The organism is Erwinia sp. S38, from assembly GCF_016624545.1.
Taxonomy (GTDB): Bacteria; Pseudomonadota; Gammaproteobacteria; order Enterobacterales; family Enterobacteriaceae; genus Erwinia; species Erwinia coffeiphila.
Genome location: NZ_JACVTS010000005.1, coordinates 1 through 57,671 on the forward strand (window position 1 = coordinate 1; position 57,671 = coordinate 57,671).

Genomic DNA, 57,671 nt, shown 5'->3' on the forward strand with positions numbered 1-57,671 from the left:
GGTCAGGGCGGGGGCGGGATCGCGGCGGGCGGCCACGGCGGTAATCGGATCGACGGTGACCACCAGCTTCCCCTGATGCAGCCAGCGCTGCGCCGCCGCCACCACGGTTTCGGCAGGCATTGTCAGTGCCTGAACCACGCGCTGGCGCAGGCCTTCGGCGCGCTGCGGCGAGTGTTCGTGGCGGCCCAGCGCGGCGGCCAGCGTCAGGGGATCGGCCCACTCCGATCGCGAATTTTCCAGCAGCAGCTGCTGGCTGTGCTGGAGCAGGTCAGGGTTCAGCGGGGTGGTGCGCATCTCATCCAGCGCCGCGAGGGCGTGGCGCTCCACCTCGTCCGCGCTGACGCCCGGCTGCAGTTCGATGCGCAGATTGAAATAGCTTGCCAGCATGCCGGATTCCACAAAGGCCGAAATCTCGGTGGCAAGCTGATTATCCACCATCAGCCGCACCACCAGCGGCGACCAGGCGGTATCGGCCAGCACCCCGGCAAACAGCTCCAGCGCGGTGGCATCCTCTTCCCCGAACGGTGGCATCGTCCAGCAGATGCGCAGCAGCCGGTTGTCGATGTGGTCCTCCAGCCGCAGGCGCTTTTCCTGCGCCAGCGCAGGCAGCCAGCGCTGCACGGTTTCCCGCGCTGCGCCCGGTGCGATATCGCCAAACCAGCGCTGCACTTTTTCCCGCGCGGCGTCAGTGGTGACCGCCCCCGCGAGGGTAATCACCGCATTGTCAGGCCGGTAAAAACGCTGGCTCCACGCCTGCACATCGGCAAAGCTGACCTGCTGTAAATCGGCACGCTCACCGGCCACTTTATGGGCATACGGATGCTCTGCCGGGAACAGATGGCGCAGGATCGCTCCCTGCACCGCGCCCAGCGGTTGAAGTTCGTTCTCTTCCATTTCGCGGGTCACCACATCGCGCTGCACCTCCAGCGCCTGCGGCGACAGCCCGCCCGCCAGCCAGCCCATCCGGTCCGCTTCGGCAAACAGCGTGTAGTCCAGCGATCCCGGCGGTACCGACTGGAAAAACTGGGTGATATCGGCGCTGGTCACGCCGTTCAGCCCTTCGGCTCCGGCACGCTCCAGGTGGCTGATATAGCTGCCCGGCAGGGTGGCACTGCCGGAAAACATCAGGTGCTCCATCAGATGCGCCAGGCCAAAGCGACCGGCGGGCTCATCCTTCGCGCCAACGCCGTAGGCCACGTGGACCGCCACCGTCGGTGAATCTGCGCTTTCATGCACCAGCAGGGTCAGGCCGTTATCAAGGATAACGCGCTGGAAAGGGATCTCGGGCAGCGCGGCCGCGAGATTTGGGGCGGTGGTGACGTCGTTCATGCAGGCTCCAGAAACAGGGGATATATCGGGAAAGTTCGGTGCAGACAGAACGAGTCAGGCCGCGTTTTTCCACAATTTTCCCTTACGTTTGTGGATTAATCGCGGCTTGATCGTTCTCTGGATATCTGGAAACCCTGTGGATATTTGCCATGTCAGTTGATGAACAACCTGCTGCCACCCGCAGCTATAAACTGAACGCGCTGTTTTTTCGTCGGCTCTGGACGCTGAGCGCCCCCTACTGGTGCCGCCGCGAAGCCTGGAAGGCGTGGGCGATTATGGCGATGCTGCTTTCCTCCGCCGCCGCCTTCAGCCTGGTCGGCGGCTATATCTCCAATCTGGTGGCGGACTCCACCAATGCGCTGGTGGCCAAACAGAGCATCTACTGGCGCATTATGATCTGGATGACCTTCGTGGGCCTGATGCAGACCCTGGCGCTGCAGGTCACCAGCTGGTTCAGTGCCTGGCTGCTGCTGGACTGGCGCAAATGGATGACCCACCACCTGCTCAATGCCTATATGCACAACCGCACCTACTACGAAATTGAGAAAGACGGCTTTATCGATAACCCGGACCAGCGGTTACAGGAGGAAGTGCCGTCGGTGTGCCAGACGGTAATCGGTGTCCCGCAGTTTATTCTCAGCTCGCTGATGACCATTGCGGTGCAGGCCAGCATTATTGTGCAGGTTTCGCCGGGCATGTTCTGGGCGGTGGTGATCTATGCCGGAGTGAACACGCTGGTCTCCATGTGGCTCTATAACCCGACGATCCGGCAGAGCTGGGATTTGACCGTGGCCCAGGCGCGTATGCGTACCGGGCTGATGCACCTGCGTGATAACGCGGAAACCATCGCCTTCTATCGCGGTGAAAACAGCGAAAGGAAGGGGCTGCACCAGCGGCTGCGAGATGTGGCAAAGGTCAAAATGACGATGATTTTTTACGGCATCCGCATGAGCGTGGTGAATCAGGTGATGGGGCTGATTTTCAGTCTGCTGCCGATCTTTTTTGTCGTACCGCTCTACTTCAGCGGCAAGGTGGCCTACGGCTCGATCGATCAGGTTGGGGCGGCGGCGGCGATGGTGCTCTCCGGCCTGTCGGTGATCTCTAACTTTATTCCCACCATGACCAGCACCATGCCGAGCGTGGTGCGGCTATCCGAGATCCAGGAAAAATTTAACCAGCTGAACGATCCCCGGCGGGCGCAGGAGGCAGCACGCATCCGCCATCGCGAAGGGGAGATCGTGGTACTGGAAAACGTGGATGTCGCTACGCCCGGCGGCGAGCAGCAGCTGGTGCGCAACCTTTCCCTGCGGGTGGCAGAAGGCCAGCATACGCTGATCGCCGGCCAGACCGGGGTGGGTAAAAGCTCGCTGCTGCGGGCGATTGCCGGGCTGTGGCGGCGCGGCGAAGGCGAGATACAGCTGCCGCCGTATCAGCAGCTGATGTTTATTCCGCAGAAGCCCTACATGATCCTCACCGATTTACGCTCCCAACTGCTGTACCCGGAACCGGCGGAAAGCGCGGAGGATGTGCGGATACAGCAGGCGTTTGTTCGCCTCGGCAGGCCGGATTTCCTGGCAAAGCAGGGTGGGCTGGACTGCATTAAAGACTGGCGCAAGGTGCTTTCGTTGGGCGAGCAACAGCTGGTGGCGTTTGCCCGCATTTTGCTGCGCCAGCCGCGCTATGTGTTTCTGGATGAGGCCACCAGCGCGATGGATGTGGAAACCGAACGCCAGGCCTATCGCGCGCTCGGCGAAGCGAATATCACCTGCATCAGCGTCGGGCATCGTGAAACGCTGATGCAGTTCCATCCGCAGAAGCTGCACCTGCTGGCTCACGGCGAGTGGCGGCTGACGCAGCATCGCGAAGAGGCCCCGCAGGGCGCAGATGTCGATTCTTATCACTTTCAGGCCCGGGCGGTCTGATCTTCTTACTTTTCGCAGGGTAAAAACTGATGGCTGTAATGTTATCGGAACTGAAAAACGATCAAAACCGGCACCGGTTAAATCGCCTGTTCTTTCGACGCGTGTGGCAGCTGGCCGCACCCTACTGGACCCGCAAAGGAGCGTGGAAATCCTGGCTGACGGTGGGCATTCTCTGCCTGATGATGGGCGGCTTCAGCCTGGCGGGGGCGAAATTCACCCAGCTGACCGCCGATGTTACCAACGCGCTGGTGGATAAACGCACCGATCTCTACTGGGAGCTGTTTACCTGGCTGACGGTGCTCGGCTTGCTGCGCTTTGGTGCGGATCTGGTGCAGCAACTGATTGATTCGATGCTGGCGATGCACTGGTGGCGCTGGCTGACCGAATACATTATGGATAACTACCTTTACCGCCACGCCTATTACCACATTTTGCAGGATGAGAAGATCGACAACCCCGATCAGCGCATTCAGCAGGAGGTGGAGCCGTTCTGCGGCACGGTGGGCGCGTTCCCTCGCCAGTTCCTCGGCTCGCTGATGGACATGGGCGTGCAGACCACCATTATGATGAGCATCTCCACCCCGATGTTCTTCGCTGTGATCGGCTTTGCGCTGTTCCAGGCGGTGGCGATGTATTACATCAACCGGCCCACCATCAAACAGAACTTCGATATCACCGTGGCCGAAGCGGATTTGCGCTACGGGCTGACCCACGTGCGCAACAACGCTGAGAACATTGCGTTCTATCGCGGCGAAGCGGTTGAAGTGGGGCATATTGGCACCCGGCTGCTGAACGCCACCCGCAAGCAGATGCGGGCAAACGTCTACGGTATTTATATGCAGCTGATGAACGAAGGCGTTGGTCAGGTGTGGAACTATCTGCCGCTGATTATCCTTGTGCCGGTCTATTTCCGTGGCGATATCAGCTACGGTAGCATCGCACAGGCGACCGCCTCCGCCACCCTGCTGCTCAACAGCCTGTCGGTGTTAACCACCTACATCCCAATGCTCAGCCAGACCGTGCCGAACGTAGTGCGGCTGGCGGAGATCCACGAAACCTTCCTTAAGCTGCAGGAAAATCAGATCGACGAAAAAAATCATCTGGTGATGAAGCCTGGTAAAACCATCCAGTTGAACAACGTCAGCCTGAAAACGCCCGGCGGCGAGCAGTCGCTGGTGCAAAACCTTAATCTTGAGCTGCCGGAAGACAGCCGGCTGATTATCGTTGGCCGCACCGGAGTGGGGAAAAGCTCGCTGCTGCGCGCCATCGGCGGACTGTGGCAGACCGGGCTGGGCAGCGTCACGCTCCCGCTGGAGGAAGGAGCCTGCCTGTTCCTGCCACAGCGGCCCTATACTTTTGAGGGCGATCTGCGCAGCCAGATCTGCTATCCCGCAGCGCAGTCGCCGGTCAGTGACGACGAGCTGGCGGCGTTACTGGATAAGGTGTGCCTTGGCGATCTGCTGGCGCGCCACGGGCCGCTGGATCGGGTGGCCGACTGGTCGCGCGTGCTGTCGCTGGGCGAGCAGCAGCGCATTGCCTTCGCCCGCATGTTGCTGATTAAGCCGCGCTATCTGTTCCTGGACGAGGCGACCAGCGCCGTCGATTTACAGACCGAGGCGGCGCTGTATCAGCTGCTGGAGGACGTGGGAACGGCGTGGATCAGCGTCGGGCACCGGCCAAGCGTGATGCGCTTCCACCGCCAGGCGCTACGGCTGCATGAGGGAGGAAGCTGGGAGCTGTTGACCATGGAGCAGCTGAACGAACTGGCGGATAGCGACTGAGGTCAGCGCGCCAGGGCAACGCTCCTGGCGCTTATTTACGCTCGCGCAGCCAGACCACCGGACCGACCCGGCTGATGTTCACCGGCAGCGACTGCTGCAGGCCGTCGTACCAGTCGTCGAGATGGTTGATGTCGATAATGGCGTTCAGCTTAACCGCCGCCAGACGCTCGCTGTTAAACACGATCACCCGCTTATCGTAGCGCTTCAGCGTGGCGAGAATGGTCCCCAGCGGCTGCTCCTCAAATACCAGCTGCCCCTGATGCCAGGAGAGCACCTGGCCGGCATTGACCGTGGTGATTTTCGCGCTGTTCTGCCCGCCATGCAGCTCCGCTTGCTGGTTCGCGTTCAGCTGCATATCGGGATGATCCCTGCGGCTCAGTTCGACCCTGCCGCGCTCCACGGTGACCACCATGCCGTCGCCGTCGCGCTGCACACCAAAGGCGGTGCCCAGCACTTTCACTTCGCCAACGCCTGCATCAACGATAAACGGCTGTACCGGGTTATGCACCACGTCGAAGAAGGCTTCACCGCGCGCCAGCCGCACGAAGCGCTGCCCGGAATTCACCCGCACATCCGCCGCGCTGTCGGCATCCAGCCACATGCGGCTGCCGTCATCCAGCGCCAGCATGCGCTGCTCCCCGCTGGAGGTATAGTGGTCGTACTGCCAGCGCGATAGCCAGTTTTGGGTAATGATTGCCGAGAACAGCAGCAGGCCTGCGGTGGGCAGCATAATCTGCCAGCGCCACAAGCGGCGGCGCGCCTGCTCGTGCGGGGAGATACCGCTCAGGGCATCCGGCTGATAGTAGTTTTCCAGCGACATCCCCATGCTGACCCACAGACCACGCGCATCGGCCAGCGCGGCTTCATGGCGGCTGTCGGCGCTGCGCCAGCGCTCAAAAGCCGCCAGCTCATCGCTGGTGATATCACCCGAGGTCAATCGCACCAGCCAGGTTACGGCCTGCGTATTGATTTCCGTCGTGTGCTCTGTGTTGTCCCCGGTCACTGGCATCGATCAGCGCCAGTCCGCGTTAGGTTGGGTGGACATCCGGTAACTCCCTTTGGCAGACAGGTAAAATGTATGATTACAGTATGTTATGCGAAATCCGGCATCCTGCCGGTAAACCACCATCGTAGCATGATTCGCCGCATTGCAAGGCGGGAAAACCGGGAGCGGCCGCGGCCCCGGTTCTCCGCGAACGGCATGATTCAATGAAGAAACGAACGACGGAAGGATTTTCATCAATCAATATGAAAAATATTTCATCAAAGGCGCGATGGTCGGCATCGGCGATCGTTTATCGGATCAAAGCCCAGCTTTTTTGGCGCTGAACGACGGCTCAGGCATAATGCGACTCATTCGTAAATTGATGCCTTAACGTTATGACCTTAACCTCTGAACAGCATACCCGCCGTCGCCTGCTGATGCTGCTGGCGTGTTCGCCGCTTTTTGCCACGCCCGGACTCCTGGCTGCGCCTGCCGATCCCCACCGGGTTATTGCCCTGGAATGGCGGCCGGTGGAGCTGCTGCTGGCGCTGGGGATTATGCCGCTGGCGGTTGCCGATCTGCCTAACTATCGCCGCTGGGTGGTGGAGCCTGAACTCGCCCCGGATGTCATTGACGTCGGGCTGCGCAATGAGCCCAATCTTGAGCTGCTGCAGCGCCTGAAGCCGTCGCTGATGCTGCTATCACGCGGTTTTGGCCCAAATGCCAAACGCATCAGCACGCTTTCCCCGCAGTGGACCAGCCAGTTCAGCACCGCAGAGCGTGGGCCGCTGGCCACCACCGTCGCCGATATTCGTACGCTGGGCAACCTGCTGGGCAGAGACGCTGAGGCCGATCGCTATCTGGCCGTTATGGATCGGCGGCTGAATACCAGTGCCGAGCGGCTACAGGGCTACCGGCAGGAAAAGCTGCTGATGTTCAGCTTCCTCGACAGCCGCCGGGTGATGGTATTCGGCAAGGGCAGCCTGTTCGGCGATATTCTGAGCCGGCTGGGGCTGAACAGCGCATGGCAGGGCGAAACCAACCAGTGGGGCAGTACCATCGTCGGGATTGAACGCCTGGCGAAGATGGAGGGTGTGCGGGCGCTCTGCTTCCTGCACGGCGATGACGATCCGATGCGCGAGATCGCCCATGCCAGGCTGTGGCGGAGCATTCCGTTTGTGCGTGAAGAGAAACTGCATCTGCTGCCGGCGGTGTGGTTCTTCGGCGCTAACTATTCCGCGCTGCGTTTCTGTCAGCTGCTGGAACAGACGCTGGAGGCCAGGGTATGAGCCGCGGGTTATGGCTGGTTTTACCGGTATTAGCGCTGGCGCTGATGGCAGGAAATTTTATGCATCAGCTGGATTTTCAGCTGTGGTGGCAGGCGATTACTGCACCCGATGAGAGCGACGTCAGCCAGATGCTGTTTCACTTCAGCCTGCTGCCCCGCACGGCACTGGCACTGTTGGTCGGCGGCGGGCTGGGCGTGGCGGGTATCCTGTTTCAGCAAATCCTGCGTAACCCGCTGGCCGAACCGTCAACGCTCGGCGTGGCCGCCGGTGCCCAGCTCGGCCTGACGCTGGCGATCCTGTTTGCACCCGCATGGGGAGAGACGGGCCAGCAGCTGGCGGCGCTGGCCGGGGGCTTGACCGCCGGGGCGGTGGTGCTGGCTATCGCCTGGGGGCGGCAGCTCTCGCCGGTCACGCTGATCCTTGCCGGTCTGGTGTTCGGTCTTTACAGCGGGGCGATAAAAAGCCTGCTGGCGCTGTTTAACCACGAACGGCTGCAAAACCTGTTTATCTGGAGTAGCGGCATGCTGAACCAGTATGACTGGAGCGCGGTGCAGTTTCTCTGGCCGCGTATGCTGGCGGCCATGGTGTTGATTGTACTGATGATCCGCCCGCTGACGCTGCTGGGGCTGGACGACAGCGTGGTGCGCAACCTGGGCATGCGGCTGGCGCTGGTGCGCATCAGCGGGCTGCTGCTGGCCGTGGCGCTGAGTGCGCTGACCGTTGCCAGCGTGGGGGTGATTGGCTTTATCGGCCTGTTCGCGCCGGTGCTGACCCGGCTGCTGGGTGTGCGGCGGCTCGGCCCCCGGCTGTTCTGCTCCGCAGCACTGGGGGCGGGCCTGCTGCTGATGAGCGATCAGGCGGTGATGCTGCTGGCCCACTACTGGCGCGAACTGCCCACGGGCGCGGTGACCGCGCTGATCGGTGCGCCGCTGATGCTGTGGATGCTGCCGCGATTGCGTCATACCAAGGTGGCGAACGCCGCTGCCCCGGCCACCGAACGTGCACGCGGAGCCTCGCGTTATCTCCCGCTGCTGGTGGCGGGCGGACTGCTGCAGCTGATCGCCGCCGCGCTGTTCAGCGGTGACGGTGGGCAGTGGCTCATTTCCGACCTCTCATTACTCCAGTGGCGCTGGCCGCGCGTGCTGGCTGCTGCGGCGGCGGGGGCGATGCTGGCGGCGTCCGGCATGTTGATTCAGCGGATGACCGGTAACCCGATGGCCAGCCCGGAAGTGCTGGGGGTCAGCTCCGGCGCGGCCTGTGCCATTGTGCTGCTGATGTTCCTCGTCTCCGGTGATGTGGATAGCTGGCTGCTGCCGGCCGGGACGGCGGGGGCGATGCTGACGCTGGGAGTCATGGTGATGCTGTCCCGCCGGGAAGGGTTTTCCGCCACCCGGCTGCTGCTGGTGGGGATCGCGCTGAGTACCGTTTACGGCACGTTGCTGACCCTGTTCCTCGCCAGCGGCGATCCGCGTAGCGGCGTGGTATTGAGCTGGCTGGCGGGGTCGACCTATCGGGTGACCGGCGAGCAGGCGCTGGGCGTATCCCTGCTGGCCGTGCTGCTGCTGGCGCTGATCCCGCTGCTGCGCCGCTGGCTGACGGTGCTGCCGCTGGGCGGCGTCACGGCATCCAGCGTGGGCGTGCCGATGCTCAAGTCCCGGCTGTTGATCCTGCTGCTGTCGGCCGGACTGATCGCCGCCGCCACGCTGATGATTGGCCCGCTGAGTTTTGTTGGTTTAATGGCACCGCATCTGGCGCGCCTGCTGGGCTGGCACCGGCCGCTACCGCAGCTGGCCGCGGCGGCTACCATCGGCAGCGGTATGATGCTGCTGGCGGATCTGCTGGGCAGGGTGGTGATTTTTCCCTATCAAATCCCCGCCGGTTTGCTGGCAACCTTTATCGGTGCCCCCTGCTTTATCTGGTTGTTGCGCCAGCGATAATTCCTTCCTGCTGCAATCCCTCTCCTTAACCGGGGAGGGCAATCCTGTTTCGCAGCGCGAATTTTTAGCTTGATCTGGAAAGAATGAGTCGGATAATCGGAAGCTCAATAATAAGTATTATCATTCCATATACAGACAGGATAAGAGATGTCCGCTTCATATTCCCCCTCTGGCCGATTCCGCCTGAAACTGCTGGCGCTGGCCGTCGGCGCTGCAACGCTGCCGGCCATGGCGGCCACCGATACCCGTAAAAACACAACCTCCCCAGCCAGCAACGAGCAGACTCTGACAGTTACTGCTACCGCTGATTCTGAGTTTACGCCCGGCGGCGATAAGCTGGTTCCGGCCTACCTGGACGGGCAGGTGGCGAACGGTGGGCGTATGGGCATGCTGGGCGAGCAGGACGCGCGTAACGTGCCGTTTAATATCGTCAGCTACACCTCCAAACTGATTCAGGATCAGCAGGCCAAAACCATCAAGGACGTGGTGGCTAACGATGCCTCGATCCAGAACGTGCAGGGCTACGGCAACTTCGCGGAAACTTACCGCATTCGCGGCTTTGACCTTAACGGCGACGATATGACCTTCGGCGGCCTGTCCGGCGTGATGCCGCGCCAGGTGGTGTCGACCCAGATGGTGGAGCGCGTGGAGGTGTTCAAAGGGGCTAATGCACTGATGAACGGCAGCGCCGCCAGCGGCGTAGGCGGGATGATTAACCTTGAACCTAAACACGCGGATGATGTGCCGTTGACCCGCGTAGGCGTTGACTACACCGGCAAAAACCAGCTGGGTGCCAGCATTGATGCCGGTCGCCGCTTTGGCGACAACAATCAGTGGGGCGCGCGCGTTAACCTGCTGGATCGCGAAGGCGAAACCGCGGTGGATAATGAGAAACGCCGTACCACGCTGGCCTCCATCGGCCTGGACTATCGCGGCGATCGGCTACGCACCTCCCTCGATATGGGCTATCAGAAACAGGCCTTCCACGGCGGTCGGCTGGGCGTGAACGTCAGCGGCGTGGATTTTATTCCTGAAGTGCCGAAAGCCACCAGTAACTACAGCCAGGACTGGGTATACAGCAATCTGGAAAGCGAATTTGGCATGGCGCGCGCGGAGTATGACGTTGCCCAGAACTGGACGCTGTACGGCGCACTCGGCGGGCAGCATTCCCACGAATACGGTGCCTACGGCACGCCGAAACTAACGGATGCTAACGGCAATGCGGTGATTGGCCGTATGGATACCAATAAGTTTGTCGATGCCTTCAGCGGCCAGTTCGGCCTTCGCGGCCAGTTCGCCACCGGGGTGGTGAACCACAGCGTTAACCTCGGCTATTCGGCGATGAACCGTCGTGAGAAAACCGCCTACGGCATGGCGAAAGCGGCCGAAGCCGTTGCGACCAATATTTATGAGCCTTCCGCCATTAACCCGCCGGATATGACCTCCTTCGGTGGCGATCTCAACTCTCCGCGCCCAACCAGCCGTGTGCGCAGCCAGGGATTCCTGCTGTCGGATACGCTGGGAATGTTTGACGACAAGCTGCTGCTGACCCTGGGTGCCCGCCATCAGAAAGTGGTGGTGCGCAACTACTATTACGGCACGGCAATTGAGAAGGACAAAGAGCGCTTCACCAAAAATCGCTGGACGCCTGCCTACGGCATCGTGTTCAAACCGTGGGAGCAGGTTTCCCTCTATGCTAACCACATCGAGTCGCTTTCTCCGGGCGAAACGGCACCATCAACCGCCACGGCGAACCCGGGTACCGTTTCCGGCATCTCGCTGGCGAAGCAGAACGAAGTGGGCGTGAAGTTTGATTCCGGCCGGGTCGGCGGCTCGCTGGCGCTGTTTGAAATCAAAAAGCCAAAAGGGCTGACCAACCCTGAAACCAAATACTTCTCGCTGGACGGCGAGCAGCGTAACCGCGGCGTGGAGCTGAACGTCTTCGGCGAGCCGGTGTTTGGCCTGCGTCTGAACGGCAGCGCGACCTGGCTGGACCCAACGATGACGAAAACTCAGAATGGTACCAACGACGGTAAAAAAGCGGTGGGCGTGGCTGAATTTTACACCGTGCTGGGCGCGGAGTATGACATCAAGCCGATCGACGGCCTGACCGCCACCGCGCGCCTGACCCACTCCGGTTCGCAGTATGCCAACGCGGCGAACACCAAGAAGCTGGATGCGTACACCACGCTGGATCTCGGTGCACGTTACCGTATGAAGGTGCAGGACAACGATCTGGTCTGGCGCGTGGGCGTGGATAACGTCACCAATAAGCGCTACTGGTCCGGCGTGGAAAGCGGTGGCACCTATATTTACCAGGGCACGCCGCGACAGCTGAAAGTGTCGATGTCATACGACTTCTGATGACGTAAGTATTTAAAGTACTGCACGACTGCGGAAATGCCCGGCCTTAACAGGCTGGGCATTTTTTTTAAGTCATCAGATTTCATTATGTATATCGCTTGAAAGGCTATGATTATCTGGCGAGAGCGGCTCAACAGTGATTGAGTATTGAGATAAGGTGGGATTAACGAGCAAAGCCAACAGTCTTTGCCCGTGATAGATAGCATTTTACCTGTTGAACAGGGCTGAATTTATGTCCGACAAGGAGACGTTATAGGTGCTGAATTCATTAGAAATTTATTATGCATTGAATGAGTCAGGAATCACGCTGGAGGCCGGGAACTATGAACCAACCTATGCCTCAGAGCATGCCCTGGGTAACGACAAGTATCTGTATGTTAAACGTAACGGGGAAAAAGCCGTTTTCAAAAGTCCGTTGGTCATTCACCCTGATAACCTCTCCCTGCGTGAGAAGATTGATAAAATTGACGGCCTTCGGTGTGCCTGGCAAAAAAATCACAGCAGCAGCTATCGCCGTTTCCCAAAGGATGGCGAACTATCAAAGTATGGCTACGATGCTGATGTGGAATCAGTATCCGCACTGCATGAGTTGGTAGCGTTACTCAACGATGCTTCCACTATTTCCGCTGCTTCCTCTCTTTCCCAGAAACCTAAAAATAAGGTGCCAGCTGCCATGTCTCCGTTAAATCAAATCCTTTTTGGTCCACCTGGAACAGGTAAAACCTATTCGACTACCGAGCTGGCGGTGAAGATAGCCGACGGTGAATGGTATAAGAATACGACTGACTTATATCGGGGGCAGGCGCTGCGAGAGGCGGTTAAGGCCCGTTACCAGGAGTTGATCGATAAACAGCGGATCATGTTCACGACCTTCCATCAAAGTTTCGCCTATGAAGACTTTATTGAAGGAATCAGGGCTACCACGGACGAAGGTACCGGAACCCTGCGTTATGAAGTGGTTGATGGCATTTTTAAACAGCTTTGCCTTAATGCAAGGGTGAAAGTTCACGCCAGTTCCGGCCAGGCTATTTCGCTTGAGGGGCGGCGGATCTGGAAAATGTCGTTAGGCAACACCATTGAAGATGGTAATGATATCTATCAGGAATGTGTTGATAATAACTATATTTTATTGGGCTGGGGCGAAGATATTAATTTCGAAGGTTGCCCGAATTATGATGCGGTTAAATCGTTAATTAATGCAAAAAAAGGGACGGCGGAGGTTTCCAGTAATTACATGGGAACCGCTGTCAATCTGTTTAAAAATGTGATGCGCAACGGCGACCTGGTCGTCATCTCCGATGGTAATCATAAGTTCAGAGCCATTGCTGAAATCACCGGGGATTACCAGTATCTGCACAATATTGAACGGGACGACTACCACCAATTGCGTTCGGTTAAGTGGCTACGGACCTACACGCCCAGCCTGCCAAAGGAGCAGCTTTTCCTGAAGTCATTATCCCAGATGACGTTATATGAGCTGCGGGATACTTCCGTTGATCGCGAAAAACTGGCACAGCTGCTGGCTCCGGTCGATGCCTCAGAAAATCCGGCCCTTCCTCACGTATTGATTATTGATGAGATCAACCGTGGCAATATTGCGCGTATTTTTGGTGAGCTGATCACCCTGCTGGAAGCCGACAAAAGGCAGGGTGCGGAAGATGCTCGTTCGCTGATGCTGCCTTATTCAAAATCTCCTTTCTCAGTGCCGGACAATGTCTACGTCATTGGTACGATGAACACGGCCGATAAATCATTGATTCAGATGGATCTTGCGCTGCGCCGCCGCTTCAGCTTTGTTGAACTGCTCCCCAGGCCGGAGGTATTAGCAGGGGTCTCGGTATTTGGTGTAGAAGTATCGGCGATATTACGCCGTATAAATCAGCGTATTGAGGTACTACTGGATAGCGAACATATGATTGGCCATGCCTATTTTATGCCGCTGATTAAAATTGAAGATGAAAACACGCGTCAACAGGTTCTGGCGCTCATCTTCCTGGAGAAGATCCTGCCGCTGTTAAGAGAGTATTTTTTTGATGATTATGAGCGCATTGGCTGGGTGCTTAACGACCCTGCTAAATTGCCAGAAGATCGGTTTATCTGGCTGCATAAGGGTGAAGATGCAGCGGCTATAGTCGAACTATTCCCGGCAAACATTGCGACGAATCTTTCCGACCGGCGTTTCCGGATCAATCAGCATGCATTCTCATCTGACGCTGCCTATAAGGGTATCCTGTAATGATGGTTCGGGTGCGTGAATATGCCTTACTCACCTGCGACGCATCGGAGACGGAGAGCATGGACATGGGGATTATTTCCCCACAGACTTTTGACTGGCTGGTGGCGTTACAGCAAACGTGGGGGAAGAATGTTCAGCTGTTAAACCGGGAAGGGAAGCAGTTTATTCGTCTGGCCGGCTATGTCGGTTATTTGCAGTCACCTGCCGGTGAAGCGATTGAAATATTGCCTAAAACGCAGCATGAAATAACCAACGATCCCGAATCTCTGCGACAGATACTGCGGAGTATGCTGAAGGTTTCTAACGGAATTTCTCCCCGTGAGGCCAGCGCTGCGGCGCTGCAAAAAAGCCCCCAGCCTCTGCATGAGTGGATTTTTAGTGAGTTTTTACGCCATCTGGTTGAACTGGTAAAACGCGGTTTGCGCTTTGATTATCATCTCACCGATGATGATGACAGTGCTTTTATTCGCGGGCAGCTTGATATTAATCGCCAGATTCGTCAGCACCCTGGCAAGGGTACGCGTTTTCATGTTCGTTACGATGAATTCACCCCACAGCGCATTGAGAACCGCCTGTTACGCACCGCATTGGATAGCGTGCTGAGGGTGACTCGCGACAGCGAAAACTGGCGGATGGCGAATACCCTAAGCCATCAGTTATCTGACATTCATCCGATATCTTCACCCTTGGAGAAAATGAAAAGCTGGAATGAGGGGAAATATCTTTACGCCTATCGTTCAGTTAAGCCCTGGTGTCAGCTGATCCTTGAAAAGCTCAACCCCGACTTTCAGAAAGGGGCATCGCAGGGTATTTCACTACTGTTCAAGATGGAAAAACTGTTTGAAAATTGGGTGGCGCACGGGCTAAGCCAGGAGCTACGCAGTGGTTTTTATCTGGGCACTCAGTCCGCCAGGCATTGCCTGCTGACGCACACGCCTGCCGCAAACCAGGGAAAAAAAGAAAACTGGTTTATGCTTAAACCTGACTTCTTTATTGAAGGGCCACAGGAACGTTTTGTTCTGGATGCCAAATGGAAATTACTTGATGCCAGCCAGGCCAATGGAGAGGAAAAATACGGCATCAGTCAGGACGATTTGTATCAGATGTATGCTTATGGACAGAAGTACCTACAGGGAAAAGGCAATATGATGCTGATTTATCCCCATCACGCGCAATTTGACTCACCCTTACCCTTATTCAGATTTGATGAAAATCTCTGCTTGTGGTGTGTGCCGTTTGATGTAGCGCGCGGGGTATTAGTGAGGGGGGACTGGCAAGGTTCTTTTTCCTGCTTATCCAGCATGGCTGAGGGTGCGAATGCAGTGTGAATTTTTTCATGCATTGAAAATAAGTTGAGTAATCACGGAGAGTATTTACATGATTTACAGAGACTTTTACCAACATCTGCTGGAGCATTTTTCTCAGCCCGTTGAGCTTTTTACCGGTGTGCGAAAGCAGGGTTTTACGTTGTACTCCGAACAGGGGGTACTTTATATCAGGAACTCAAAAAACAACATCAGACGGCTGGGCAGGGAAGATGTCGATGCTTTTATTGCAAGATTTGAAGAAACGGGGAGCGTCTTGCCACGAGATTATCAGGATGTGACGTTTAACTCATCCTATCTGCTGGCAATAATGAAATACATTTCAAATGTTAATAATGAAAAAATGGGTATTTTCCGTTTCTACAGCCAGGAAAATGCCGATAGCGAACAGCAATATCATCTCTGGCTGAAAAATAACCCGGAAGGTTACGTTCTTAATATCCCGAAAAGAGGTGAAGGGAAGGGCAGTGCCAGCGTGGGGGATTTGACCTGCCTTCATGCATCCCGCTGTGATGCCATTAATAATCAACGCAGTTATTCTCAGCCACAGCCCTTTACCGGCGGTGATTACTTCAAGGTCTGTGGAAACAGCCTTGCGGCACTTGAAGATGAAGCACTTAGAATAACGCAGCTACAGAGCATCCGGCGCTGTAACCGCTGTTTAACTCAGGTAAAAGAAAGCCAGCGTACTGACTGAGTAGTGCTGATTTCATCAACGATTGTTAAAAACGCCACGTCACCCCAATAGCCGGGCCGCGCAGCAGGGTGTCATAGACGTGGCCATTGTGGTCATAATCCACTTTCAGCGCCTTATAGCCCACCGATGCCGAGATATTATCCGTAAAGGTGTAATTGATGCTGGCGAGCACCGACCAGGTGACGTCGGAGCCCATACCAAACCCGCCCACATCGGCCTCTGTCTGGAAGGAAAATTCGTTCGTCAGCGGCAGGAACACGCGTGCGCCGACCAGCGGATCGACCCAGCTGAAACTCTCGCCGTACGAGGCGGTTCGGCTGCCAATCAGCGAATGGCTGGCCGACACGGTGATATCGTTAGACACGTGCCATACGCGCATGCCGCCGAGCAGATCGAGAGTAAAATCAGGGGTTTCCATTACGCGATAACCGCCCAGCAGAGTGGCCATAAACTGTCGGCTATCCACTTTTGCTTCAACGTTAGACCCGGGCGGGATAGTCACGCCGAATCCCGGGATTTGGAATGCGGAGAGCGGGCCGCTGGCGTGGCTGTCGGTGGTATCGACATACATCAGATTTCCGGAGAAGACGAAGCGATCGTAGCGCGCCCAGATATCAAGGAATCCCCCAAAGTTCAGATCGTCCATCACCTCTGAAAAAGGTTTATCCACGTCCACCGTCGAACCGCGCTGAAACGGCGAGATACTGCCGCTCATGCTTGCCGCCCACAGAAACGGCGTGACCTGAAAGGCCCAGTCCGGTTTTTCTGCTGCGTTGATTGGCTGCTGGTTGGTCGTGGAGAGGGCTGTAGGTGCCGCACCGGCGGCCTGAAATCCGCAGAGTGGCAGTAAGGCAAAGACGGCAAATCGTTTCAAAGCATCGTCCCTTTTATAAAATTTATTAACGGTATTGGGTAAAATAATGCCAGTTACTGTTACATTACCATACCGTTTTCAGGAACCTCACACAGAAAAAAAAACAGGGAAACAGAACGATGATTTTGAAAAAGAACTCATTTTTTGCGAAGTGTAGCGCCGCGCTTTTAACGATGGGCATGCTGATGCCGACGGTGGAAGCATGCACGCGGCTTGTCTATCTGGGCGCAAACGACCAGGTGATCACCGCGCGTTCAATGGACTGGAAGGTGGATGTCGGCACCAACCTGTGGATTTTCCCGCGCGGTATGCAGCGCACCGGTGAAGCCGGGCCAAATTCCGTTAAGTGGACCTCGAAATACGGCAGCGTGATCGCCTCCGGCTACGATATCTCTACCACCGACGGTATGAACGAAGCCGGGCTGGTGGCGAATGTGCTGTGGCTGGTGGAGTCTTCTTACCCGAAATACGACAGCAAAAAACCGGGCCTGACGATCGCCGCCTGGGCGCAATACGCGCTGGATAATTTTGCCACCGTTCAGGAAGCGGTTGATGTGCTGAGTAAAGAACCGTTCAGCATCGTCACCGACAAAGTGCCGGGGGAAGATCGGCTGGCCACGCTGCACCTCTCGCTGTCTGACGCCACCGGTGACAGTGCGATTATCGAATATATTGATGGTAAACAGGTTATTCACCACAGCCGCAGCTATCAGGTGATGACCAACTCACCGATTTTTGAGAAGCAGCTGGCAATGGAAGAGTACTGGAAGCAGATCGGCGGCACGGTGATGCTGCCGGGCACCAATAGCGCGCCGGACCGCTTTGCCCGCGCCAGTTTCTACGTTAACGCGATCCCTAAATCTGAAAACGCGGTTGAAGCTATCGCCAGTACCTTTAGCGTGATCCGCAATGTGTCCGTGCCTTACGGTATCTCTACGCCCGGCCAGCCGAATATCTCCTCCACGCGCTGGCGGACTGTTTCCGATCAGAAGCGCGGGCTTTACTTCTTCGAGTCTGCGCTAACGCCGAACGTGTTCTGGACCGACCTGAAAAAGATCGATTTCTCGGAAAAAACCGGCAGGGTGATGAAGCTCGACCTGGGGCCAAACCAGACCAACATTTATTCGGGCATGGCTAACGACCATTATAAAGAGGCGAAGCCGTTTACCTTCCTCGGTTTGAAAATGTAGTTCAGTTAACAGCTGGCTTTATTGTTGCTGACGTAAGCATTCATAGTGATGCGGGGGAGATGTTTTCTGGAATAGTGTGCCAGCGCTGGCTGGCTGATGCCCCGGTTGGGCCGGTCCTCGCGCCGCTTCGCGGTGCCTCCACTCCGTTCGTCAGCCTGTCGGACCCGTTCAGACGGGCCATCCGTGGCCCGGCTGAACTTTTCATCCGCGTCCATGCGGATGAATCCTGGCTTCCTCTCTGCGTTCAGCGCTGCGGATGGCCCGCTCGGGGCATCAGTCAGCCTGCTTTGTGACTTCGGTATTGCCTGTCGCTCATTATTCAGAACAGGCGATTATGAGTCCCAACTTAATTCATTTAGAAACAATGAATTACTTTAATTTCAACAGCCTGAATCGTTTAATGCTGTTTAATAACGTTGCATAGTTCTGTGCTCTGCTGCCGTTTTGCTGCCATTACCGATTCGGCAGCGGCTCGTTGGCAAGCCAGCTGAGCCACTGATCCTTCGACAGTACCAGGGCGTAGGGACGGACTGATGTTCTGATATACGCCAGAATTTCAGCATCGGTCATTGTTGATGCCGTGGAAGGGTAGCCAATGCCGTCGTCGAACAGATAGAAGTAAAGCCAGTTGAGATGATGGCAGGTTTTACTCACCCATTTCGGGTTGGCTTCTACCCAGTAATCCACGAAAAAACGCAGGCGGCCTTCAGCATCCTGCACGGTTTCACAGCGAATCAGATGCTCAAGCTGAATTCTCAACCACACCAGCGTGCTGAGCTTCGTCCCCGGATAGACCAGACCCGCTTCAATCATATACCTACCGAGGTAGTCGCGGATTTCATCCTCATTCGGCGTGGCATCCAGGCCTAACGAAGCGAGGATCAGCAGCGGTTCGGAATGATTGCCGGCAATCACGGCTTCCTCGGCCCACTCCACGATAGTTCTCGCATAATTTTCATCGGCGAGATGAGGGGCGGTTTTCCTTAATTCCATCAGGCACAGCAGGTCGTTTAACCTGTCGATGGCGTGAATCGGTGGCATATCAGGCTCGCAGCTCAATAACGTTGGTCAGGGCGTCGTTAGTGCAAAGAGAATAACGGAACCGAGCGCATTGGTTTTTTTGGAAACGAATATGACTTTATTGAACTGATAGTTTCCTTCGGGATAGCATATTTTGATATTCCGCCCCAGATCGGGGTCGTCAACATTGGCTCCCGCACAGGATTTATGGCCGCGCGGAGAATAGGTGTAGCTGGCGGCATAGGCGGAGGTTTTACCAGGAAGATAGTAGGCCAGCGTCATTAAGGGAATAATGGCTACTACCATTAAAACAATAAACGTTCCCATGAAAAATTTAAGGTAATCAATACGCTTACCGGTTTTGATTATTCCGCGATGAAAGGCATAAAGAGAGAGGCAGATCGATAACCCCAGCGTTATCAGGATAAAGTTTTTTCTGGTGGCATCATTAAGAAAGGTTTCGGCATAAATACCACTGCGCCAGACGATAAAACCGAATATCACCAGCAGAACCGCGATGCTGATCGTGAACAGGTAAAGATAGGAATAGTTTTTCATTGTCCCCGTTACGGCTTTTTCAGATCCCTCGATATCCGAATCATAGCATCACGCCGCTGAGCTGCACTCGCCTTTTATCCCAGGCGAGCAATACGCGAGCTGGCCTCGTCAAGATGACGGCGTAATACGTCAAGACATGGGGTGAAATTGGCGGAAAAGCGGTTGCAGCTGCTGGCCGCAGCATAAAAGTTCTCAGCCAGTCCCAGCGCTTCCTGCCAGATGTCTCGACTGATGATTTCCGGTAATGACGCAGCCCGAAGTTCGTTCACGATAGCGCCGCCAGCTCTGGGTGCAAACCCCATAGGCAGGATGTCGTAGGCCGGGGCGAGATGATATGGGCGGCCACGGTCGCTGATGAACGACAGGTTACCGTGGTGCATGTCGGTATTGCCAATCAACATGCCGAATGCCCAAAGCCGTGCGGTGCTGGCTGCCGATTCAGGGTCGACATGTCCCTGCGTAACAAGGCTATTAACCAGAACAGGCCAGGAGGCCGGGGCATTGCCGACAAATTCTGCATCAAGCGCACGTAGCGAGAAGACGCCAACACGGCCCAACTTGCCAACGCGGTCGAATCGGGGGATCTCAAGGAAGCGCTGGCCACCAAAATCAAATAATTCTGTTTCCACACCCAGCAGCCCCAGCGCCAGGTGTTCGGCCAGCAGAAGGTCGCGCCAGCGTTCGCTAACCGGATTATTGTCCGGGGCCGAGAATTTCACCAGTACGTGCCCGCGTTCTGTATAGGTACAGAATTTTGGCTGTTCTCCTCCTGCTGATGATCCAGGAGCCTCACCGGCACCCGCTGCCAATGCCAGCGCGGGATACGCAGTGGCGCGCTCAACCGGGACGGGTTCCGGCATTTTCAGGAAGCGGTTTCGCGCCTGTTCCCCTATCAGCAGGTTGCCAATAGCATCATGGCCCTGTGCGAGCAAAGCTCTAACCACATCTGAATCGGTCCACTGCTCTGGATTCGTCGGCAGGCCGAGATCGGCCGCATATGCTGATGCCCAGGCGCGCCCAAGATACCCCTGTGGCCGCATGTCAAACAGCCACCACGGCAGTCCGTCGCTATGGAGACTGACGTTGTCGGTCTGCACCATAACAAATCCCTCAGGCCGAACCGGAATGAGTTCGCCAAGCGGCATGACGCGGCCTTCAGCAGTGATACGGTAAATGGGCGCAGATCTGAATCCGCGCCAGGCGTCGCGCAGGGCATATTGAATAGATGGGCCCGCTCCAATCCGCACAATATCATCCCCCATATCCCTTAGTGCACGGGACATCGTTGGCTGGCTGATTCCCAATATTTCAATAAGTTGCCGAGCTTTCATCGGCCCCTGGTTGAGCAACTGGCGTAGTGTGTCAGAACGAGCAGGCATAATATTGAATCACTCTATGAATAGATAAATGAATAACTAAGTGAATGGATATCTTATCAGTTAAATTTTAACCGATCACCTCTCTGGAAGGGGGGGGTGGGTGTTTTTTGATCGGAAAAAGATTGTGTGTGGGGATGGCATCAGGTTGCAGAGGGAGGGGATGGGGTAAAAGCGGCAAGGCGGCAAGCAAAGTGGGACCGGTAATGGATTATAACGTTGAAGCAGCAAAGCAATTTCTCTGCCGCCACTTTGCTGCCACTCAAATCTCAGGCAACAAAAAGCCACTCAATAGAGTGGCTTAATCATATGATTCTAAAACTAAAATTTGGTGGCCCCTGCTGGGTTTGAACCAGCGACCAAGCGATTATGAGTCGCCTGCTCTAACCACTGAGCTAAGGGGCCTGAGGCGCAGGATTATAATGGAACTGCGCGCAGCGATCCAGCGTTTACCATTTGTATGTCTATTTTCCAGGCAAACTACGACAACCCGGAACTGGTTGAATTACAGACAGTTTGAGCACGACGATAGAACGATCCCCCATGGCTAACCTGCGCAAGGTGCTTCCATAAATCTTCCTGACGTTCATTTTTCTGCAATATTTTCCCGTTAAAAATCGGGCTGCGCGATTCGGCCGGGTGGAAAGCGTTGCGCATCTGCCGGGCTTTGGTGTGATAGAAAAAGTTGAATTTTTAACCTGTTTTATCCCCTTGATTTTGTTTGTAATTCCATTGGTTTTTTGTGATTAATATCAAGATTAATTAATGAGTTAGTCCTGCTGCCTTGATTTATCTACACGCGTAGATAGAATGCGTGTTGAGTGAAAATTCACGGCGTGGGAAATCCGGCGGCCACGTGAAGGTCAATTTTGTTTCGCGTTACTTATATGACTGGTCGCTTTTGAACCGGCGAGCGCGGAACGAAAAACATGTTCCAACACCAGGGAACCCGTTACCGATCTTTGCTACAGGGCTTTATGTTTCTCTCCCCCGACCGTGTTTTTTCCTCATGCAGGAAGCGCACGGCAGGGGCCTTAAATGGATTTTCAAATCAGGATTTGTCTATGTCTCAACCTAATAGCGTTGCCAAACCCGATACGGTGCCACCTACCGCAGCGGCCGATGAACGTTTAACCACCGAAGAAGGGCGTAAAGATTTTTGGCGAGCGACCCTGTCATGCTGGCTGGGCACCGCGATGGAGTACGCTGACTTCGCGCTGTACGGGTTGGCCGCCGGTATTATCTTTGGCGATGTCTTTTTCCCCGAAGCCAGCCCCTCAATGGCGCTGCTCTCCAGCTTCGCGACCTGGTCGGTTGGCTTTATCGCCCGCCCCATCGGTGCGCTGTTCTTCGGCTGGCTGGGCGATCGCCGTGGCCGAAAAATCGTCATGGTCTCCACCATTATTCTGATGGGCGTTTCAACGACCCTGATTGGCCTGATCCCCTCTTATGCTTCCATCGATCTGTGGGCTCCCGCCTGTCTGGTGATCCTGCGCTTTACTCAGGGTTTCGGAGCCGGGGCGGAGCTTTCCGGCGGTACGGTGATGCTCGGTGAATATGCCCCGGCGCAGCGGCGTGGGCTGGTATCCTCAATTATTGCGCTCGGTTCCAACAGCGGCACGCTGGTTGCGTCGCTGGTGTGGCTGGCGGTGGTGCAGATGGATCAGCAGTCGCTACAGGAGTGGGGCTGGCGCATTCCTTTCCTGTGCAGTTCGCTGATTGCCCTGGTGGCGCTGTGGATACGCCGTCATTTACGCGAAACGCCGGTGTTCGAACGTCAGAAACAGGCGCTACAGCAGCAGCGCTCGCAGGTGAAAAGCACACCGGCAACCACCGATAACCGTGGATTCTGGCAGCGCAGCCGTGCTTTTCTGGTGATGGTCGGCCTGCGAATTGGTGAAAACGGTCCCTCGTATCTGGCTCAGGGGTTTATCATCGGCTACGTGGTAAAAGTGCTGGCCGTAGATAAATCCGTGGCGACGACCGCCGTGTTTATTGCCTCTCTGCTTGGCTTCCTGATTATTCCACTGGCGGGCTGGCTGTCGGACCGCTTTGGCCGCCGGATTACCTATCGCTGCTTCTGCCTGCTGCTGATCCTCTATGCCTTCCCGGCCTTTATGCTGCTGGATTCCCGCGAGCCTGCCGTGGTGATTGCCACTATCGTCACCGGAATGGGGCTGGCATCGCTGGGGATTTTTGGCGTACAGGCGGCGTGGGGAGTAGAGTTGTTCGGCGTGACGCATCGCTACACGAAAATGGCCACGGCGAAAGAGCTGGGATCGATTCTCTCCGGCGGTACGGCACCGCTGGTGGCTGCGGCGCTGCTCTCCTGGACCGGGCACTGGTGGCCGATTGCCACCTACTTCGCGGCGATGGCGGCGATTGGGCTGATGACAACGTTTGTTGCACCGGAAACGCGCGGGCGCGATCTTAACGATCCCGACGACGCAATTTAACCACAAAATAAGGATAGCGGCTGAATGGCAGTAAATAATCTGACGAAGTCGGCGGCCGCAAAGCAAAACCCTCATCGTGCCACGCGTGCCGATGTTGCCAGAGAAGCCGGAACCTCAGTAGCGGTGGTCAGCTATGTGATCAATAACGGCCCGCGTCCGGTGGCGGCGACCACGCGCGAACGCGTTTTGGCGGCGATTAAGAAAACCGGCTATCGCCCCAATAATGTGGCGCGGGCGTTGGCCTCCGGCACCACCAAAACCTGGGGCCTGATTGTGCCGAATATCGATAACGCCTTTATCGCTTCGCTGGCCCATGCGCTTCAGCAGGAGGCGCTGGCCAACGATATGGTGATGTTGTTAGGCGATTCGGGTGACAGCCGCAGGCGCGAGCTGCAGCTGATTAATAATATGCTCAGCCAGCAGGTCAGCGGGCTGTTTTATATCAGCGTGGATCGCCACCCTTACACCGATTTACTGCGGGCCAGCGGCACGCCATTTGTGATGCTGGACAGTGTCGATCCGGCACTGCAGGTCAGCGTACTGCGGGTGGATGAGCGGGAGGCTTCCCGTCAGGTGACTACTCACCTGCTAAGTCATGGCTACGGCGAGGCGGGGATTATCTGCGGTCCGCTGGAGATGCTGAATACGCAGGAGCGCCTGCTCGGCTGGCGGGAAGCGCTGGCAGAGCACGGCGTGCAGGAAAATCCGCAGTGGATTTTTAGCACGCCCTACACCCGCGAAGGTGGCTATCTGGCGGCAAAAAAAATGTTACAGGGGGCGACGGTGCCGCGTGCGCTGTTTGCTACCAACGAAGCGCAGGCAATTGGCTGTATCCGCGCGCTGAGCGAGCAGGGGCTGAAGGTGCCGGAGGATGTGGCGCTGGTCTGTTTCAACGGCACGCAGCAGTCGGCCTATCACGTGCCTTCGCTGACCACCGTTCGGCAGCCGGTGGCCGAGATAGCCAAAGCGGCGATCGTCATGCTGGCAGAATGGAACGGTAAAGCCATGCTGCGCGAGTTTTCCCACCGGCTGGAGATTGGTGAATCCTGTGGCTGTCAGGCAGCCCCTTATTCCGATAGCGAGTTATGAAGAGATTAATTATTGACTGCGATCCCGGCAACGGGATTGCCGGAGCCAATGTAGACGACGGGCTGGCGATAGCACTGGCGCTGGCGGCGCCGTCGCTTTCACTGGAGCTGATCACCACGGTGGCGGGAAATACCCCCAGCGAGGTGGGATACAGCGTGGCGAAAGATTTGATGCAGCGTACCGGCAGGCCGGTGCCGGTGGTGAAAGGGGCCGACATGGCGCTGTATGAACCTGCCGGGCCGTGGCGCGAAGTGCTGGATCGCAGGGTAAACGGTAATCAACTGGGACATCTGTGGCAGGGGGTACGTCAGCCCGCCAGCTTTGAACCCACGCAGCAGGAGGCGGCGGATGCGATCGGCCAGCTGATTTGCGACAACCCGGGTGAAATTACCCTTGTGGCGATCGGTCCGCTGACCAACATTGCGCTTGCACTCCAGCGCTATCCGCAGATGGCGCAGGCGGTGCAGGAGATTGCCATTATGGGCGGGGTGTTCGCGCTGGATGATTTTATTAAGGACACCAACTTCGGTATCGATCCGGAGGCGGCGCATCAGGTGCTGACCAGCGGCGCGAATATCACTCTGGTGCCGATGGACGTCACCAGCAAAACGATGATGACCCACGGCGATCTGGATCGTATTGCCCGGCTGCCCGGGCCACTGGCCGAATTTGTCAGTGAAACGCTGCGGCCGTGGATTGATTACTCGATGCAGACGCGTCGCCTGCCTGGCTGCTGGATACACGATGCGCTGGTGGTCGCGTGGCTGATTAATCAGGATGTTGCCCGTGCGGCGGATTACTACGTCGACGTTGAACTCCGGCCGGGCATGACGCGCGGTAAATCCTGGCGCTACCGCCCGCCGCTGCGGCTGGATGTCGGGATTGACCAGCCCGAGGGGGGACTGATCCACGTGTTGCAGTCCGTGGATAACGATCTGCTGTTAGCGATGCTGGAGAAGTATCTGGCGATGACCCAACCTGCAATTCCCTGAATCAATGAAAGCGTGAGGCTGATGCAGGATGGTCTTTCGATTGCACAAGATCGAGGCCGATGCATCAGTATCCTCTGACTTTTATCGTACAGGCCGGTACGCGCTATCCCCTCCTTTGCCAGGAGTCTGGTGAATATGTACCGGTTTCCCCACTCATTCAAAAGCGGCCTGGCACTATCTGGTCTCGGCGCGGTTTTGCCCTTACTCGATGATTACCTGCCTAATAATTACTCAGGAAACAAACTGAAACTTCCGCTTACACCCTGATGATAAGCCTGACAAAAGCGTCCAATCGGGGTTCTGTTTCACATGCTATAAACAAATTAATAACAAATATCCCCTACAGGACATCCCCATGCTTAACTGGACTTCTACCCAGCGCAATGTGGCGTTCGCCAGCTTTGCCAGTTGGACGCTGGATGCGTTCGACTTCTTTATTCTGGTTTTTGTGCTGAGCGATATTGCCGCCAATTTCCACACCGAAATTTCCGATGTCTCGCTGGCAATCATGCTGACGCTGGCGGTCCGGCCGATTGGCGCGCTGCTGTTTGGTCGCCTGGCGGAAAAGTACGGACGACGCCCGATCCTGATGACCAACATCATTATCTTCTCGCTGTTTGAGCTGCTTTCCGCCTGGTCACCGACGCTGGAGTGGTTCCTGATCTTCCGTGTGATCTACGGCATTGCGATGGGTGGCGTGTGGGGCGTGGCCTCTTCGCTGGCGATGGAAACCATTCCCGATCGCTCGCGCGGACTGATGTCCGGCGTGTTTCAGGCGGGCTATCCCTGCGGCTATCTGCTGGCGTCAATTATCTTCGGCCTGTGCTACAGCATGGTGGGATGGCGCGGGATGTTCCTGATTGGTGCGTTGCCGATCCTGCTGCTGCCGTTTATCTATTTCAAAGTGCCGGAGTCGCCGGTATGGCTGGCCGCCCGTGAACGTAAGGAGAGAGCGGCGCTGATGCCGGTGCTGCGCAGCCACTGGAAGCTGTGTATTTATCTGGTGCTGCTGATGGCCTGCTTTAATTTCTTCAGCCACGGGACTCAGGATCTCTATCCTACCTTCCTGAAAGTGCAGCACGGCTTCGATCCGCACACCGTCAGCATCATCGCCATCTGCTATAACATTGCGGCAATGCTGGGCGGCATATTCTTCGGTTCGCTGTCGGAGAAAATCGGGCGCAAGAAGGCGATGATGATCGCGGCTTTTCTTGCGCTACCGGTGCTGCCGCTGTGGGCGTTTTCCAGCGGCTCGTGGATGATTGGCTGCGGGGCATTTCTGATGCAGTTTATGGTGCAGGGCGCGTGGGGCGTGGTGCCGACTTATCTGACTGAACTGGTGCCGGCCAATGCACGTGCGGTACTGCCGGGTTTTGTCTATCAGCTGGGTAATCTGATTGCATCGGTGAATGCCACACTGCAGTCGAAAATTGCCGAAGCGCACGGCAATAACTACGGGCTGGCGATGGCGATCGTTGCGGGAACGGTGGCCGTGCTGATCTGCCTGATTGTTGCCTTTGGGCGTGAAACCCAGGGCGTTAAAATTTCAGGTAGTGAGGTCCGGGGGCAGGGTGCTGCGGAAAATCGGTGAAGGGACGACAGCCCGGGGCCATCGTCGCTAAGTCATTCAGGCGGCTGGCAGACGTCGACCCATTCGGCGTCGGTCAGGGTGGCCATATACTCCGGCGCGATGCGCACCGCGCTGTGGATAGCGCCCGCCGCGGGCAGCACTTCCTGATAGTCACGTAGCGAGATGTCGCAGTAAACGGTGAGCGGGTTTTCCAGACCGAACGGACAGACGCCGCCAACCGGATGGCCGGTCCAGCTCACTACTTCTTCGCCGTTGAGCATGCGGGCTTTCGCACCCAGGGCCTGCTTCAGCTTGCGGTTATCCAGCCGCGCATCGCCACGTGTCACGACCAGCACCACGCGATCTTTCACTTTCAGCGACAGCGTTTTGGCAATCTGCCCCGGTTCAACCTTGTGGGCACGCGCGGCGAGATCGACGGTGGCGGTGCTCTCTTCCAGTTCAATAATGGCGATTTCGGGCGCGCGATCGGCAAAAAACTGCCGTACGGATTCCAGACTCATGTTGATTCTCCTTTATTTTCCGCCGGTAAAGACATTCTGGGGATCGGCGGCCTGTGGCTGGGTGCTGTTCATCAGGTCCTGCCAGGACAGCAGCATATTGCGTCCCTGGTTCTTGGCCAGATACAGCGCGCGGTCAGCATTGGTCAGTGCGGTGTTAAAATCGTCGCCTTCCAGCGGGGCGATACCGGCGCTGAGGGTGACGTGGGTCGATACCTTGTCGTTAAATCGGTGGGATATCTCCAGATTAACCACATACTGACGAATGCGCTCCGCCAGCTGCATGGCGATAGTTTCATTGACGTTAGTCAGCAGCACCAGAAACTCTTCGCCGCCAAAGCGGGTAACGACATCCCGCGATCGCACCGCGTCACGAATGGCAGTAGAAACGCGTATTAACGCCTGATCGCCCATGGTGTGGCCGTAGTTGTCGTTGTAGGCCTTGAAATTGTCGATATCCAGCAGCAGGACAAAGTGGCTGCCCGAGTGTTTTTCAAGAATGCTTTGCAGGCGGTTATGCAGGCCACGACGGTTATATAAGCCGGTGAGCGGGTCCAGCATGCTGAGATCGCTGTAGGACTCTTTTTCGGCATAAAGCTGGCTGAGCAGACGACGGGTGAAATTATCCAGCCGCCGCAGCATCAGATGATGAAGGGTGAAGCCGACCAGCGGCAGCGTGACGGTAAACAGCATTAACAGCGTATTGCGGCCGGCATCCAGGATCAGCACGGTTGCCGCGGTCGGCAGGGCGTGCAGGCAAAATGCCAGCAGATGATCCCCCAGTGCAATGGCGCTAATAAAGAAGACGCTGACCAGGGCAACCAGCAGGTAATTATCGGCGATATAGAACTGATAATGATAGCGGGAGAATATATGCCACGCCCAAAGTAGGCCGGTAAATAAAGCCACACTATTCAGGCGCTGTATTTGCGCCGCCGGATTGATTAGCAATCTTGCTAGCAATGCCACGCTGAATATCGCAATAAGTAACGTGGGAGCGCAGGCCGTGAGTGGCGTATGGCTGGTGGCGCGAAGCGACAAAAATAAAGCGGTAACAATATTTAAAAAAAGAAATAGCATCAACGACAGGCGACGCTTGCTGTTAAGCAATTTATCATAGATTTTAGTTTGCATTTTATATACTCGTGACTGCCCTGGAATATCAAAGCATGGCTCGCTGCAGACGACAGATGCTTATCAACTGGAATAGTTTAGAGCTGTTATTATTTGATTTTTCTGAATTGTGATCCGAGTCAATCTAACATTTATCAATCAGGCTGTCATCCGCCAGAATAAAGTTTCAACAATGTTGCTGCAAAGTGATAAAAAGTGTCATATGATATTGGTAATCATTATCATTTGAAATTGTGTGGACACAGCTATGGTAGCCGCAATGATCACTGCGTGTGGACTATGGGGGGTAAGCTGGATGATGGGTAAAAGACTCGATAGCGGTTGGGGCGTTCTGCTGCCCTGCACGGTTATGCCGCTGATGGCAATGATGGAGCTGTCATTCACCGAATGGCGGATGCTGATGGTCGTGGCGTTTCTGGCAACCGTGGTGATGCTGTTTCATAAACGTCTGCGCCATTATATGCTGTTGCCGTCGTGTATTGCGCTGGTGGGCGGGCTTGCGGCGATTACTGTTAATTTCAGTACGCAATAAGCGGATAATCAGCACCATCAGGGACGATGGATATATCACTGCAAAGATTAAGTATTGCTGAGGATAAATGAATAAAACCGGGAGTGAATAAGATGCTTCTGGGGATAACTGCTGGGATTTTTCAGGGAGAGGTAATCAACATGGTGCGAAGAGAGGGACTTGAACCCTCACGTCCGTAAGAACACTAACACCTGAAGCTAGCGCGTCTACCAATTCCGCCACCTTCGCGCAGATGCTGCGTAATATGAATAACATGGTTTTTGGTGCGAAGAGAGGGACTTGAACCCTCACGTCCGTTAAGACACTAACACCTGAAGCTAGCGCGTCTACCAATTCCGCCACCTTCGCATACCCGCAACACAACAACGTTGTATCGCAACCACGGAGGCGCATTCTAGAGATTTTACCAAGTACGTCAACAGTTATTTTTTATTGCTGGATCAATCGTCTGAAAAAACAGCGAATGGGCGGCTTTTGGTGCTTTCAACGCGCTTTATGGGGGCCGTTCAGGCCCCTGACGAGCGTTAACGTGATGCTTTTGGTGCGCGGCCTTTAACGGCGCGATACACCTTGAAGCGGCCGTTCTGCAACAGCACTTCGTGGCTACCGAAGGTTTCATCCAGCACCTGCGGATACGGCAGGAAGGCGTTAGCCACAATTCGCAGCTCTCCGCCGGTGTTCAGATGAGTGACCGCACCGCGGATCAGCGTCTGTGCCGCATCCAGGCTGGTCTGCATGCCGTCGTGGAACGGTGGATTGGAAATAATCAGATCGAAGCGCCCGCTAATGCCGGAATAAACGTTACCGGCAACCACGGTGCCTTCCAGGCCGTTGGCGGCCAGCGTGGCTTCACTGGCAGCCACGGCGCTGGCGCTGGCATCGGTCAGCGTCAGTCGAACTTTAGGAGAGTGGCTGGCCAGCATGGCGGACAACACGCCTGCGCCGCAGCCTACGTCCAGCACTTTGCCTTTGGTGTGTGGCGTCAGCGTGGAGAGTAGCAGCTGGCTGCCGACATCCAGTCCATCGCGGCTGAATACGCCCGGCAGGGTTTTGATGGTCAGATCGCCCAGCGCGTAATCTTCCCAGTAGCCGTCGGCATCAAACGTTGGCTGCTGCTCAAGACGGCCGTGGTACAAGCCACAGCGGCGGGCGCTGTCGATTTTTTCCAGTTTGGTCCAGTTTTCCAGCATCGGTTCCGCGCTGCGCACGCCGCTGCGGTTTTCACCAATCACAAAGATGTCGCTGCCAACCGGCAGCAGGGCCAGCAGGTTTTGCAGCTGGAACTGGGCTTCCGGCTTGTTTTTCGGCCAGTAGTACACCAGGGTGTCGCAGCCCTCGGCGATCTCTGCCGTAGCCACCAGACCGAAAAGAACGTTTTCACCCATCGCACGGTTCAGGATCTGCCAGTGATGATATTGCTGGGTATGCGCCCGGCTCTTTGCGGTTTCCAGCTGTGCGGGCAGGTCATCCTGCAGATCGCCAGCAAACAGCACGCGGCGTTGGGAAAATTCATCACTGTGGCGCAGTATCACTTCACTGGCCGGGGTAAATGCGGACATCGGTCACTCCTTAAAAATCAGAGCGGCGATTATAGTTGTTTGTTGGCGCAGTTTCGAAGGCTTTGTTACCCTATGCCGGTTACACGGGCAGCCAGACAGGAAAAATGATGTCTTCCAGACGCGACTGGTTATTACAGCAAATGGGTATTACGCAGTATACGCTGCGGTGTCCACGTGCCCTGCAGGGAGAGATTGCGGTGACCTTACCCGCAGAAACCCGGCTGGTAATTATTGCCGAGGTGCTACCCGCTATGCAGGACCCGCTGGTCGCGGATGTGCTGCGTGCGCTGGAACTGCGCGAACCGCAGGTGCAGATGCTTACGCCTGAACAACTGGCGATGCTGCCGGATGACACCCGCTGCCATAGCTGGTGCTTAGGATTAGATGCTCCGGGCACGCTTGCCGGAACCCACCTTGTTTCGCCGGTGCTGGCGGAGCTTTATCACAATGCCGGTGCCAAACGGGCGCTATGGCAGCAGATTTGCCAACATGAATCAGATTTCTTTACTCACCACGCACGATCTTGATGCCGCGTTTGCTATTGAGCAGCGCAGTCACGCTTTTCCCTGGTCGGAAAAAACCTTTGCCAGCAATCAGGGCGAACGCTATCTGAACTTCCGTCTGGAAGTGGATGGCGTGCTGGCCGCGTTCGCTATCACGCAGGTGGTGCTGGACGAAGCCACGCTGTTTAATCTGGCCGTCGATCCGGCATTCCAGCGCCGTGGCTTTGGCCGTGAGCTGTTGCAGCACCTGATCGCCGAGCTGGAGCAGCGCGGGGTTCTGACCCTCTGGCTGGAGGTTCGCGCCTCTAACCGGCCGGCTATCGCGCTGTACGAGCAGTTGGATTTCAATGAGGTGTCGATCCGACGCAACTACTACCCGACCGCAGACGGCAAAGAAGACGCCGTGATTATGGCCTTAACGATTTAACCGGGAATGACCGATGCTTACCCAATGGGACTGGATTTTATTTGACGCTGACGACACGCTGTTTCACTTCGATGCTTTTGCCGGATTACAGCGGCTTTTTGAGCGATACGACGTGCAGTTCAGCCATGCTGATTTCGATGATTATCAGGCGATTAACAAGCCGCTGTGGGTGGATTATCAGAATGGCGTCATTAGCGCCCTGCAGTTGCAGCATCAGCGTTTCCAGGGCTGGGCGGATCGTTTGCAGGTGACGCCGCACGATCTGAATAGCGGTTTTCTGACCGCCATGGCTGAGATTTGCCTGCCGCTGGAGGGGGCAACGGATCTGCTTAATGCGCTGAAGGGCCGGGTGAAAATGGGCATCATTACCAACGGTTTTACCGCGCTTCAGCAGGCGCGGCTGGAGCGCACCGGCTTCCTCGGCTATTTCGATCTGTTGGTGATTTCCGAGCAGGTGGGCCATGCTAAGCCGCACCCGGCGATTTTTGATTATGCGCTGTCGCAGATGGGTAATCCGCCGCGCGATCGGGTGATGATGGTGGGGGATAATCCGGATTCGGATATTCTCGGCGGGATCAATGCCGGGATGGCGACCTGCTGGCTGAATGCTGACGGGCGTGCTCAGCCGGAGGGGATTCATCCGATGTGGCAGGTGGCGTCGCTGGGTGAGTTACAGGATAAGTTATTGAGTTAAGGTTGCGGCCAGAACGGGCCTTTATCGAGCATTTAAGAGTGAAATTGCTGCTCATTCTGCGCATGGCGTATCGGGGATGGCCGGAACGCAGACCCGCTGTTACGTTCCAGTGCTTGGGGGGTTGCTTCAGATTCTGCGTCTGGCGTATCGGGGCTGGCCGGAACGCAGACCCGCTGTCACATCCCTGTTCGCTCGGCCTCGCACCTCCCTGTGCTCGGACGGTCCGCTTATCCGTCCAGCCCCGATTGCCTGAATGTCTCGGTGTCGCTGCTCGAAAAGCGGCATCTGACCTTAGCTGAAGAGTCTTGGTAAGGTTAATTAAATAACTGTTTTTAAGCAGCAACAACACTGTATGAAAGGGGAACCGTGACGGGACAGGTTAGCCGGGTGTCTGCCGCAAGGATGCGGCAGCCAAGCCCCCAGGGAGGGGTTCACGGCGATCCGGCGATCTGCCCGTAACGGTAGCCCCATTCGCAGATCCCACCGCGACCTGCCCCGAAACGGTCGCCCCCGTTCACGGATCTCACCGCAACTTATAGCCCCAGCTTCGCAAAATCCGACGCATCATGGCGCTCGGCCAGCTGCTGATCCTCCGGACCCCAGGTACGATTCACAATCCGACCGCGTTTCACCGCCGGACGCTGCGCAATCTCGTCCGCCCAGCGCACCACGTTCTTGTACGACGCCGCATCCAGGAACTCCGCCGCCTCATACATCAGACCCTGCACCAGCGTGCCGTACCATGGCCAGATGGCGATATCCGCAATGCTGTACTCGTCACCCGCGATATAACGGTGCTCGCCCAGCTGCTTATCCAGCAGATCGAGCTGACGCTTGGCTTCCATCGTAAAGCGATCGATGGCGTATTCGATCTTCACCGGCGCATAGTGATAGAAGTGGCCGAAACCACCGCCGACGTAAGGTGCTGCGCCCTGCAGCCAGAACAACCAGTTCAGCGTCTCGGTGCGTCCCGCAGGATCTTTTGGCAGGAAATGGCCAAACTTCTCCGCAAGATAGACCAGAATGGCACCGGACTCGAACACTCGCGTTGCCGGTGTGGTAGAGGTATCCAGCAGCGCCGGGATCTTGGAATTCGGATTCACCGCCACGAAACCGGATGAGAACTGATCGCCCTCGCCGATGCGGATCAGGTGTGCGTCGTACTCGGCACCGTGCTCGTTCAGCGCCAGCAGTTCCTCCAGCAGGATCGTGACCTTCTGGCCGTTAGGCGTTCCCAGCGAGTACAATTGCAGAGGATGTTTACCGGTGGGCAGAGTGGCCTCGTGGCGTGCGCCCGCCGTCGGACGGTTGATGCTGCCCCAGGTGCCGCCCAGCGCCTTATTTTCGCTCCAGACTTTTGCTGGCTGATAGTCGTTGGTGCTCATAACGCGATATACCCTTGTTAAGAAGTGAATCGGCGGTGATGCCGCAGGTGAAGTAAAAATAGCGGACGGCCGCGCTAAAAGCCAAATGCCGCATTTTTCGCTGCTTAGATATAGCATTGCTAACCGGGCGGCGTTTATCCGCAACGAGCACCGTAATGGATTGAGGTGAAGATGAAACACGAGAAAAACGATGCGCAGCATGAAACGGGCCTGATCGTTGATGCACAAGGCCGTACCTGCTGCTACTGGCAGCCGCAGATGTCCGATTACCACGACGACGAATGGGGCAGGCCGGTAACCGACGATCGGCTGATTTTTGAAAAGGTCTGCCTGGAGGGTTTTCATTCCGGCATGTCGTGGCAGATGATCTACAACAAGCGGGAAAATTTCCGCCGGGCCTTTGCCGGGTTTGATTTCGAAATCGTGGCGGGCTTTAACGAGGGTGATATCGCCAGACTGATGGCGGATAAAAGCATCGTCCGCAACCGGGCGAAGATCCTCGCCACCATCAACAATGCGCAGCGCGCGATTGAAATGGTAGCCGAAGCGGGTTCGCTGGCCGCCTGGTTCTGGCAGTTTGAACCAAAGCCGGAAGCGCGCCCGCAGACGGTCGATATTCACTACTGGCAGGGCAATAACACCTCGCCGGAAGCGGAAGCGATGTCGAAAGCGTTAAAAAAACGCGGCTGGCGCTGGGTTGGACCGGTAACCACTTACGCGCTGATGCAGGCGCTGGGGCTGGTGAATGACCACCTTCAGGGCTGCTGCGTGCGCGCTATCTGCGAAGCAGAAAGAGGGCGGCTGAAACGACCTGGTTGAGCAGCGGCGAGTCTTTCGGGCGATTAAGCGGCGTTCTGCATTGTTTCTGACGGCAGAATCGGCGAAAATGCCGGCCATTAACGATTAATTGGCTCAGAAGAACTTCATGTCTAATGCACCCTTTATGCAAGAGGTGGCCCGCCGCCGCACTTTTGCCATCATTTCCCACCCGGATGCCGGTAAAACCACCATCACTGAAAAAGTGCTGCTGTTCGGACAGGCGATCCAGACTGCCGGTACGGTAAAAGGCCGCGGTTCCAGCCAGCACGCGAAATCGGACTGGATGGAGATGGAAAAACAGCGTGGTATTTCGATCACCACCTCCGTGATGCAGTTCCCGTATCGCGAATGCCTGGTTAATCTGCTGGACACCCCGGGGCATGAAGACTTCTCGGAAGATACTTATCGTACCCTGACGGCGGTGGACTGCTGTCTGATGGTTATCGACGCCGCGAAAGGCGTTGAGGATCGTACCCGTAAGCTGATGGAAGTGACCCGTCTGCGCGATACGCCGATCCTGACCTTTATGAACAAGCTGGACCGTGATATCCGCGACCCGATGGAAGTCATGGACGAGGTGGAAAACGAGCTGAAAATCGCCTGCGCGCCTATCACCTGGCCTATTGGCTGCGGCAAGCTGTTTAAGGGCGTTTATCATCTGTACAAGGATGAAACCTATCTGTATCAGACCGGTAAAGGCCATACGATTCAGGAAGTTCGCATCGTCAAAGGTTTGGACAACCCGGATCTGGATGCCGCCATCGGTGAAGACCTGGCCGCGCAGCTGCGCGATGAGCTGGAGCTGGTGCAGGGCGCATCCCACGAGTTCGATCGTGAGGCCTTCCTTGAAGGGCAGCTGACGCCGGTCTTCTTCGGTACCGCGTTAGGTAACTTCGGCGTTGACCATATGCTGGACGGTCTGGTTGAGTGGGCACCCTCGCCGATGCCGCGTGAAACCGATCAGCGTACCGTCACCGCCGCCGACGAGAAGTTCAGCGGCTTCGTGTTCAAGATTCAGGCCAATATGGACCCGAAACACCGTGACCGCGTGGCGTTTATGCGTGTGGTTTCCGGCAAATATGAAAAAGGCATGAAGCTGCGCCAGGTGCGCCTGGGCAAAGATGTGGTGATTGCCGACGCGCTGACCTTTATGGCCGGCGACCGCTCCCACGTGGAAGAAGCCTATCCGGGCGATATTATCGGCCTGCATAACCACGGCACCATTCAGATTGGCGACACCTTTACCCAGGGTGAGAACATGAAGTTCACCGGTATTCCGAACTTCGCGCCGGAGCTGTTCCGTCGTATCCGCCTGCGCGATCCGCTGAAGCAGAAGCAGCTGCTGAAGGGGCTGGTTCAGCTGTCGGAAGAGGGTGCCGTGCAGGTCTTCCGCCCGGTACACAACAACGACCTGATCGTGGGTGCGGTGGGTGTGCTGCAGTTTGACGTGGTGGTTGCGCGCCTGAAAAGCGAATACAACGTTGAAGCGATTTACGAATCGGTGAACGTCTCTACCGCCCGCTGGGTGGAGTGCAGCGACGTGAAGAAATTCGATGAATTCCAGCGTAAGAACGAGGTTAACCTCGCGCTCGACGGCGGTGATAATCTGACTTATATCGCGCCGACGATGGTCAACCTGAATATCACTCAGGAACGCTATCCTGATGTGGTGTTCCGCAAAACCCGCGAGCACTAATTCCGGGATTTGTGCGGCTGCACAGCCGCAGGAAACCATCATAATGGGGGCCGGTCTGCACAGCAGGTCGTCCCCCTTTTTCGTTACAGACTACTCCTAAAACCCCGCTATTTTGCTGCTTTAGCCATCAATTCTCCCGTCTTATCCGGTGAAATCCTGATTCCTGACTATATTCATTTCTAAAGGACGCAAAACGGACGGCAGCAAATGCTGCGATGTTGACGGTTATGGACAACCGAAACCGGAATCTACAGCTACGCCGTTTGTAGCTGAAAAGCTCACCGTTGTGAGTGATGAAGACTAAAAAGGAACGAATCGATGATGAAGACTAAGATTGCTAAAACTCTGATGGCTGTACTGGTAGGTTCTGCGCTGGTGGGCGGTTCTGCAATGGCGGAAGAGTCCATGATGAATAAAGCGCAAAGCTCAGCCGACAGTGCGGGTTCAAAAATCGATAGCTCTATGAAAAAAGTCGGTAACTACATGGATGACAGCGGCGTAACGGCGAAAGTTAAAGCGGCGCTGGTAGATGACGAAGCGATTAAAAGTACGGATATCTCCGTCAAAACCCATGAAGGCGTAGTGACGCTGAGCGGCTTTGTATCCTCACAGGATCAGGCCGAAAAGGCAGTCGCGCTGGCTAAGGGAATTGAGGGCGTCAAATCCGTCAGTGATAAACTGCACGTAAAAGACAGCACCAAACAGAGCGTGAGCGGTTATGCCGGTGATGCGGCAACGACCAGCGAAATTAAAGCTAAACTTTTAGCTGATGACATCGTGCCGTCGCGCAATGTGAAAGTTGAAACCACCAACGGCGTGGTCCAGCTTTCCGGTACGGTGAAAACTCAGGCGCAGTCCGAACGCGCTGAAGGAATTGCCAAAGCCATTGATGGCGTGAAAAGTGTGAAGAACGATCTGAGCGTTAAATAGCAAAAAGGATATTCAGTCAGCCCGTAGTTGCTGAGCTGAATGACATCCCGGACTGATTCAGGCGGAGGTTAACCGATGCCGGATCGGGAAGAGATGCAAGCCGTTCGATTTCAACTTTGGTGGTAAGGAGAAGCTTATGTTTCGTTGGGGCATTATCTTTCTGGTTATCGCGCTGATTGCAGCCGCGTTAGGTTTTGGTGGTCTGGCTGGTACTGCGGCATGGGCGGCAAAACTCGTCTTCGTTGTGGGTATTATTATCTTCCTGGTGAGTCTGTTTACCGGACGTAAGAAACTCTAGCAGCCGAAATAATTTAATCGAATTGCAACAAAAAGCAAAAAGCGCCTTACGGGCGTGACTGAGACCAGGTATCCTCTGAGGTTCTTGTATTAAGAGGATACCTGACTTGGGCAAACGCATCCCGATAACCCTCGGCAACATCGCCCCGCTGGGTCTCAAACCTTTCCGACCGGGCACCCTCGCCCTGGTGTGTGAAGGCGGTGGGCAGCGCGGTATCTTCACCGCTGGCGTGCTGGATGAATTCCAGCGTGCTCACTTCAATCCTTTCGATCTTCTGCTTGGCACCTCCGCCGGTGCGCAGAATCTGTCTGCCTACGTTTGCGGCCAGCCCGGCTATGCCCGACGAGTGATCACCCGCTACACCACCAGCAGTCAATTCTTCAATCCGCTGCGCTTTGTACGCGGTGGCAATCTGATCGATCTCGACTGGCTGGTCGATATTACCCGTAAGGAGTTTCCGCTGGCGCTGGATGCCGGCGAAAAACTGTTCCGATCCGGGCGTGAATTCTATATGTGTGCCTGCCGCAGCGACGACTACACGGCGAACTACTTCTCGCCCGATGCCGACAGCTGGCATGACATTATTAAGGCGTCAAGTGCGATCCCGGGGCTGTATCGCAACGGGGTGGATCTGTCCGGCGTCAGCTATCTGGACGGCGGCATCAACGACGCAATCCCGGTGCGCGAAGCCGCGCGCCTGGGGGCGGATACCATTGTGGTGATCCGCACTGTGCCGTCGCAGATTACCTATACGCCGCAGTGGGTGAAGCGTATTGAACGCTGGCTGAGCGACAGCGCGCTCCAGCCGCTGGTGAACATCCTGCAGTTGCATGAGGATAGCTATCATCAGATCCAGAGCTTTATTGATTCCCCGCCTGGCGGGCTGCGCATTATTGAAATCTATCCGCCGCGAGCACTGGCCAGCAACGCGCTGGGCAGTCGGGTGGTGTCACTGAACCAGGACTATCATCTGGGTCGCCGCTGCGGGCGTTATTTCCTCGCCACGCTCGGCCAGTGGCTGGGCGGCAGTCAGCTGCATCCGAAAGCCGTGGTGCCGCCTGCCCCGGTGGCAAACGAACCCGATCGCCAGGGGATTATTGTCGATCCGGCGGCGGGCTTTGACAGTGAACTGGATAAAGGATCTCTGGCATGAGTCTGCAATTTGTTGATACCCACTGCCATTTTGACTTTCCTCCGTTTGTTGGAAATGAGCAGGAAAGTCTGCGGCTGGCAGCGGAGGCGGGCGTAGAGAAAATTATCGCCGTCAGCGTGTCGGCCGAGCGCTTCGATCGCGTTATGGCGCTGGCCGCTGAGCATCCCTCCGTTTATGCCGCGCTCGGGCTGCACCCGATGGCGATTGACGAGCACGACGATAGCGCACTGGCCGCGCTGGAGGCGATCCTGCGCCAGCGGCCTGGCAAGCTGGTGGCGCTGGGGGAAATGGGGCTGGATCTGTATATTGAGAATCCGCAGTTTGAACGCCAGCAGGCGGTGCTGGATGCTCAGCTTCGTCTGGCGCGTGATTACGATCTGCCGGTGATCCTGCATTCACGCCGCACGCACGACCGGCTGGCGCAGCATCTGCGCCGCATTGAAGTGCCGCGCCGTGGCGTGGTCCACGGTTTTGCCGGTAGCGAGCAGCAGGCGCTGGCGTTTATCCGTGCGGGCTACGCCATCGGCGTGGGCGGCACCATCACCTATCCCCGCGCCAGTAAAACGCGCAATGCTATCGCTCGCCTGCCGCTGAGTTCGCTGCTGCTGGAAACGGATTCGCCGGATATGCCGCTGCAGGGCTTTCAGGGTCAGCCTAACCGGCCTGAACGCGTGAAAAACGTCTGGCAGAGCCTGTGCGAACTGCGTTCTGAACCCCCCGAACTCATCGCTGAAACCATCAGAGAAACGACCCGCGCGCTGTTTGCCCTGTAAACGGACTATCCTGAAAGCAGGCGCAGCGCAATTCACTTCCCTCGTCACACCAAATGTTATTATTGTAACATTGCAGTGATATGCTGCCTGTAACAGACCGATGACAAGGATCGCACACGGATAATGTGTGATTTATCTAACATTAAATGCAATAATCCTGAAAGATAAAACGCCTTATTGTGACCTGTGCTGCAAAAATTACTCTATCGTAGTGTTACTATTCTAACATTGCAGGGTGACTGCTGCGTCAGGCCTGACCCTTAATTCCCTTTTCTGGAGAGAACCATGTCCGATGTGAAAACCCAGGCGCTTCGCGCGCTGAAACTGATGGATTTAACCACGCTGAATGATGACGACACCGATGCGAAGGTGATTGCCCTTTGCCATCAGGCGAAATCCCCGGCGGGTAACACGGCGGCGATCTGCATTTACCCACGTTTTATTCCTGTCGCCCGTAAGGCGCTGCGTGAGCAGGGCACCCCTGAGATCCGTATCGCGACGGTGACCAACTTCCCGCACGGCAATGATGATATTGAGATTGCCCTGGCGGAGACCCGCGCTGCGATTGCCTACGGTGCAGATGAAGTCGACGTGGTTTTCCCGTATCGCGCGCTGATTGCCGGTAACGAAACCGTCGGTTTTGAGCTGGTAAAAGCCTGTAAAGAGGCCTGCGCGGCGGCGGGCGTGCTGTTAAAAGTGATTATCGAAACCGGCGAGCTGAAAGACCCGGCGCTGATCCGTAAAGCGTCGTCGATTGCGATCGATGCGGGTGCTGATTTTATCAAAACTTCAACCGGTAAAGTGCCGGTGAACGCCACGCCGGAAGTGGCGGAAATTATGATGAGGGTGATTGCCGAGAAGGGCGTGCAGCAGCAGGTTGGCTTTAAGCCAGCGGGCGGCGTGCGTACGGCCGATGACGCGGCGCTGTATCTGAAGCTGGCCGATGACATTCTGGGCAGCGGCTGGGCTGACGCGCGTCATTTCCGCTTTGGTGCATCGAGCCTGCTGGCCAGCCTGCTGAATGCGGCGGGTTTTGCCGGGGCGAGCAGCGATAGCAAATATTAATCGCGTATACGTTTTGATGGGGCGTGATTTGTTGGCGTAGCGGATAAGGTTGGCTGTAGCGCTAAGGTTTTTGGGTCGCAAGGTCGCTTTGGTTGTCGTGGCTGTTTAGGGCCTCTGCGGTGGCTTGATGGCGGTCCTCGCGCCGCGCTTTGCGCGGTGCCCTCGGCTCCGGCATCCGGCCTTACGGATCGGCAATGAGCGGGCGTCCTGCCCGCGCATCGCCTGACGTCAGCGTCCCTGCTGCCGTCTCCGGGCCAGCTGCCTTCGCCTCTGCGCTGCGGATTGCCATCAAGCCACCGCAGAGGCCCGTCACCATCAGGCATCTCGGTTGCTGTTTTTCAAAAACGAAACCAGCGGAACAAAGCGGGCTGGCAGTGTCGGTGGTAGGGTTAATCCGTTGTGCATAGCATTCAACGCAACAGATGCTGGGAGCCGCAGACATAGCAAGTAAACAAGCATCAGACCTGGTGTTTCACAAAGACGACACTAACGGAACAAAGCAGGCTGGCGGTGTCTGTGGCAAGGGCAATCCGCAGCGCTGAACGGAGAGAGGAAGCCAGGATGCGCCCGCAGGACGCGGGCGCAAGGCTCGGTCGGCACAAGGATGTGCCGTCTGAGCCGGTCCGGCAGGCTGACGAGCGGAGTGAAGGCACCGCAAAGCGGCGCGAGGACCCGCCCTGGACACAGACACCGGCAGCCAGCGTAGACCGCTATTCCGGCAGGCAACGACATCGGCATCGATCGTCATACCGGCCACACTAAACTTATTGGAGGTTACCGTGTTTCTGCCACAGGAAATTATTCGAAAAAAACGTGACGGACAGGCGCTGAGTGAAGAAGAAATCCGCTTCTTCATCAACGGCGTACGCGACAATACGGTCTCTGAAGGACAAATTGCCGCGCTGGCAATGACCATCTATTTCCACGACATGTCGCTGCCGGAACGCGTGGCGCTGACCATGGCCATGCGCGACTCCGGATCGGTACTGAACTGGCAGTCGCTGAACCTCAACGGCCCGATCGTCGACAAACACTCCACCGGCGGCGTCGGTGACGTGACCTCACTGATGCTCGGACCGATGGTCGCCGCGTGCGGCGGCTATGTGCCGATGATCTCCGGCCGCGGCCTCGGCCACACCGGCGGCACGCTGGACAAGCTGGAAGCGATCCCCGGATTTGATATCTTCCCGCAGGACGATCGTTTCCGGCAGATCATTAAAGAGGTTGGCGTGGCGATCATCGGTCAGACCAACTCGCTGGCCCCGGCGGATAAGCGCTTCTACGCTACCCGTGATATCACCGCGACGGTGGATTCGATCCCGCTGATCACCGCTTCGATCCTGGCGAAAAAACTGGCCGAAGGGCTGGATGCACTGGTGATGGATGTGAAAGTGGGATCGGGTGCGTTTATGCCAACCTTCGAGCAGTCCGAACTGCTGGCGCAGTCGATCGTCGGCGTGGCGAACGGCGCGGGCTGTAAAACCACCGCGCTGCTGACCGATATGAATCAGGTACTGGCCTCTACCGCTGGTAACGCGCTGGAAGTCCGTGAAGCGGTGCAGTTCCTCACCGGAGAATACCGTAACCCACGCCTGCTGGAAGTCACCATGGCGCTGTGCGCCGAGATGCTGATTTCCGGTGGCCTTGCCGGGTCGGATGAAGAGGCACAAACCAAACTGCAGACCGTGCTGGATAACGGCCGCGCCGCAGAAATCTTTGCCCGCATGGTGGCCGCACAGAAAGGCCCGACCGATTTTATCGAGCGTATGGACAGCTATCTGCCTGCGCCGATGCTGAGCAAAGCGGTTTACGCCGATCGAACCGGTATTGTCAGCGCTATGGATACCCGTGCGCTGGGCATGGCGGTCGTATCGATGGGCGGTGGTCGCCGCCGCGCCAGCGACAGTATTGACTACAGCGTTGGACTGAGCGGCGTCGCAGCCCTTGGCACGGTGGTGGACGGCCAGCAGCCGCTGGCGGTGATCCACGCTTCCAGCGAAGAGAGCTGGCAGGAAGCCGCTGCCGCCGTCAAAGCGGCGGTCACGCTGTCTGAGATGCAGCCCGAGAAAACACCGGTTATCTATCGCAGAATCTCGCAATAAGCGGTATTCTGTTCTGATCGCATTTTTTTAACGCTCATCGCGACAATCGCGCAGGAGATCAGGATGAAACGTGCATTTATTATGGTGCTTGATTCCTTTGGAATAGGCTCCAGTAAAGACGCCGACAAATTCGGTGATAAAGGCTCGGATACCCTCGGACACATTGCCGAGGCGTGCTTCAAGGGTGAAGCCGATAAAGGGCGTAAAGGTCCGCTAAACCTGCCTAATCTGACCAAACTGGGTCTGGGCAAAGCCGCAGAGGCCTCCACGGGTAAATTCCCGCTGGGACTGGATAAAGACGCGGAAATCATCGGCGCTTACGGCTATGCCAGCGAGCTTTCCTCCGGTAAAGATACGCCGTCAGGCCACTGGGAAATCGCCGGCGTGCCGGTGCTGTTTGACTGGGGCTACTTCAGCGATCTGGAAAACAGCTTCCCGCAGGATCTGCTGGATCTGCTGGTGGAAAAAGCCAACCTGCCGGGTTATCTCGGTAACTGCCACTCGTCCGGTACGGTGATCCTCGACAAGCTGGGCGAAGAGCATATGAAAACCGGTAAGCCGATTTTCTACACCTCTGCCGACTCGGTGTTCCAGATTGCCTGCCACGAAGAGACATTTGGCCTCGATCGCCTTTACGAGCTGTGTGAAATCGCCCGCGAAGTGCTGACCGAGGGCGGCTACAACATTGGCCGCGTGATCGCGCGTCCGTTTGTCGGCGATAAGGCCGGGCACTTTGAGCGTACCGGCAACCGTCACGATCTGGCGGTAGAGCCACCTGCACCAACCATCCTGAAAAAACTGGTGGATGAGCAGGGGGGAGAAGTGATTTCGGTGGGTAAAATTGCCGATATCTATGCTCACGTTGGTATCACTAAAAAAGTGAAAGCCACCGGTCTGGACGCGCTGTTTGACGCCACCGTGACGGAAATGACCACTGCGCCGGATAACAGCATCGTGTTCACCAACTTCGTCGACTTTGACTCCACCTGGGGTCACCGTCGCGACGTTCCCGGCTACGCGGGCGGGCTGGAGCTGTTTGACCGCCGTCTGCCGGAGCTGATGGCGCTGGTGAAAGAGGGTGATATTCTGATCCTCACCGCCGACCACGGCTGCGACCCGACCTGGGCCGGCACTGAACACACTCGCGAACATATCCCGGTGCTGATCTATGGTCCTGGCGTGAAGCCGGGCTATCTGGGCTATAGCGATACTTTTGCCGACATTGGTCAGACGGTTGCCAGCTATTTTGGCCTGTCGCCGATGGAATACGGTAAAAACCTGCTGAAGTAATGCTGTCGCTCCAACGGGCGGCAACACGTAATACTACTCATAACCGGCCAGGCATCAGCCTGGCCTGATAAATAAGGATTAAAACATGGCTACGCCTCATATTAACGCTGAGATGGGTGATTTCGCTGACGTGGTTCTGATGCCGGGCGACCCGCTTCGCGCGAAACATATCGCGGAAACCTTCCTGCAGGACGCGGTTGAAGTGAACAACGTGCGCGGCATGCTGGGCTACACCGGTACTTACAAAGGCCGCAAAATCTCTGTAATGGGCCACGGCATGGGTATCCCGTCCTGCTCAATCTATGCGAAAGAGCTGATCACGGAATTCGGCGTAAAGAAAATCATTCGCGTAGGTTCATGCGGTGCGGTACGCGCCGACGTTAAACTGCGCGATGTGGTGATTGGTATGGGCGCTTCCACCGATTCCAAAGTGAACCGTATGCGCTTCAAAGATCATGATTTTTCAGCGATTGCTGACTTCGATATGGTGCGTAACGCCGTGGATGCAGCGAAGGCGCTGGGCGTAGATGCCCGCGTGGGGAATATCTTCTCCGCCGATCTGTTCTACACGCCGGACCCGCAGATGTTTGACGTGATGGAGAAATACGGCATCCTGGGCGTGGAAATGGAAGCAGCCGGTATCTACGGCGTTGCCGCCGAGTTCGGTGCAAAAGCGCTGGCGATTTGTACCGTGTCCGATCATATCCGCACTCACGAGCAGACGACTGCTGCCGAGCGCCAGACGACCTTCAGCGATATGGTTGTGATCGCGCTGGAGTCGGTTCTGCTGGGTGACAAAGAGTAATTCCCCGCTGAGGCTGGCATTCGCCAGCCTCGCTGTTTCCCATTTTTTTGCGCGTTTTTAGCCGCAGTTATGTGCAATCTTCAACTGGTTGACATCGAAAACGCTGTCATCAGCCGCGGAGAATACCACCAGACCGGTCACTTTTTTCTGTGGTTTAAGCTTCCCTTTGGTCAGCGCCTCCTGAACCCGTGCAACCGGAAATTCTTTGCCCTCGTGGGAATAGCCGCGCAGGCAGATATTGTTCAGATCGACCGAATTTGACGTCAGGTTTTCCAACGTGACTTCGAAGGTTTTTCCGTAGTTGTTAAGATCGCCTTCAGACCTTGAGGTCTGTTCTTTCTCGGTCGCGTAGACGGTCAGACCTTTTGGAACGCTGTCAGCAAAGGCCGCACTGGAAAAATACAAGCCTGCTGTGGCGATCAGAATGGCGATCAGAGAGTTCCGTTGCATATGTTTCTCCTTAAGTTTACTGGGTGCACAAAGGTGGCGCTTATGCGCCTTACCGATAAACAACATGCTGCGGAACAGGGAATCTGTACAGGACACGAAGAGCTATTCCAGAGGAATAGCTCTATTTGTTGGTGGGGAATTTGGTGAGTCTTTTACGTCATCGGCGGCGGGAGAGTCGCTCTCGGTTTCGGTTTCGGTTTCAGTATCGCCGTCGCTGTCTTCACGGAGGGGATTATTCGCGGTCAGCAGGAACGGCGACTGCTGCCAGCGGGTGCGGCGATCGCGCAGCAGGGTGCGGCTGAGAATAATGCCGATAGCCAGTGCCAGCAGCATCATCAGCCGCAGGATGTTGGTCGTGTTATCCACCTGCTTGGCTTCGGTGACCAGTACGTGGGTATCCAGGGTAACGCGCAGAAAGCCGCGTGGGCCATCTTTACTGGTCAGCGGCTGGACAATCTGGTGATTGAAGTAGCTACCGGCACGCTGGCCGTCCAGCGCCAGGCGGTCGCGCACGTTGATGGTTTCGCCGCTGCGGGCGATCAGACTGCCGTCATCATCGTAGACCGCCGCGTCGAGAATACGGCTTTCATGGGTGAGCTGGTCGAGCGTGTCGACGATTTTCTGGTGATTATCGTCGCTGTTTTCCATCAGCGGCGTCAGGGTCCACGCTACCTGGCGGGTCAGCGTCTGGGCCAGTTCTTCAACCTGCCCCGAGCGGGCCATCTGGCGGCCAAGACTGAACCAGGATGCGCCCTGCATCAGTACCACCAGCAGCGCCAGGCAGATCAGCACAATCACCGTTCGATGCAGGCGGAATTTAAGTTTGGCTTTTGCCATCGTGACCCTTCAAAAAATAGACAGACAGACCTGCTTTATGTTGCCAGAAGGCGGGCTAACAGGGTAGCCTCTTGCCAGCTTTATCGTCGTTCTGTCGTAGTTATTAAGTCCCTACAGGAGCTGTAATGCCAAATAGTCTGACCTGGTGCGACCTGCCTTCCGATGTCTCTCTCTGGCCGGGGTTACCTCTTTCTCTCAGCGGTGATGAAGTGATGCCGCTGGACTACCGCGCGGGCCAAACCGGCTGGTTGCTGTATGGGCGTCAGCTCGACAAAGCCCGCCTGACGGATTATCAGCACCGTCTGGGTGCGGCGATGGTGATCGTCAGTGCCTGGGGCGTGGAAGATTATCAGGTGCTGCGCCTGGCGGGTTCCCTGACCCCGCGCGCCACCAAGCTTGCCCATGAATTGGGTCTGGACGTTGCGCCGCTGGGCCGCATTCCCCATCTGAAAACACCGGGTCTGCTGGTGATGGATATGGATTCGACGGCGATTGAAATTGAGTGCATCGATGAGATTGCCAAGCTGGCTGGCAGCGGCGAGCTGGTGGCCGAAGTCACCGAACGCGCGATGCGCGGCGAGCTGGACTTTGCCGCCAGCCTGCGCCAGCGCGTGGCCACGCTGAAAGATGCCGATGCCAATATCCTCAAGCAGGTGCGCGATGTGCTGCCGCTGATGCCGGGTCTGACTTCGCTGGTGCAGAAGCTACAGGCGCTGGGCTGGGAGGTGGCGATCGCTTCCGGCGGCTTTACCTATTATGCCGAGCACCTGCGCGACACCCTGCACCTGTCGGCCGTTGCTGCTAACGTGCTGGAAATCCGCGACGGTAAACTGACCGGTGAAGTGCTGGGCGATATCGTTGATGCGCAGTATAAAGCCGATACGTTGAAGCGTCTGGCCGAGCGGTTTAACATTGCGCCGGAGCAAACGGTGGCGGTCGGCGACGGCGCGAACGATCTGCCGATGATTAAGGCCTCCGCGCTGGGTATTGCCTACCACGCGAAGCCAAAAGTTAATGAACAGGCTGCGGTGACCATTCGTCATGCGGATCTGATGGGCGTGTTCTGTATTCTCAGCGGCAGCCTGGTTCACGAAGAGCGTTAAGGGGAAGTTTTGGCTAAAGCGGTAAAACGCGCCTTTGTCTGTAATGAATGTGGCGCAGACTATCCGCGCTGGCAGGGGCAATGCAGCGCCTGCCATGCCTGGAACACCATCACCGAGGTGCGGCTGGCCGCGTCTCCTGCTGCTGCGCGCAACGAGCGCCTGTCAGGCTACGCCGGCAGTGCCGGGACCAGTCGCGTGCAGAAGCTGTCGGAAATCAGCCTTGAGGCGCTGCCGCGCTTTACCACCGGGTTTAAAGAGTTTGACCGCGTGCTGGGCGGCGGCGTGGTGCCGGGCAGTGCGATTCTGATCGGCGGTAACCCGGGGGCGGGCAAGAGTACGCTGCTGCTGCAAACGCTGTGCAAGCTGTCGGAGGGAATGAAAACCCTTTATGTTACCGGGGAAGAGTCATTACAGCAGGTGGCGATGCGCGCGCATCGCCTGGGGCTGCCGACCGAAAATCTGAATATGCTGTCGGAAACCAGCATTGAGCAGATCTGCCTGATCGCCGAGCAGGAACAGCCGAAGCTGATGGTGATCGACTCCATTCAGGTGATGCATATGGCGGACATCCAGTCGTCGCCGGGCAGCGTAGCGCAGGTGCGTGAAACCGCCGCCTATCTGACGCGCTTCGCCAAAACCCGCGGCGTGGCCATCGTCATGGTCGGCCACGTAACCAAGGACGGATCGCTGGCCGGTCCCAAGGTACTGGAGCACTGCATCGACTGTTCGGTGCTGCTGGACGGCGATGCCGACTCACGCTTCCGTACGCTGCGCAGCCATAAAAACCGCTTCGGTGCGGTGAATGAGCTGGGCGTGTTTGCCATGACCGAACAGGGTCTGCGCGAAGTCAGCAACCCGTCGGCGATTTTCCTCAGCCGCGGTGATGAGGTGACCTCCGGCAGCTCGGTGATGGTGCTGTGGGAAGGAACGCGTCCGCTGCTGGTGGAGATTCAGGCGCTGGTCGATCACTCGATGATGGGCAATCCGCGCCGCGTGGCGGTGGGTCTGGAGCAGAACCGCCTGGCGATCCTGCTGGCGGTGCTGCATCGCCACGGTGGTCTGCAAATGGCCGACCAGGATGTCTTCGTTAACGTGGTGGGCGGCGTGAAGGTCACTGAAACCAGCGCCGACCTGGCGCTGATGCTGTCGATGGTCTCCAGCCTGCGCGATCGTCCACTGCCTCAGGATCTGGTGGTGTTCGGTGAAGTTGGCCTGGCCGGGGAGATCCGTCCGGTGCCGAGTGGCCAGGAGAGAATTTCTGAAGCGGCAAAGCATGGTTTCCGCCGTGCTATCGTTCCCGCTGCCAACGTACCGAAGAAAATGCCGGAAAATATGAAGGTTTACGGAGTGAAGAAGCTGGCGGATGCGCTGGCGATTCTTGACGACCTATAATGAGACAGGGCGGGCCGGACTGGCCCGCCGATCGCGCAGGAGGCATATTGTGTCGTCGTTTGATTATCTGAAAACCGCCATTCGCCAGCAGGGCTGCACGCTACAGCAGGTTGCTGACGCCAGCGGCATGACCAAGGGCTACCTGAGCCAGCTGCTGAATGCCAAAATCAAAAGCCCCAGCGCGCAAAAGCTGGAGGCGCTGCACCGCTTTCTTGGCCTGGAGTTTCCGCGCCGTGAAAAAACCATCGGCGTGGTGTTCGGCAAATTTTATCCCCTGCATACCGGCCATATTTATCTGATCCAGCGCGCCTGTAGCCAGGTGGACGAGCTGCATATCATCATGGGCTACGACGAACCGCGCGACAAAAAACTGTTTGAAGACAGTGCGATGTCGCAGCAGCCGACCGTCAGCGACCGTCTTCGCTGGCTGTTGCAGACCTTTAAGTACCAGAAAAACATCCGCATCCACTCGTTTAACGAAGAGGGGATGGAGCCTTATCCCCACGGCTGGGACGTGTGGAGTGAAGGCGTCCGTGCGTTTATGGACGATCGTGGTATCGTGCCCGACCGCATCTATACCAGCGAAGAGGGCGATGCACCGCAGTTTAAAACGCATCTGGGCGTGGATACGGTGGTTATCGATCCGCAGCGATCGTTTATGAGCATCAGCGGCGGGCAGATCCGCCAGGACCCGTTCCGTTACTGGGAATACATTCCCACCGAAGTGAAGCCGTTCTTCGTGCGCACCGTGGCGATCCTCGGCGGCGAGTCCAGCGGGAAATCGACGCTGGTCAACAAGCTGGCGAACATCTTTAACACGACCAGCGCATGGGAGTTTGGCCGCGATTATGTTTTCTCGCACCTTGGCGGTGATGAGATGGCGCTGCAGTATTCCGACTACGATAAAATTGCGCTGGGGCAGGCGCAGTACATTGATTTCGCGGTGAAATATGCCAATAAAGTGGCCTTTATCGACACCGATTTTGTCACCACTCAGGCCTTCTGCAAGAAGTATGAAGGGCGTGAACATCCCTTTGTGCAGGCGCTCATCGATGAGTACCGCTTCGATCTGGTGATTCTGGTGGAGAACAATGTACCGTGGGTGGCCGACGGCCTGCGCAGCCTGGGCAGTTCGGTCGATCGCAAAGAGTTCCAGGAACTGCTGGTATCGATGCTGAATGAGAACGGCATCAGCTTTGTTCACGTCGAGCAGGATAATTATGACGAACGCTTCCTGCGCTGTGTGGATCTGGTGAAGGAGATGCTGGGCGCGCAGTAAAGGTGGCAGGGGCTGTAAACGTTTCCTGCTGCAACCGGCGGCGGTGGAAGGGGGTCACTGCTGTCGTGAATTCTCTCCACCGCACTGTAACGGTGGAGAGAGACGGATTGCGCATCATGATGCACTTGTCACTGAGCCCGGCATCAAGCAATCGGGCGGCAATCGGTGCGATCCGGATGCCGACCCCGCCGAGACTCAATACACAATCACCACTTTGCCACGCATATGGCCTTCCAGCACCAGCTGATGCGCTTTGGTCAGGGTTTCCACACTCAGGCCATGCAGCGTTTTGCTCAGCGAGGTGGCAATTTCACCCTCATCCAGCAGCTTAGCGGTGGCATCCAGAATCTCGCCCTGGCGGGCAATATCGTCGGTAGTGAACATGCTGCGGGTGTACATAAACTCAAAATGCAGCGCTGCGCTTTTCAGCTTCAGCTGGTCCATGCTCAGCGGCTTCTCGTTTTCCACGATGGTACAAATCTGGCCCTGCGGCGCGATAATCTGGCTCATGGCTGCCCAGTGACCGTCGGTGTCGTTCAGGCAGAAGATGTAATCGACATATTTGAGGCCGTGTTTCTCCAGCTCCGCCGGCATATCTTTGTAATCAATCACCAGGTCGGCACCGCGATCTTTACACCACTGTGCGGAATCCGGGCGCGAAGCGGTGGCGATCACTTTGACTTTGCTGTGCAGTTTGGCAAATGGGATCGCCAGCGATCCTACGCCACCTGCGCCACCGACGATCAGCAGCGTTTTACCTTCTGCTGCCTTGTCGATCTGCAGACGATCGAACAGACCTTCCCACGCGGTCAGCGCGGTGAGCGGGATCGCCGCCGACTGCGCCCAGTCGAGGTTACGCGGCTTGTGGCCGGTAATACGTGCATCAATCAGCTGTTGCGTGGCGTTGCTGCCGGGGCGGGTGATATCACCCGCGTAATAAACTTCATCACCGATGCTAAAGCCGCTGACCTTGCTGCCAACGGCCAGTACCACGCCGCTGGCGTCCCAGCCGAGAATACGCGGCTGCTGCAGGCCGTTCTTCTGCGCGCCTTTGTGTACTTTGGTATCGACCGGGTTAACCGAGACGGCCTTCACTTCCACCAGCAGATCATACTCGCCTGGCGTCGGCTGCGGCTGCTGAATTTCAATAAACTGCTGCGGGTTTTCCGGGTTAATGGCAATTGCTTTGATGGTCATACTGTTCTCCTTAGTGAGTTAACATCAGTGTAGAAGCTCGGCGTGATGGTGATAAGATGGACAATAACGCACTCAGTGTTCTTCTCAGGTGAACAATCATGTTCAGACAGCTTCAGGATATGGCGCTCTTTGCGCTGGTGGCCGAATGCGGCAGTTTTACCGCAGCAGCGAAACGTGCCGGATTGCCGAAATCCAGCGTCAGCCAGCGCATCAGCCAGCTCGAGCAGGCGCTGGGCCTGCGCTTACTTAATCGCACCACCCGACAGCTGAACCTGACCTTTGCCGGCGAACGTTATCTGGTTCACTGTCAGGAGATGATGCAGGCCAGCGAGCGAGCGGGGCAGGCCATCGAACGCCTGCGGGAAAACCCCAGCGGCCGTCTGCGCATCACTTCCCCGGCCGGGATTGGCGCAACGCTGCTGGCGCGGTTTAATGCGGCGTTTCAGCTGACCTATCCCGACGTTACGCTGGAGGTGCTGGTTTCCGACCAGATCCGCGATTTGGTTCAGGAAGGATTTGATATTGCGCTGCGTACCGGGCAGCCACAGGATTCATCGCTGATAGGTCGCCGGATTGGCTACTGTGAGCGCCTGCTGGTGGCCTCGCCCGAGTATCTTTCGCATCATGTGCCGCTGTGCGAGCCTGCCCAACTCTCCGAGCACCGCTGTATTGCCCATCATGCCTGGAGTGAATGGGGGCTGAAACGTGGAAATGACTATTATCGCTGGCTACTGCCGCCGACGCATATGACCGATAATCTGGTGTATGCCCGTGAGTGTGCGTTGAATCATGCAGGGATCACGCTGTTACCGCGTTTTCTGACCGAGGAGGCGATAGCTGCAGGTACCCTGAAACAGGTGCTGCCAGAGTGGCAAGTTGAAGGGAACGAGCTGTGGCTGGTGTATCCGGGACGTAAGCTGAATACGCCTGCGCTGGCTTCATTTATTGAATTCGCCATGCATTCTGAGGTATTCAAATCTTTCTACATCTAGTAAAGGAAGTGAATGTTTTGAATGAGACATTGGCAAATTATTAAAAATAATTTTCCCAGTATGCGTCTACGGACAATTACATTTGAAAAAAGGGCGGCCATTGTGGCCCGCCCTCTCGTTAACTTATTTTTTAATGATTTTTTTGGTTGTTCCTCTAACAGTTGGACCCATAAAGCCATGGGCAGTTATTTTACTGTTTTTACTCACGATATAGGTTAAGTTCCTGTTGAAATAATGTCTTGAATAAAAAGAATTAGCCAGAATATCCCCCGGAGTTGTAAATACAGCATTGCCATTTACATACAATGAAGATGGTAGGAACATACCCTGTTTTCCTGCGGTAACGGATAAGTTACCAGATACAGTGAACTGATCTTTAATGTTAACCCCACCATTTGCGGCACTGATGGTCAGATTATTGTGAGTGCCGCTGGTGCCATAATCACGTCCAAGGTACACGCTGCCATTTTTTGAGGTCAGAGAAGTGTCACGCAGATTCGCACTATTATCATAACGGATATCATTGTTAGCAGTTATCTGAACATTGGAATAAGCATAAGACTTACCAATGTCGACAGTATTTGCACTGACTTTAGCAACAGGGATAATATAGGAGCCATAGACAGCCTGTGGATTGAAGTCTTTTATCGATACCTTATCCTCAGCGGAAATTGTCAGGTTGGACATGGTATTTAAACGATCCAAGATAACATTTTTTGCGGTGATTGAGGCATTACCACTTTTAGTGTCAAAAATATTATTAGGAGTCGCTACAATTGCACCGATATTAACGTCGTTGTCAACTTTAATGTTGACATTTTTCGCGCTGATAGTATTCAATTGTTTTGGTAACCACGGATACTTCCCTGCCGAAGAATTTGATAGAAGATTGTTCGCAGTAATGTTGATGTCACTGCCCGCCGCCATATTTTTATTGAGAGTCATATCCCCCGATGCTTTTACGGTCAAATTACCCTTAAGATCAGAATCTCCCAGGGTGATATTTCCGGATGGGGCATCTGTTCCGGATGAACCTTTTATAGCAGTCAGGTTAGTATTACCTTTAACATTGACATTATTCAGAGTAATATTTTTAGCATTAACATTTAGATTGTTAGTGTTATTACTTTGTGGCTCGTATGAGTAAATGCCATCAGTGACGTTGATGTATGGCATAATAATGTCATTTTTTGCATCTAACGTCATGCTTTTACCCGAAGTCAGGGCCCCATGAGGTTCGTCCCAGTTGTCCAGAGATTTAGAGATAATGTTATTACCAGAAACATTGAGGTCACCATCAACTTTAACACTTCCCATGACGTTGACGTCTTTGGTCGCGGTTATACTGCTATTGCCATGAGCGGTTACCTGTCCGCCAAGGTTAATATCACCGTTGGCGGAGAGGGAAACACCACCGTCAAGAAGACTCTGGACGCCTTTTGCTTCAAGCACACCGGTATTATTAATGACGCCGCGCGTTAAGGTATCCGTAGCCCAGGCAGTGAGCGTCACATCGCCCCTGTCAGAAATGATAATACCGCGGTTGTTAATTAATGCATTCAGGCTGCCTTTATTAACTTTAACGGACATCTTACCCATTTCCGGGAATAATAGAGTGATATCGCTTCCTGAGGCGAGGGCAGTACCATTGGTCTTGCTGTAAATCTTACCGTTATTCGTGACTTCACCTCCACCCACCAGGGCTACGTCTTTTTCGGCGGTAATATCCCCTTCGTTAACGATCCTGCCTTTTCCATCGCCTTTCAGGTTAATATTTCCACTAAGAAAATCTTTGTTGCTGATATCCAGGGACGATGCAATCAGGCTTCCCACGTTGATTGATGAGCCTTTACTGATTAGCACCCCGTTAGGGTTGACAATAAACACCTTACCATTTGCATTCAAGGCACCAGCAATCACTGTTGGATCAATACTATTGATCTTATTGAGAACGGCAGCGTTTGCGTTAGGCTGGTTAAAATTCAGGCTTTCATTTTTTCCGACGTTCATATTGTTCCAGTTAACAATCATTTTGTCAGTGTTTTGCTGAACCTTTACCTGGTTTCCATTTTTGATAATGGAGCCTGAACCGGAAACCACCGTACCCGTACCGACGGCGCTTGCCCCACCAATAAACGATAGCGCGACGGCTAAAGCAAGCGGTCTGATTACTGCATTTTTGTTTTCCATAACATTTCCTTTTTGTTTATATAAAGTAAAGGCATTTTTTTGTCTAAAATTTTCTTTTAGAAATTAATTCCTGTTGTTATCTAACCAGTGGGTTTATGCATTTGAAAAAAAGGGCGGCCATTGTGGTTCGCCCTCTCGTTAACTTACTTTTTAATGATTGTTTGGGTTTTTCCAAAAACCCACGGTTTTGTATATTGATTATAGGCAGTAATTTTACTGTCCTTACTCAGGATATACGTTAAATTTTTGTTGAAATTATGACTTGTAAGGAAAGCACTAGAGGTAATATCTCCCGGAGTTGTGAAGACAGTATTGCCATATACATTTAAATCAGATGGCAGGGAGATGCCGGGTTTTCCTGCGGTTACGGATAAGTCACCAAATACAGAAAGATTATCTTTAATGTCAACCTTATTCGCAGCATTGATAGTCAGCGTTTTGTGATTGCTTCCGTCGCTATAATAACCTCCGCCATTTCCAAGGTATACGCTGCCATTTTTTGAGGTCAGCGAAGTGCCTTCGGAATTTGCACTCTTATTATAATGAATATCTTTGTTAGCTGTTATCTCAACCTTAGTTGAGGCATAAGACGAATCAATGTTGACAGTATTTGCATTGATTTTGGCAACCGTGCCATTACCGCTGCTATTGAAGGAATATCCCTGTGGACTGAATGCTTTTATCGCTACGTTATCCTTAGCGGAAACGGCCAGGTTGGACATAGCATTTAAATTATCCAGATTAACATTGTTTGCGGTAATCGAGGCATTGCCATCTTTAGTGGAATAATAGTTGTCAGAAACCGCGTTAATTCCGCCAAGCTTAATGTCATTGTCAATTTGAACGTTGACATTTTTACCAGTGAGACTACTCAGGCTTTTTGGTAACCACGGATACTGCCCTTCCGAAAAATCTGATAACAGATTGTTCGCATTGATGTTGACGTCTCCCCCCGCTACCAGGTTTTTATTGAGAGTCATATCCCCTGATGCTTTTACGGTCAAATTACCCTTAAGGTCTGAATCTCCCAGAGTGATATTTCCAGATGAGCCATTGGTGGCAGTCAGGTTAGTATTTCCTTTAACATTGATACTATCAAGTTTAATGTTTTTCGCAGTGACATTCAGATTGTTAATGTTATTACTTTCTGGTTCGCCCCAGGATGGGTAACGACCGTCAGTGACGCTAATGGTTGGCATAAAAATGTCATTTTTCGCCACTAACGTGATGCTTTTATTCGAATTAAGGGAGCCAAAAGCTTCGTTATCCCATTCGAATGGAGATTCAGAAGTGATGTTATTACCAGAAACCGTGAGATCACCACCAACCTGAACTCGTCCTTTAACGATGACATCTTTGGCTGCGGTTATATTACTATTTCCATATAAGTTGCTATCACCATTGAGATAAACGTTCTTATCCCCTTTTATATTAAGAACTTCATCAACGGATGAGTTGAAATCTAAAGAAATATCTTCTGTGTTTGACAGGCTTAACGAATTCACACTGGTGCGAACGGTATCAATACGGTTTTTACCTGCGCTAAAATCATAATCCCCACTACTTAGTTCAAGCCTGTTTGCTGAGATTTTTCCCTTCGCGCTTTCTGATGCTTTATTAGCATACACATTCAGCGTGTCGGCTTGCGTATTGCCGGAAAGATCCATCTTAACTGCTTGATAGTTGACATCATTTCCTACAGTATTGGTGCCTTCACTTTGCTGGAAATTATTGCTACTTAAGATAATACTATCAGACACAATATCTGCGTTCTGTTTCAGGTCTGAGGCGCTGTACAGTTGGGCAAAATTCTCCATGTTGATTTTTGCACCGGCGGCCTGATTAACCTGCTGTGCAGAAATCTGAAGACTTTCACCGGTCATCTGGCGGTTGATATTGACGGTTTTATCGGTATTTAACGTCAGTTTTCCGTAATTTTGTTGTGCATTATTGACGTTAATATCACCTTCGGCATTCTGAATTTTTAACGCATTTCCACTTTCAGCAACGGCGTTTATCAGGCCAGCACTCACCACACCTTTTCCGCTACGGATCTGGCTTTCAGTTTTTACCGAAGTATCAGCGATATCAATATTTTTGCCTGGTGTACGTGTATAGACTTCGACATCGCTGGAAAACGTTGACTTGTTACCTGCTGCCGTAGTCAAAACGTTGTCGGCGGAGATGGCAGGGGTTCCTCTTTTAGAGTCGATACGGCCAACCTTAACATACCCATTTTCGCGGGTACTGCTCAGCACGGTCGACTCTGCGCTAAGTACAGTCCCATCGCTTACGTTAACATTCTTACCGACAGCTTCGATTTTCCTGGCATAATGAGCGGCTACCTGTCCGCCAAGGTTAACATCGCCGTTGCTGGAGAGGGAAACCCCGCCATCAAGAAGACCCTGGACGCCTCTTGCTTCCAGCACGCCGGTATTATTAATGACGCCACGGGTTAAGGTATCCGTAGCCCAGGCAGTGAGCGTCACATCGCCCCTGTCAGAAATGATAATACCGCCGTTGTTAATTAATGCATTCAGGCTGCCTTTATTAACTTTGACGGACATCTTACCCATTTCCGGGAAGTACAGAGTGATATCGCTTCCTGAAGCGAGGGCGGTACCGTTGTACTTGCTATAAATCTTACCGTTATTCGTGACTTCACCGCCACCCACCAGGGCAACGTCTTTTGCGGCGGTAATATCCCCTTCGTTAACGATCTTGCCTTTTCCATTCCCTTTCAGGTTAATCTTTCCACTAAGAAAATCTTTGTTGCTGATATCCAGGGATGATGCAATCAGGCTTCCCACGTTGATTGATGAGCCTTTACTGATGAGCACCCCGTTAGGGTTGACAATAAACACCTTACCATTTGCATTCAAGGCACCAGCAATCACTGTTGGATCAATACTATTGATCTTATTGAGAACGGCAGCATTTACGTTAGGCTGGTTAAATTTCAGGCTTTCATTTTTTCCGACGTTCATATTGTTCCAGTTAACAATCATTTTGTCAGTGTTTTGCTGAACCTTTACCTGGTTTCCATTTTTGATAATGGAGCCTGAACCGGAAACCACCGTACCCGTACCGACGGCGCTTGCCCCACCAATAAACGATAGCGCGACGGCTAAAGCAAGCGGTCTGATTACTGCATTTTTGTTTTCCATAACATTCCCTTTGTGCTTATTTTTAGTAAAGGCATTTTCTGTCTAATATTCTGCTTTTAGAAGTTAATGCCTGTGGTTATCCAACCAGTGGATTTATTTTGCGGGCCGAGAAGTTCATCTTTCCCCTGCCGCCATGCATAGCTGGCATTAATAAAGAACCAGCTATTTAATTGATAATTCAACCCCACGCCATAACCCTTGAGCACGATTTTTTGAGTCGATGGCGCGAATTTTTGAATTTTTCCTTTGCCATAATCGTAGAAGAGATTCAGGCTGGCATTCTCGAACCAGGGCAGTGCCAGATTCAGCGAGGGGGAGGCTACCCAGCCGCTGTCCACGCTGGCAGCAGAGTTGCTGTATGCACGAACGGCGTAGGGGCCACCCAGCGACA

Annotated in this window: 48 protein-coding genes and 3 tRNA genes (1 of these 51 running past the window's edge); 31 read left to right on the top strand and 20 right to left on the bottom strand. The window is 55.2% G+C overall.

Translation table 11 applies throughout. From position 1 onward, the window contains the following. On the bottom strand, nucleotides 1-1,329 hold a 1,329-nt coding region (locus IBT46_RS07225), incomplete at its 3' end, for a pitrilysin family protein (RefSeq protein WP_200545074.1). Between the two features lie 149 nt (nucleotides 1,330-1,478). Here IBT46_RS07225 and IBT46_RS07230 point away from each other — a divergent pair. Further along, nucleotides 1,479-3,251, top strand: a complete 1,773-nt coding sequence (locus IBT46_RS07230) for an ABC transporter ATP-binding protein/permease (protein WP_200545075.1) — start codon at nucleotides 1,479-1,481, stop codon at nucleotides 3,249-3,251. Between the two features lie 29 nt (nucleotides 3,252-3,280). Beyond that, nucleotides 3,281-5,032, top strand: coding sequence for an ABC transporter ATP-binding protein/permease (locus IBT46_RS07235; RefSeq protein WP_200545076.1), 1,752 nt, complete (start codon nucleotides 3,281-3,283; stop codon nucleotides 5,030-5,032). A 31-nt stretch (nucleotides 5,033-5,063) separates the two neighbouring features. Here IBT46_RS07235 and IBT46_RS07240 read toward each other — a convergent pair whose 3' ends face one another. After that, on the bottom strand, nucleotides 5,064-6,041 hold the full coding sequence (locus IBT46_RS07240; RefSeq protein WP_200545077.1) for a FecR family protein: 978 nt from the start codon (nucleotides 6,039-6,041) through the stop codon (nucleotides 5,064-5,066). 371 nt (nucleotides 6,042-6,412) lie between these two features. Between IBT46_RS07240 and fhuD the strand changes: the two genes are divergently transcribed. From fhuD to IBT46_RS07270, 6 genes are all read left to right on the top strand, one after another. After that, nucleotides 6,413-7,306 (top strand): Fe(3+)-hydroxamate ABC transporter substrate-binding protein FhuD, encoded by an 894-nt coding sequence (fhuD, locus tag IBT46_RS07245; protein WP_200545078.1) that lies wholly within the window; start codon nucleotides 6,413-6,415, stop codon nucleotides 7,304-7,306. Then, entirely contained in the window at nucleotides 7,303-9,243 is a 1,941-nt protein-coding gene (gene fhuB, locus IBT46_RS07250) for a Fe(3+)-hydroxamate ABC transporter permease FhuB (RefSeq protein WP_200545079.1), read from the top strand. Before fhuD ends, fhuB begins: the two co-directional genes overlap by 4 nt. Nucleotides 9,244-9,390: 147 nt before the next feature. Then, nucleotides 9,391-11,607, top strand: a complete 2,217-nt coding sequence (locus IBT46_RS07255; protein WP_200545080.1) for a TonB-dependent siderophore receptor — start codon at nucleotides 9,391-9,393, stop codon at nucleotides 11,605-11,607. A gap of 256 nt (nucleotides 11,608-11,863) precedes the next feature. Next, nucleotides 11,864-13,843 (top strand): AAA family ATPase, encoded by a 1,980-nt coding sequence (locus IBT46_RS07260; RefSeq protein WP_200545081.1) that lies wholly within the window; start codon nucleotides 11,864-11,866, stop codon nucleotides 13,841-13,843. Further along, a complete protein-coding gene (locus IBT46_RS07265) occupies nucleotides 13,843-15,171 on the top strand; it encodes an McrC family protein (RefSeq protein ID WP_200545082.1) in 1,329 nt (442 codons plus the stop codon). The genes IBT46_RS07260 and IBT46_RS07265 overlap by 1 nt, the downstream gene beginning before the upstream one ends. Nucleotides 15,172-15,220: 49 nt before the next feature. Next, nucleotides 15,221-15,865, top strand: a complete 645-nt coding sequence (locus IBT46_RS07270; protein ID WP_200545083.1) for a hypothetical protein — start codon at nucleotides 15,221-15,223, stop codon at nucleotides 15,863-15,865. Between the two features lie 25 nt (nucleotides 15,866-15,890). On the opposite strand, the gene IBT46_RS07275 is transcribed toward IBT46_RS07270, so the two are convergent. Beyond that, on the bottom strand, nucleotides 15,891-16,739 hold the full coding sequence (locus IBT46_RS07275; protein WP_200545084.1) for a hypothetical protein: 849 nt from the start codon (nucleotides 16,737-16,739) through the stop codon (nucleotides 15,891-15,893). Nucleotides 16,740-16,912: 173 nt separating this feature from the next. Here IBT46_RS07275 and IBT46_RS07280 point away from each other — a divergent pair, with 173 nt between their 5' ends. Further along, entirely contained in the window at nucleotides 16,913-17,929 is a 1,017-nt protein-coding gene (locus IBT46_RS07280) for a linear amide C-N hydrolase (protein WP_234480028.1), read from the top strand. Between the two features lie 5 nt (nucleotides 17,930-17,934). On the opposite strand, the gene IBT46_RS07285 is transcribed toward IBT46_RS07280, so the two are convergent. From IBT46_RS07285 to IBT46_RS07305, 5 genes are all read right to left on the bottom strand, one after another. Continuing rightward, a complete protein-coding gene (locus tag IBT46_RS07285) occupies nucleotides 17,935-18,144 on the bottom strand; it encodes a hypothetical protein (RefSeq protein ID WP_200545086.1) in 210 nt (69 codons plus the stop codon). Nucleotides 18,145-18,382: 238 nt separating this feature from the next. Beyond that, entirely contained in the window at nucleotides 18,383-18,970 is a 588-nt protein-coding gene (locus IBT46_RS07290) for a hypothetical protein (RefSeq protein ID WP_200545087.1), read from the bottom strand. Between the two features lie 27 nt (nucleotides 18,971-18,997). Then, nucleotides 18,998-19,507 (bottom strand): hypothetical protein, encoded by a 510-nt coding sequence (locus IBT46_RS07295; RefSeq protein WP_200545088.1) that lies wholly within the window; start codon nucleotides 19,505-19,507, stop codon nucleotides 18,998-19,000. 74 nt (nucleotides 19,508-19,581) lie between these two features. After that, nucleotides 19,582-20,886: a type II toxin-antitoxin system HipA family toxin YjjJ gene (yjjJ, locus tag IBT46_RS07300; RefSeq protein ID WP_200545089.1), complete on the bottom strand. Its 1,305-nt coding sequence runs from the start codon at nucleotides 20,884-20,886 to the stop codon at nucleotides 19,582-19,584. A 326-nt stretch (nucleotides 20,887-21,212) separates the two neighbouring features. Beyond that, nucleotides 21,213-21,288, bottom strand: a tRNA-Ile gene (locus tag IBT46_RS07305). Between the two features lie 659 nt (nucleotides 21,289-21,947). Here IBT46_RS07305 and IBT46_RS07310 point away from each other — a divergent pair. From IBT46_RS07310 to IBT46_RS07325, 4 genes are all read left to right on the top strand, one after another. Beyond that, on the top strand, nucleotides 21,948-23,339 hold the full coding sequence (locus tag IBT46_RS07310) for an MFS transporter (RefSeq protein WP_200545090.1): 1,392 nt from the start codon (nucleotides 21,948-21,950) through the stop codon (nucleotides 23,337-23,339). Between the two features lie 24 nt (nucleotides 23,340-23,363). After that, nucleotides 23,364-24,428 (top strand): LacI family DNA-binding transcriptional regulator, encoded by a 1,065-nt coding sequence (locus tag IBT46_RS07315; protein WP_200545091.1) that lies wholly within the window; start codon nucleotides 23,364-23,366, stop codon nucleotides 24,426-24,428. After that, complete coding sequence (locus tag IBT46_RS07320) at nucleotides 24,425-25,420, top strand: nucleoside hydrolase (RefSeq protein WP_200545092.1); 996 nt, start codon at nucleotides 24,425-24,427, stop codon at nucleotides 25,418-25,420. Before IBT46_RS07315 ends, IBT46_RS07320 begins: the two co-directional genes overlap by 4 nt. A gap of 355 nt (nucleotides 25,421-25,775) precedes the next feature. After that, nucleotides 25,776-27,011: an MFS transporter gene (locus tag IBT46_RS07325; protein WP_200545093.1), complete on the top strand. Its 1,236-nt coding sequence runs from the start codon at nucleotides 25,776-25,778 to the stop codon at nucleotides 27,009-27,011. A gap of 32 nt (nucleotides 27,012-27,043) precedes the next feature. On the opposite strand, the gene IBT46_RS07330 is transcribed toward IBT46_RS07325, so the two are convergent. Both IBT46_RS07330 and IBT46_RS07335 read right to left on the bottom strand, forming a co-directional pair. After that, nucleotides 27,044-27,511 carry a YbaK/EbsC family protein gene (locus IBT46_RS07330; protein ID WP_200545094.1) on the bottom strand — a complete coding sequence of 156 codons (468 nt, stop codon included), beginning with the start codon at nucleotides 27,509-27,511 and terminating at the stop codon, nucleotides 27,044-27,046. A gap of 12 nt (nucleotides 27,512-27,523) precedes the next feature. Further along, nucleotides 27,524-28,642: a diguanylate cyclase gene (locus IBT46_RS07335; protein ID WP_200545095.1), complete on the bottom strand. Its 1,119-nt coding sequence runs from the start codon at nucleotides 28,640-28,642 to the stop codon at nucleotides 27,524-27,526. 247 nt (nucleotides 28,643-28,889) lie between these two features. On the opposite strand from IBT46_RS07335, the gene IBT46_RS07340 reads away from it, so the two are divergent. Next, nucleotides 28,890-29,174 carry a DUF1435 domain-containing protein gene (locus IBT46_RS07340; protein WP_105595803.1) on the top strand — a complete coding sequence of 95 codons (285 nt, stop codon included), beginning with the start codon at nucleotides 28,890-28,892 and terminating at the stop codon, nucleotides 29,172-29,174. A 141-nt stretch (nucleotides 29,175-29,315) separates the two neighbouring features. Here the strand turns inward: IBT46_RS07340 and IBT46_RS07345 are convergent. The 3 genes from IBT46_RS07345 to rsmC form a co-directional block, all read right to left on the bottom strand. Further along, nucleotides 29,316-29,402 (bottom strand) — tRNA-Leu (locus tag IBT46_RS07345). A 33-nt stretch (nucleotides 29,403-29,435) separates the two neighbouring features. Further along, a tRNA-Leu gene (locus IBT46_RS07350) sits at nucleotides 29,436-29,522 on the bottom strand. A 176-nt stretch (nucleotides 29,523-29,698) separates the two neighbouring features. Next, on the bottom strand, nucleotides 29,699-30,733 hold the full coding sequence (gene rsmC, locus IBT46_RS07355; RefSeq protein WP_200545096.1) for a 16S rRNA (guanine(1207)-N(2))-methyltransferase RsmC: 1,035 nt from the start codon (nucleotides 30,731-30,733) through the stop codon (nucleotides 29,699-29,701). Between the two features lie 104 nt (nucleotides 30,734-30,837). Between rsmC and IBT46_RS07360 the strand changes: the two genes are divergently transcribed. From IBT46_RS07360 to yjjG, 3 genes are read left to right on the top strand one after another with little or no spacing between them, the layout of a single operon-like run. Next, entirely contained in the window at nucleotides 30,838-31,260 is a 423-nt protein-coding gene (locus tag IBT46_RS07360) for a DNA polymerase III subunit psi (protein ID WP_200545097.1), read from the top strand. After that, nucleotides 31,223-31,663, top strand: coding sequence for a ribosomal protein S18-alanine N-acetyltransferase (gene rimI / locus IBT46_RS07365; RefSeq protein WP_200545098.1), 441 nt, complete (start codon nucleotides 31,223-31,225; stop codon nucleotides 31,661-31,663). Before IBT46_RS07360 ends, rimI begins: the two co-directional genes overlap by 38 nt. A 13-nt stretch (nucleotides 31,664-31,676) precedes the next feature. Then, a complete protein-coding gene (yjjG, locus tag IBT46_RS07370; RefSeq protein ID WP_200545099.1) occupies nucleotides 31,677-32,357 on the top strand; it encodes a pyrimidine 5'-nucleotidase in 681 nt (226 codons plus the stop codon). A 533-nt stretch (nucleotides 32,358-32,890) separates the two neighbouring features. On the opposite strand, the gene yghU is transcribed toward yjjG, so the two are convergent. Then, complete coding sequence (gene yghU / locus IBT46_RS07375; protein ID WP_200545100.1) at nucleotides 32,891-33,742, bottom strand: glutathione-dependent disulfide-bond oxidoreductase; 852 nt, start codon at nucleotides 33,740-33,742, stop codon at nucleotides 32,891-32,893. 171 nt (nucleotides 33,743-33,913) lie between these two features. Here yghU and IBT46_RS07380 point away from each other — a divergent pair, with 171 nt between their 5' ends. The 10 genes from IBT46_RS07380 (at nucleotide 33,914) to deoD (ending at nucleotide 44,673) form a co-directional block, all read left to right on the top strand. Beyond that, nucleotides 33,914-34,561, top strand: coding sequence for a DNA-3-methyladenine glycosylase I (locus IBT46_RS07380; RefSeq protein ID WP_200545101.1), 648 nt, complete (start codon nucleotides 33,914-33,916; stop codon nucleotides 34,559-34,561). 106 nt (nucleotides 34,562-34,667) lie between these two features. Then, complete coding sequence (gene prfC, locus IBT46_RS07385) at nucleotides 34,668-36,257, top strand: peptide chain release factor 3 (protein ID WP_200545102.1); 1,590 nt, start codon at nucleotides 34,668-34,670, stop codon at nucleotides 36,255-36,257. A gap of 318 nt (nucleotides 36,258-36,575) precedes the next feature. Further along, nucleotides 36,576-37,187, top strand: coding sequence for a molecular chaperone OsmY (osmY, locus tag IBT46_RS07390; protein ID WP_200545103.1), 612 nt, complete (start codon nucleotides 36,576-36,578; stop codon nucleotides 37,185-37,187). A 136-nt stretch (nucleotides 37,188-37,323) separates the two neighbouring features. Next, complete coding sequence (locus tag IBT46_RS07395; protein WP_105594818.1) at nucleotides 37,324-37,485, top strand: DUF1328 domain-containing protein; 162 nt, start codon at nucleotides 37,324-37,326, stop codon at nucleotides 37,483-37,485. A 106-nt stretch (nucleotides 37,486-37,591) separates the two neighbouring features. After that, nucleotides 37,592-38,638 (top strand): patatin family protein, encoded by a 1,047-nt coding sequence (locus IBT46_RS07400; RefSeq protein ID WP_200545104.1) that lies wholly within the window; start codon nucleotides 37,592-37,594, stop codon nucleotides 38,636-38,638. Beyond that, the gene (locus IBT46_RS07405; RefSeq protein ID WP_200545105.1) at nucleotides 38,635-39,411 is read left to right on the top strand and encodes a TatD family hydrolase; all 777 of its coding nucleotides are present in this window, start codon (nucleotides 38,635-38,637) and stop codon (nucleotides 39,409-39,411) included. Before IBT46_RS07400 ends, IBT46_RS07405 begins: the two co-directional genes overlap by 4 nt. A 285-nt stretch (nucleotides 39,412-39,696) precedes the next feature. Beyond that, nucleotides 39,697-40,476, top strand: a complete 780-nt coding sequence (gene deoC / locus IBT46_RS07410; protein WP_200545106.1) for a deoxyribose-phosphate aldolase — start codon at nucleotides 39,697-39,699, stop codon at nucleotides 40,474-40,476. A gap of 779 nt (nucleotides 40,477-41,255) precedes the next feature. Further along, the gene (deoA, locus tag IBT46_RS07415; protein ID WP_200545107.1) at nucleotides 41,256-42,578 is read left to right on the top strand and encodes a thymidine phosphorylase; all 1,323 of its coding nucleotides are present in this window, start codon (nucleotides 41,256-41,258) and stop codon (nucleotides 42,576-42,578) included. 63 nt (nucleotides 42,579-42,641) lie between these two features. After that, complete coding sequence (gene deoB, locus IBT46_RS07420; RefSeq protein WP_105594814.1) at nucleotides 42,642-43,868, top strand: phosphopentomutase; 1,227 nt, start codon at nucleotides 42,642-42,644, stop codon at nucleotides 43,866-43,868. Nucleotides 43,869-43,953: 85 nt separating this feature from the next. Beyond that, on the top strand, nucleotides 43,954-44,673 hold the full coding sequence (deoD, locus tag IBT46_RS07425; protein WP_105594813.1) for a purine-nucleoside phosphorylase: 720 nt from the start codon (nucleotides 43,954-43,956) through the stop codon (nucleotides 44,671-44,673). A gap of 57 nt (nucleotides 44,674-44,730) precedes the next feature. On the opposite strand, the gene IBT46_RS07430 is transcribed toward deoD, so the two are convergent. Then, complete coding sequence (locus tag IBT46_RS07430; protein ID WP_200545108.1) at nucleotides 44,731-45,123, bottom strand: DUF4354 family protein; 393 nt, start codon at nucleotides 45,121-45,123, stop codon at nucleotides 44,731-44,733. A 102-nt stretch (nucleotides 45,124-45,225) separates the two neighbouring features. Continuing rightward, nucleotides 45,226-45,960, bottom strand: a complete 735-nt coding sequence (locus IBT46_RS07435; protein ID WP_200545109.1) for a YtjB family periplasmic protein — start codon at nucleotides 45,958-45,960, stop codon at nucleotides 45,226-45,228. Between the two features lie 125 nt (nucleotides 45,961-46,085). Between IBT46_RS07435 and serB the strand changes: the two genes are divergently transcribed. The 3 genes from serB to nadR are packed head-to-tail and all read left to right on the top strand — an operon-like array spanning nucleotide 46,086 to nucleotide 49,734. Next, nucleotides 46,086-47,063, top strand: coding sequence for a phosphoserine phosphatase (gene serB, locus IBT46_RS07440; RefSeq protein WP_200545110.1), 978 nt, complete (start codon nucleotides 46,086-46,088; stop codon nucleotides 47,061-47,063). 9 nt (nucleotides 47,064-47,072) lie between these two features. Next, complete coding sequence (radA, locus tag IBT46_RS07445) at nucleotides 47,073-48,455, top strand: DNA repair protein RadA (protein WP_105594809.1); 1,383 nt, start codon at nucleotides 47,073-47,075, stop codon at nucleotides 48,453-48,455. Nucleotides 48,456-48,504: 49 nt separating this feature from the next. Beyond that, entirely contained in the window at nucleotides 48,505-49,734 is a 1,230-nt protein-coding gene (nadR, locus tag IBT46_RS07450; RefSeq protein ID WP_146114185.1) for a multifunctional transcriptional regulator/nicotinamide-nucleotide adenylyltransferase/ribosylnicotinamide kinase NadR, read from the top strand. 195 nt (nucleotides 49,735-49,929) lie between these two features. Here nadR and IBT46_RS07455 read toward each other — a convergent pair whose 3' ends face one another. Continuing rightward, the gene (locus tag IBT46_RS07455; RefSeq protein WP_200545111.1) at nucleotides 49,930-50,931 is read right to left on the bottom strand and encodes a zinc-binding alcohol dehydrogenase family protein; all 1,002 of its coding nucleotides are present in this window, start codon (nucleotides 50,929-50,931) and stop codon (nucleotides 49,930-49,932) included. A 95-nt stretch (nucleotides 50,932-51,026) separates the two neighbouring features. Here IBT46_RS07455 and IBT46_RS07460 point away from each other — a divergent pair, with 95 nt between their 5' ends. Beyond that, a complete protein-coding gene (locus IBT46_RS07460) occupies nucleotides 51,027-51,923 on the top strand; it encodes a LysR family transcriptional regulator (RefSeq protein ID WP_200545322.1) in 897 nt (298 codons plus the stop codon). 123 nt (nucleotides 51,924-52,046) lie between these two features. Here the strand turns inward: IBT46_RS07460 and IBT46_RS07465 are convergent, their stop codons facing one another. The 3 genes from IBT46_RS07465 to IBT46_RS07475 form a co-directional block, all read right to left on the bottom strand. Continuing rightward, complete coding sequence (locus IBT46_RS07465; protein ID WP_200545112.1) at nucleotides 52,047-54,113, bottom strand: filamentous hemagglutinin N-terminal domain-containing protein; 2,067 nt, start codon at nucleotides 54,111-54,113, stop codon at nucleotides 52,047-52,049. A gap of 143 nt (nucleotides 54,114-54,256) precedes the next feature. Further along, nucleotides 54,257-57,280, bottom strand: coding sequence for a filamentous hemagglutinin N-terminal domain-containing protein (locus tag IBT46_RS07470; RefSeq protein ID WP_200545113.1), 3,024 nt, complete (start codon nucleotides 57,278-57,280; stop codon nucleotides 54,257-54,259). A gap of 56 nt (nucleotides 57,281-57,336) precedes the next feature. After that, nucleotides 57,337-57,671, bottom strand: partial view of a ShlB/FhaC/HecB family hemolysin secretion/activation protein gene (locus tag IBT46_RS07475; protein WP_200545114.1) — the end only. 1,378 nt of this gene lie beyond the right edge of the window; 335 of the gene's 1,713 nt are visible here — the last part of the coding sequence; its start codon lies beyond the right edge, outside the window; it ends in the stop codon at nucleotides 57,337-57,339.

Coding starts and splice junctions, on each gene's coding strand:
- IBT46_RS07230 (WP_200545075.1), top strand. CDS start 1,479: ATGTCAGTTGATGAACAACCTGCTGCCACCCGCAGCTATAAACTGAAC.
- IBT46_RS07235 (WP_200545076.1), top strand. CDS start 3,281: ATGGCTGTAATGTTATCGGAACTGAAAAACGATCAAAACCGGCACCGG.
- IBT46_RS07240 (WP_200545077.1), bottom strand. CDS start 6,041: ATGCCAGTGACCGGGGACAACACAGAGCACACGACGGAAATCAATACG.
- fhuD (WP_200545078.1), top strand. CDS start 6,413: ATGACCTTAACCTCTGAACAGCATACCCGCCGTCGCCTGCTGATGCTG.
- fhuB (WP_200545079.1), top strand. CDS start 7,303: ATGAGCCGCGGGTTATGGCTGGTTTTACCGGTATTAGCGCTGGCGCTG.
- IBT46_RS07255 (WP_200545080.1), top strand. CDS start 9,391: ATGTCCGCTTCATATTCCCCCTCTGGCCGATTCCGCCTGAAACTGCTG.
- IBT46_RS07265 (WP_200545082.1), top strand. CDS start 13,843: ATGATGGTTCGGGTGCGTGAATATGCCTTACTCACCTGCGACGCATCG.
- IBT46_RS07270 (WP_200545083.1), top strand. CDS start 15,221: ATGATTTACAGAGACTTTTACCAACATCTGCTGGAGCATTTTTCTCAG.
- IBT46_RS07280 (WP_234480028.1), top strand. CDS start 16,913: ATGGGCATGCTGATGCCGACGGTGGAAGCATGCACGCGGCTTGTCTAT.
- IBT46_RS07285 (WP_200545086.1), bottom strand. CDS start 18,144: ATGGACGCGGATGAAAAGTTCAGCCGGGCCACGGATGGCCCGTCTGAA.
- IBT46_RS07290 (WP_200545087.1), bottom strand. CDS start 18,970: ATGCCACCGATTCACGCCATCGACAGGTTAAACGACCTGCTGTGCCTG.
- IBT46_RS07295 (WP_200545088.1), bottom strand. CDS start 19,507: ATGAAAAACTATTCCTATCTTTACCTGTTCACGATCAGCATCGCGGTT.
- yjjJ (WP_200545089.1), bottom strand. CDS start 20,886: ATGCCTGCTCGTTCTGACACACTACGCCAGTTGCTCAACCAGGGGCCG.
- IBT46_RS07310 (WP_200545090.1), top strand. CDS start 21,948: ATGTCTCAACCTAATAGCGTTGCCAAACCCGATACGGTGCCACCTACC.
- IBT46_RS07315 (WP_200545091.1), top strand. CDS start 23,364: ATGGCAGTAAATAATCTGACGAAGTCGGCGGCCGCAAAGCAAAACCCT.
- IBT46_RS07320 (WP_200545092.1), top strand. CDS start 24,425: ATGAAGAGATTAATTATTGACTGCGATCCCGGCAACGGGATTGCCGGA.
- IBT46_RS07325 (WP_200545093.1), top strand. CDS start 25,776: ATGCTTAACTGGACTTCTACCCAGCGCAATGTGGCGTTCGCCAGCTTT.
- IBT46_RS07330 (WP_200545094.1), bottom strand. CDS start 27,511: ATGAGTCTGGAATCCGTACGGCAGTTTTTTGCCGATCGCGCGCCCGAA.
- IBT46_RS07335 (WP_200545095.1), bottom strand. CDS start 28,642: ATGCAAACTAAAATCTATGATAAATTGCTTAACAGCAAGCGTCGCCTG.
- IBT46_RS07340 (WP_105595803.1), top strand. CDS start 28,890: ATGGTAGCCGCAATGATCACTGCGTGTGGACTATGGGGGGTAAGCTGG.
- rsmC (WP_200545096.1), bottom strand. CDS start 30,733: ATGTCCGCATTTACCCCGGCCAGTGAAGTGATACTGCGCCACAGTGAT.
- IBT46_RS07360 (WP_200545097.1), top strand. CDS start 30,838: ATGATGTCTTCCAGACGCGACTGGTTATTACAGCAAATGGGTATTACG.
- rimI (WP_200545098.1), top strand. CDS start 31,223: ATGAATCAGATTTCTTTACTCACCACGCACGATCTTGATGCCGCGTTT.
- yjjG (WP_200545099.1), top strand. CDS start 31,677: ATGCTTACCCAATGGGACTGGATTTTATTTGACGCTGACGACACGCTG.
- yghU (WP_200545100.1), bottom strand. CDS start 33,742: ATGAGCACCAACGACTATCAGCCAGCAAAAGTCTGGAGCGAAAATAAG.
- IBT46_RS07380 (WP_200545101.1), top strand. CDS start 33,914: ATGAAACACGAGAAAAACGATGCGCAGCATGAAACGGGCCTGATCGTT.
- prfC (WP_200545102.1), top strand. CDS start 34,668: ATGTCTAATGCACCCTTTATGCAAGAGGTGGCCCGCCGCCGCACTTTT.
- osmY (WP_200545103.1), top strand. CDS start 36,576: ATGATGAAGACTAAGATTGCTAAAACTCTGATGGCTGTACTGGTAGGT.
- IBT46_RS07395 (WP_105594818.1), top strand. CDS start 37,324: ATGTTTCGTTGGGGCATTATCTTTCTGGTTATCGCGCTGATTGCAGCC.
- IBT46_RS07405 (WP_200545105.1), top strand. CDS start 38,635: ATGAGTCTGCAATTTGTTGATACCCACTGCCATTTTGACTTTCCTCCG.
- deoC (WP_200545106.1), top strand. CDS start 39,697: ATGTCCGATGTGAAAACCCAGGCGCTTCGCGCGCTGAAACTGATGGAT.
- deoB (WP_105594814.1), top strand. CDS start 42,642: ATGAAACGTGCATTTATTATGGTGCTTGATTCCTTTGGAATAGGCTCC.
- deoD (WP_105594813.1), top strand. CDS start 43,954: ATGGCTACGCCTCATATTAACGCTGAGATGGGTGATTTCGCTGACGTG.
- IBT46_RS07430 (WP_200545108.1), bottom strand. CDS start 45,123: ATGCAACGGAACTCTCTGATCGCCATTCTGATCGCCACAGCAGGCTTG.
- IBT46_RS07435 (WP_200545109.1), bottom strand. CDS start 45,960: ATGGCAAAAGCCAAACTTAAATTCCGCCTGCATCGAACGGTGATTGTG.
- serB (WP_200545110.1), top strand. CDS start 46,086: ATGCCAAATAGTCTGACCTGGTGCGACCTGCCTTCCGATGTCTCTCTC.
- IBT46_RS07455 (WP_200545111.1), bottom strand. CDS start 50,931: ATGACCATCAAAGCAATTGCCATTAACCCGGAAAACCCGCAGCAGTTT.
- IBT46_RS07465 (WP_200545112.1), bottom strand. CDS start 54,113: ATGGAAAACAAAAATGCAGTAATCAGACCGCTTGCTTTAGCCGTCGCG.
- IBT46_RS07470 (WP_200545113.1), bottom strand. CDS start 57,280: ATGGAAAACAAAAATGCAGTAATCAGACCGCTTGCTTTAGCCGTCGCG.